This window comes from Shewanella sp. MSW, from assembly GCF_007636515.1.
Classification (GTDB): Bacteria; Pseudomonadota; Gammaproteobacteria; order Enterobacterales; family Shewanellaceae; genus Shewanella; species Shewanella indica.
Genome location: NZ_LVDR01000014.1, coordinates 1 through 57671, shown reverse-complemented (window position 1 = coordinate 57671; position 57671 = coordinate 1). Strand labels below are relative to the sequence as shown.

Genomic DNA, 57671 nt, shown 5'->3' with positions numbered 1-57671 from the left:
ACACATTTAAAAATGCAAGGCATATTAATTTAGTGTCTAAAGGTTTTGAAACATATTTTAAGTCTAGATTTCGTTACCCTACTTATTCATGGTTCACAAACGGTATCGATAAAGAGTTTTTAGAGATTGATAAATCGCGCATAAAAGTAACAACAAACAAAGTTAATATTCTTTATGCTGGAAATTGTGGTGAAGGGCAAGGATTGCACCATATTATTCCAGCACTAGCAGAGAGTCTTTCTTCGAAATATCAAATAACCATAATAGGTGATGGGGGCAGACATTCTCTGCTCAGAGATAGTGTTGTCGGAATGTCTAATGTTATATTACTTCCTCCTGTTAAACGTCATGAATTGGTTGAAAAGTATTTGGCAGCAGATATTTTGTTTTTACACCTTAATGACTATCCCGCGTTTGAAAAAGTACTGCCTTCTAAAATTTTTGAATATGCAGCGACGGGAAAGCCTATTTTGGCGGGTGTTTCTGGGTATGCCGCTGAGTTTATTAAGTCGGAAGTTTCAAATGCAGAAGTTTTTTATCCAGGAGATAGTCAAGGTGCACTTGAAGCATTGGGGAAGTTGAAATTTGAACATACAGATAGAAGCGCTTTTGTTAGTAAATATACGCGAGCTAAGATAATGAAAGATATGAGTGATTCCATTGTTTCGTTAGGTGGTTTATGATGGAAAAAATTTTAATTACGGGATACTCAGGTTTTGTTGGTCGTCACTTATTAAATACTCTAAGTTCTCCGTATCGCATCAATCTGCTAGGACGTAGTAACGTATCTGAATGCTATGACCACTTAAATGCAAATATTGATTCCAAGTCTGATTATTCTTCTATATTGGAGCAAGTTGGTGTTGTTGTGCATGTAGCTGCTCGTGTTCATGTCATGAATGATATATCTTTAGACCCTTTAAGGGAGTTTAGGGAGGTTAACACTGCGGGAACGATGAATCTAGCTCGACAAGCCGTTAAGGCTGGAGTTAAGCGATTTATCTTTGTCAGTTCGATTAAGGTTAATGGTGAGTCAACCGAGATTGGTAAACCTTTTACTGAGAATGATTACAGATGTCCACAAGACTTTTATGGTCAATCTAAAGCTGAAGCTGAATTGCAATTGTTAGAGTTAGCTAAACAAACTGGATTAGAAGTAGTCATTATTCGACCTACATTAGTCTATGGTCCAGGTGTTAAGGCTAATTTTGCTTCACTATTACACTTGGTTTCAAAAGGTTTACCATTGCCTTTCGGCAGTGTTAAGGATAATAAGCGTAGCCTGGTTTCTGTACACAATCTTGTCGATCTTATTGTTACCTGTATTGATCATCCCAAAGCTGCGAATCAGGTATTTTTGGTTTCCGATGACCATGATATTTCTACAGCTGAAATGGTAAAGCATATGTCTCAAGCACTAGGGAAATCTTGTCGATTATTTTCCGTCCCTTTGTGGTGTTATCGTTTAGTGGGTAAGTTAACAGGGAAAATGGATGTTGTTGATAGACTTATAGGCTCATTGCAAGTTGACATCACCCATACTAAGAAAACGCTGGGATGGACACCACCACAAACGCTTGAACACGGTTTCAAAGAAGCTGCAGAAGCTTTTCTCCGCAAAAAAAATATATAGAGTATTCATATGATTCGTCTAATTGATTTCTTGGCTGCTTTCTTTGGTTTGATGATACTTTGGCCTGTATTACTGATTATAACTATCATTGGCATGTTCGATACAGGTTCTCCAATTTTTGTGCAGACGCGTGTTGGTAAAAAAAAGAAGCCTTTTAAGCTCATCAAGTTTCGTACAATGTCGGTTGAAACTAAGTCAGTTGCTAGTCATCTTGCTAGTAATGCATCAATTACTAAGCTGGGTGCCTTTCTGCGTAAGACAAAAATCGATGAATTGCCCCAGTTGATTAACGTTGTTAAAGGTGAAATGAGTTTAGTGGGACCACGTCCTAACTTGTTTAATCAAGAAGATTTAATAAAAGAGCGAGATGCACAAGGTGTGTATGATGTTTTACCCGGTATAACAGGTTTGGCCCAAGTGCAAAACATCGATATGTCGACACCTAAGTTATTGGCTGAAACAGATAAAAAGATGATCGATACCTTAAATGTTAAAAACTATTTCAAGTATATATTGATGACAGTGACAGGTAGTGGTAGCGGTGATGCGGTAAAATAGGGTTCTCTAAAAATAGCACTCTCTATTTGAAGATACACTGTATTACCTTGTTTTAGCTACAATAACGCCGATTCAAGTCATCTCATCTTACTAGCAAAGCGCGACTTAGTGTATCACGGGAGATTTTTAGTTTGTTAAGCCAAGCTTGATAGCTCTTAGGTATCGTGTTTTCCAAGAGGGAGTTGTTCCTTACTACTTTGAGTATGGAGCCTTTCTTAACTTATTTACGTATCAAGTGCCGATGCTTACCCCTATGGCATGATTGATGTGATAATATGAGTACTTTGGCTATTGTTGTCGAGTCACATACTTTAAGATTGTAATACATTATGAACTTAAATTTTTTGGAGCGAAAAATGGATTTTTTGCAAAGCTTGTTTGGTTTGAAACGCACGCATAAACGTGTGGTTAGTCTTATCATTGATGCTTTATTTCTCAGTTTCGCATTTTGGTCTGCATTGCTAGTGCGCATCGATGACATTGCAGTTCTGGCCAACGGCCGCTATTGGCTGCTACTTTCTATGGTTGTCCCTTTGAGCTTAGTGGGTTTTGCGAAGCTAGGGTTATATCGAGCGGTATTGCGCTACATGGGGCTGCAGGCTCTTACGGCCATTGGGTTCGGCGTGATGATTTCAACCATCATGTTGGTCCTTTTTGCGTTTTATGTTGATGCACAATTGCCGCGAACAGTACCTGTGATTTATGCGGCATTTTCATTGGTATTTATTGGTGGCTCCAGGGCAATTGTTCGCTCTCTGGTGGGGGCTGGCATGAAGCGTGTCGGGGAACCTGTCATTATCTATGGCGCGGGTGTCAGTGGCAGACAGTTGTTAACTGCACTTTCGCAAAGCCATGAATACTATCCTTTTGCGTTTGTCGATGATGATGAAACACTGCACGGTACTGTGATTCAGGGAGTACATGTTCATTCACCTTCAATCATTCGGATGTTAATCAAGCAAAAAGCGGCCACTAAGATATTGCTAGCCATTCCCAGTGCACCTCGCTCTCGTCGTCAGGCGATTTTGGAGCAGTTAGAAACGCTGGCTGTACAGGTGCTTACTTTGCCTGCTATGGCTGATCTCGTCAGCGGTAATAAGCTTTATAGCGATATTAAAGAAGTTGAAATTGATGATTTGCTCGGGCGTGATTGTGTTGCGCCCAGAGCCGATCTGTTGGCGGCTAATATTCGTGACAAAGTTGTTATGGTTACGGGGGCCGGGGGCTCTATCGGTTCTGAGTTATGTAGACAGATCCTAAAGCAGTCGCCTAAAAAATTGGTGTTGTTTGAGTTGTCTGAGTTTGGCTTGTATTCCATCGACCGCGAACTTAAAGCCATAGCGAAAGAGTTATCTCTTGATGTACAGATCTATCCCATGATGGGGTCAGTACAGCGGGAGAATCGTGTTCAGGCGGTAATGGAAGCGTTTGAGGTTCAAACTGTTTATCACGCAGCAGCCTACAAGCATGTACCACTTGTTGAGCACAACGTTGTAGAAGGTGTGCGTAACAACGTGTTCGGCACTTTGTTTACTGCGCGCGCTGCTATTGCAGCTAACGTTGAAACATTTGTGCTGGTCAGTACTGATAAAGCTGTTAGGCCCACCAATGTGATGGGGACCACTAAGCGTATGGCTGAATTAGTCCTCCAAGCATTAGCGGATAAAGGAAGTGCTACCCGTTTTTGTATGGTTCGATTTGGTAATGTTCTGGGCTCTTCCGGGTCCGTTGTGCCGCTATTCAGAAAACAGATAGCAAACGGTGGCCCTGTTACAGTAACTCATCCAGAAATTACCCGCTTCTTTATGACCATACCTGAAGCTTCTCAGTTGGTTATTCAAGCCGGTGCTATGGGCAAAGGCGGGGACGTCTTTGTGTTAGATATGGGCAAGTCAGTCAAGATTGTTGATTTGGCAACCAAGATGATTCGTCTAAGTGGCTTTGAAGTCAAAGATGATAAGCATCCTGACGGTGATATTGCCATTGAGTTTTCGGGGCTACGACCAGGTGAGAAGCTCTATGAAGAGTTGCTGATTGGAGATGATGTGACCGGCACTGAGCATGAGCGGATTATGACGGCCAATGAAGTCTTTTTAAAATGGTCGGAACTCGAAGTGATCTTGGCGCGTTTAGACAAAGCGTGTCATGAGTTCCAGCATGAAAAGATAAGGGACATTCTTCTTTCTACACCAACAGGCTTTAGTCCGACAGATGGTATTTGTGATTTAGTCTGGCTGCAGAAAAATCATGGTAGTAAGAACAATGGCCGTAAGGACAAAAAAGTCATTCCTCTGGTTTCTTAATTTATCTCTTAGTCTAATGAAACTCCTCTTTATTTGAGGAGTTTCCTTTTCGAGTATTTTCTATGAAAGTTGTTATTCCCGTAGCGGGACTTGGTACCCGTATGCTTCCTGCGACTAAGGCTATCCCGAAAGAGATGTTGCCGCTTGTTGATAAACCGCTTATTCAATACATAGTGAATGAGTGTGTTGCTGCTGGTGTGAAAGAGATTGTGCTGGTGACTCATGCCAGTAAAAATGCGATCGAAAACCATTTTGACACCTCATATGAGCTTGAGTCGACGCTTGAGAAGCGGGTAAAGCGTCAGTTGCTCGATGAAGTACAATCAATTTGCCCTAAAGACGTGACTATTATGCATGTACGTCAGGGCGAGGCTAAGGGACTCGGTCATGCGGTGCTTTGCGCAAAACCTTGTATAGGCAACAGTCCTTTTGCGGTTGTGTTACCTGATGTGATTTTGGATGAGTATAGCGCCGATCAGAGCTCCGAAAATCTGGCGGCGATGATCAAACGCTATAAAGTGGCTCAAGCTAGCCAAATCATGGTGGCTCCAGTACCTCAAGATGAAGTGAACAAGTACGGTATTGCTGATTGTGGTGGGGTAGACATTGCACCTGGAGAGTCATCAATTATTAAGGCGATGGTTGAGAAGCCTGCAGTTGATGAAGCACCATCAAACTTAGCTGTTGTTGGTCGTTATGTTTTGTCAGAAAAAATCTGGGATTTACTGGCTAAAACCCCCGCTGGTGCAGGTGATGAGATCCAATTAACAGACGCTATCGACATGTTGATTGAATCAGACACAGTCGAAGCCTTCAATATGACAGGTAAGTCTCATGACTGTGGTGATAAGCTTGGTTATATGACAGCGTTTGTCGAATACGGTCTGCGTAATGAAAAGCTGGGTAAAGAGTTTCGTCAGCAACTATTGAATTTGCTAGCACAATAGACTTTACTTTTACTTCAAGTGAATGCCCACTTTTTCTTAAAGTGGGCATTTTCGTTTTTAGTGGGTCAGGTTCCATGAGTGTTGCGAAATTGCCTATAATTTATCACTCAGTCACAGCTATTTAGCATGGCTAAACTCATCAAATTTGGTAGTGAAAAATGAAGATACTGGTCACTGGTGGGGCTGGATTCATTGGCTCTGCAGTTGTTCGTCATATTATCAACCATACTCAAGATAGCGTAATTAATGTCGACAAGTTAACTTATGCAGGCAATCTCGAGTCTCTTGTTAGTGTAGAGAAAGATAAACGATACGCTTTTGAGCAAGTTGATATCTGTGACCGAGCAGAATTAGACAGAGTGTTTGATGAGCATAAGCCTGATGCAGTTATGCACTTGGCAGCAGAGTCTCATGTAGATCGCTCAATAACAGCTTCTGCTGATTTTATTCAAACAAACATAGTTGGTACTTACACCCTCCTAGAAGCGACTCGTGCATATTGGCACGAGCTATCTGATGATAAGAAGAGCGTTTTTCGTTTTCATCATATTTCTACCGATGAGGTTTATGGTGACTTACCGCATCCAGATGAAGTGCAAAGCTCGGAAGAGTTAACACTATTTACTGAAGCTACCCCATATGCTCCGAGTAGTCCGTATTCGGCATCGAAAGCATCCAGTGATCATCTCGTTCGCGCTTGGTTGCGTACCTATGGTTTGCCAACAATAGTGACCAACTGCTCAAATAATTATGGCCCTTTCCAATTTCCTGAAAAACTGATCCCACTTGTGATTTTAAATGCGGTGGAAGGCAAGCCTTTGCCTGTTTACGGCAAAGGTGATCAAATTCGTGATTGGTTATATGTAGAAGACCACGCTCGCGCTTTGTATAAAGTTGTGACAGAAGGAAAAGTCGGTGAAACTTATAATATTGGTGGGCACAACGAAAAGCAAAATTTGGAGGTGGTAAAAACAATATGTGCCATTTTAGACGAATTGATGCCTAAAGCTACGCCGTATGCGGAACAAATCACTTATGTGGCAGATCGTCCAGGTCACGACCGTCGCTATGCCATCGATGCTACCAAAATGAGCAAAGAGTTAAATTGGGCCCCTGATGAGACCTTTGAAACTGGGTTGCGGAAAACCGTGCAATGGTATCTTAACAATCAGGCTTGGAGTCAGCGAGTTCAGGACGGCTCTTATCAAAGACAGCGCTTAGGTTTAATTTGTAACCTAAATAAAGGTGGAAATTAATGAAGGGGATTGTTTTAGCCGGTGGTTCAGGTACAAGGTTATATCCATTGACTAGAGGTGTATCTAAGCAGCTATTGCCGGTTTATAATAAGCCAATGATTTACTATCCGTTATCAACGCTAATGCTGGCGGGTATTCGTGATATTTTGATCATTACCACGCCTGAAGATAGCGGAAGTTTTAAGCGGCTATTAGGCAATGGTCGCGACTACGGCATTCGTCTTGAGTATGCAATCCAAGAAAGTCCTGATGGTTTAGCACAAGCTTTTATAATTGGTGAAGATTTTATCGGTGATGATAGTTGCTGTTTAGTTTTAGGTGACAATATTTTTTACGGTCAATCCTTTACCAAGACTCTGTTAAATGCGGCTAGTCGAGAGCATGGTGCGACTATATTTGGTTACCAGGTTAAAGATCCGGAGCGTTATGGAGTCGTGGAGTTTGATAACAACATGCGCGCTGTTTCAATAGAAGAAAAACCGCGTAATCCTAAATCTGACTATGCTGTGACAGGTTTATATTTCTACGATAATCGTGTTGTTGAGTTTGCCAAACAGGTGAAACCTTCTGGGCGGGGAGAGTTAGAAATTACCACTCTCAATGAGATGTATCTCAATGATGGCGCTTTGAATGTTGAGCTATTAGGCCGTGGTTTTGCGTGGTTAGACACTGGAACACATGAAAGTTTACTCGAAGCAGCTTCATTTGTTCAAACGATAGAGCATGTACAAGGCTTGAAGGTTGCGTGTTTAGAAGAGATTGCATTTCAACAAGGCTGGTTAAATAAACAAGATCTATTAAGGATTGTAAAACCTATGATGAATAGTGATTATGGCCAGTATTTGCATAAGCTATGCCTGAAAGTTAATTAGTAGGTCAGGATAAAGCGTTGTTGCCTTGGACTGTGTTCGAAATACTGTGTCAGATCAATATTCATCCACTGATGTAGGTTTTGGTAGTCGATAGTTCAGATTATTTAAATAGAGAAGAGCGCCAAATTTGGCGCTCTTCTTTTATCGGGGATAGTCCTGTATTCGGAGGGACTACCGGACTACCGGAGAGATTGATTTGGTAATCAACACTCGACGATATTAACTGCCAGGCCGCCTTTGGCGGTTTCCTTGTACTTGCTGCGCATATCTTTGCCGGTATCCATCATGGTCTTGATCACCTTATCCAGGGAAACCTTGTGATTACCATCGCCGCGCAGTGCCATGCGTGAGGCGTTGATGGCCTTGACAGCGCCCATGGCGTTTCGTTCGATACAGGGAACCTGCACCAGGCCGCCGACAGGATCGCAGGTCAACCCCAGATTGTGTTCCATACCGATTTCTGCCGCGTTTTCAACATGCTCGACCGTACCACCCATGATTTCGGTCAGTGCGGCGGCGGCCATGGAGCAAGCCACGCCGACTTCGCCCTGACAGCCAACCTCGGCTCCGGAAATGGAGGCGTTTTTCTTGTACAGAATCCCTATGGCTGCCGCCGTCAACAGAAAACGGCAACAGACATCTTCATCCACTTCCTGAACAAAGGTGTCGTAGTAGCAGAGCACGGCGGGGATGATACCGGCGGCGCCATTGGTGGGCGCCGTTACCACACGATCGCCGGCAGCATTTTGCTCATTCACAGACAGGGCAAACAAGTCCACCCAATCCATGGCATTGAGGGGATCGATATTGTTGCGGCCTTCGGCCTTGAGGCGGCGATGCAGCGCCGGGGCGCGGCGGCGTAGTTTAAGGCCACCGGGCAAAATGCCTTCTTTCTGATAGCCTTTTTCGACGCAGGCTTTCATGGTTTGCCAGATATGCCACAGTTTGGCTTTGACTTCACTCTCGGGGGCTATGCTGAGCTCATTGGCCATCATTAATGAAGAGATGCTCAGGCCATTTTCGCTGCACAGTTCCAACAGCTCGCTGGCGGTATTGAAATCGTAAGGCGCCTGGGCGATGGGAGTCGCCGGAGAAGCGTTACGCTGCTGAATTTCATCTTCATTGAGAATAAAACCGCCGCCGACCGAGTAGTAAGTGCGTTGATACAAACACTCTCCGGCCTTGAGGGCGTAGAGTGTCATGGCGTTGGCGTGTGCCGGCAGTGTCTTGCGCCTGTGGTAGGTGATACCATCTTCGCGGGTAAACTTAACCTTACGGCCATCGCTGAGCGTCAGTGTCTGGCTGTCGGCTACTTCTGCCAGAATCGCCTCTATGCTGTCGGTATCGACGGTTTCCGGATCTTCCCCCATCAATCCCAGAATCACTGCCTTGCCGGTACCGTGGCCCTTGCCCGTTTGTCCAAGAGAGCCAAAAAGTTCTGCCTGCAGTTCGTCGACCTGTCCAAGTAAGTCATCTGCAGCCAGTTGTTCGATAAAGATTTTGCCCGCTTTCATCGGACCCACGGTATGGGAACTGGAAGGCCCTATACCTATCTTGAACATATCGAATACGCTAATCATTTGGTTAACCCTGTTGCTGTTTCGTTGTTATTTTAGTCATTGGGAGGCGCATTGCTCGCGCATGCGCAGGTTTCGGAGTAACCTTGACCCAAGTTACTCTGCCCATGGGCAAGTATCCCATACTTTTGGCCTGGAATATCATTAGTTATTCTTATTAAGCTAAGGTTGCATTAGCCTTGCTAACAAAGGGATTGACCCTGGTTGCGCTTTCCTTGCTGCCATACCTGTATCGGGGCTAACACCATTTCGTACCTTTTTCAGTCGCTTTCATGCGCGGTACCCTGTTGGAGATGTTTATGAGTCACTTAATGCTGGATCTTGCCTCTGTCGAGTTGACCCAAGAGGAGGCGTCTGTCCTGCAACATCCGGCCGTTGGCGGCCTAATTCTTTTCAGCCGTAATTACCAAGACAGAGAGCAACTGATAGCCCTGATCCGCGCGGTTCGTCGGGTGCGTCCCGAACTGCTAATTGCTGTCGATCATGAAGGGGGCAGGGTACAGCGTTTTCGCAAGGGATTTACCCAAATCCCAGCCATGGGCGATATATTGCCGGCCGCCGCAGGCTCGCTTCAGCTGGCGTCAACCTGGGCCAAAGAGCTGGGCTTTTTGATGGCCGTCGAGCTATTGGCCTGCGACATAGATTTAAGCTTTGCCCCTGTGCTCGATCTCAATGGCATCAGTCAGGTGATAGGCACCCGCAGTTTCGCCTCAAAACCCGAGCAGGTCACCGCGCTGGCAGCAGCCTTTATTGAAGGCATGACTGAGGCCGGTATGGCCGCAGTGGGTAAACATTTTCCCGGCCACGGCAGCGTCGAGGCCGACTCCCATATTGCCCAGCCGGTCGACCCGCGCAGCTATCAAGAGATTGCCGAGTGTGACATGCAGCCTTTTTCACAGCTGATCGCCAAAGAGATGCTCCAAGGCATTATGCCGGCTCATGTGATTTATCCCGAAGTAGACCCAAACCCCGCCGGATTTTCATCTTTTTGGCTCCAGCAGGAGCTGCGCGGCAAACTGGCCTTTAATGGAGTGATTTTCTCGGACGATCTCGGCATGAAAGGGGCGGCGGTAGCAGGAGACTATCAGGCCAGGGCCAGAGCGGCACTGGAAGCCGGTTGTAACATGGTATTGGTATGCAATGACCCTGAGGGCGCCAGAAGCCTTCTGGGAGACTTCCCTTGGCCCGAGGGCAATCCTTTTCCGGCTGCGACATTGAGGGCAGACCCTGCTAAGGTGATGCAAGCATTGCAGGATGAAGCGCGCTGGGAGCGAGCCCGCGAGCTGGCGGCAAGGATTTCATCCACAAAAAATTGATTTGGCACAATATAGGCGCAACCTAACTTGGTTAGTTTGAAACCTGTATAACCATGACTGGAATGAGACTTGAGGAAACAAAATGATTTTGTATTTTCACGGATTTGATGCCACCAGCCCGGGTAATCATGAAAAAGTCAGGCAGTTACAGTTTATTGATGATGATGTGCGTCTCATCAGCTACAGCACCCAGCATCCCAGACACGATATGCAGCATCTGCTGAATGAGGTCAGTAAGCAGCTTAAACTCACTGACGATCCCAAGCCATTGATCATAGGTGTGGGGCTGGGGGCCTATTGGGCCGAACGAATTGCTTTCCTGTCCGGGCTCAAGGCGATATTGGTCAACCCCAATCTTTGGCCGGAGGAAAACATGCCCGGCAAGATAGACAGGCCGGAAGAGTACGCCGATATTGCCAGCAAGTGCGTGACCGATTTTCGCAGCAAGAACCGTAACCGCGCCCTGTGCCTGCTGTCGACCGAGGATGAGGTCTTGGACAGCACCCGCAGCCATGCCTTGCTAAGCCGCTATTATGAAGTGATTTGGGACAAACAGCAGAGTCATAAGTTTGCCTCGCTGGCGAGCCATTTGACTCAGATTAAAGCCTTCAAGCAGAATGAGGGTGTAGAGCGCGTCGGTTAAACCCTCTTTTGTGCGGTAAAATAAGCCCTTTTTGTGATCGATGTCACGAGAGGGGTTTCGGGTTGTTGTTCTGTATGTTGCGCTGGTTGCATCGGGCCTTTAGCTGTGTAAAGTTACGTTTTATGGTGGTTTTGATACAAAGTGTTACGCTTTGTGGTTGCAAAATTACCGGACATTTTGCGTATGTCGCCCGATGCAGCTAACACTCTTTTGTTAGCTGTTTTTTTGCTTTTTTGTTAATCAACTGCTTGATTTATAAGCATAGCAAGATAATGAAGCCACAAGGAGACGCCCATGAAGCGGGTGCTGCTGACTGTGAAAGGCAAGGTGCAGGGAGTCTGTTTCAGACGTTTTACCCAGCAAAAGGCTCAGTCACTGGGGGTGACGGGGTATGTGCGCAACAAAGAAGATGGTTCGGTTGAAGTGTTGGCGCAGGGGGCTTATCCGGCCGTCGATCACTTAATAACCTGGTGCGAACAGGGGCCACCTCAGGCGCGGGTTGATAGTGTCTATGTGGAAGAAGACGAGGCAGATGAGATCTACCTCGACTTCTCTATCAGTCACTGATCAGAGCTCTTCGCCACTATCGGCTTGAGTTTGGCTACCTGGCTGGGTCATACGCCTTACCTGTAGGATCATCCCCATTCTGGGATGATCGAAGTAGTGTATTTCCCCGCTGCGAATACGGCGATTTTGCTCCATGGGAATGCTGTAAAGAAAGGGAGTTTGCAGCTCAGGCTCACCTTCCTGGGTGGCCAGAGATTTATAGCCGGCTTCCCTGAGGTTAAAGCGGGTTTCCACATAGAGATAATGGCTGAGATAGATATTCAAAAGCCCATCAAGCTCCCACACAGCCTTGGGCGTTTGCGGCACCATCAAGCTGCCAAGCGCTGCATATTCCTCACTGCCCATTTGAGTTGGTTCACTCAGGCCATTGTCCAATGCTTGCTCAGGCAGTTTTTCTTCAGATAAGTCTTCTGATAAACCATTCAAAGATGAGTTCGAAGCCGTGTCCAACTGGCTCTGGGGCAAGCCTGAAAGCTTGAAGTCCGAGCCAAAGTTACGGCCACCAAAGAGATGCAGTGCCTCGGCTCTGTGGCGGGGTTTCATCTGTTGCTGCCAGGTGAGATGCAAAAGCCCTTTCAAACCGCGTTGCCGCTTGAGGGCATTGATAACACCGCCAAATTGGGCCCGACTTTCACTGAGCAGCAAAGCGCCGGGTTGGGCGGCTGTGCTGCTGTCTCTGGGGCTGATATTCACAGGCAACTGCTTGGGCATACGGATTTCCGCTTGCTGCTGTTGGCAAGGCAAAGCGGCGGCATCCGCTTGAGTCGTGTTATCGGCCTGGGCCAGAGATATCACTTGGCCTGCCTGAAGGGGGCGGCCGCGCTGGAAGTCAAAGGCATCTTTATTGAGAGCCTTATCTGCTGCGCTGTTTGCAGATTGAGATTGCCATTGCGGATCACAGTCTCCCACAGCCATGCTGCCTGAGCTGATTTGGGTGGCGACCTGGGGAGTGATCAAGTCTATGGTCTTGTTCAGCGTGAGCTCCAGCGGCGTATCCGGCCACTTTTCCGTGCTTGGCCCGGGGCGCTCAAACAGGTATACCTCGACTTCGTACCAAGGATATTGTGCCGCCTGCAATACAGGCGAAAGTGTCAGCCCCAGAGCCAGGGTTGCCAGCATATTTCGATACACTATTTTTCTCCCACAGTGTGTTGTGCCAGTTGTTGCAGCAGTAGACCCACCATCTCCAGGCGTTCTTTACTGCTTTCGGCCGCCAGGGTGAACTTTAACTTATTCGGTCCATCCATTCGATAGATTTGTGGCTGGGATTGCAACAGGCCGATGATAAAGCCGGGATCGATAATATGATCGTCACTGAACTCGACACTGCCGCCGCGGGCGTGAAAATCGAGTTTTTTCAGCCCGAGCGCGGTGGCCTGATGCTTGTACAGTGTCAGTTGCATCAGGTTTCGGGTGGCTTCAGGCAACAAACCGAAACGGTCAATCAGTTCCACCTTGAGCTCATCCAGCGCCGCTTCCGTAGTGCAGTTGGCTATCCGTTTGTAGAGCGACAGGCGAATATTGACATCGCCCACATAGTCTTCCGGCAACAGCGCCGGGATCCTCAGCTCGATTTCACACTGCTGGTTGAGCATCTGCGCCAGGGATGGCTCCTTGCCCTGTTTCAGCGCCTTGACCGCCGACTCCAGCATCTCCATATAGAGGCTGAAGCCTATCTTGGAGATGTGGCCACTCTGTTCATCCCCCAGCAATTCACCGGCGCCGCGGATCTCCAGATCCTGAGTCGCCAGCATAAAGCCGGCGCCGAGATCCTCCAGGGCGTCAATCGCTTCCAGGCGCTTGCGGGCATCTGAGGTCATGCGTTTCGGATGCGGGGTCATCAGATAGGCATAAGCCTGGTGATGGGAGCGGCCAACCCGGCCCCTGAGCTGATGCAGCTGCGCCAATCCGAAGGTGTCGGCCCGTTCTATGATGATGGTGTTGGCGCTCGGCACATCGATACCGGTTTCAATAATGGTGGTACACACCAACACGTTGTAGCGTCTGTGGTAGAAATCGGACATTACCCGCTCCAGCTCGCGCTCACGCATCTGGCCGTGGGCCACTACCACTCTGGCATCGGGCAACAGCTCGCGCAGCTCCTCGGCGCGTTTCTCTATGCTCTCCACATTGTTGTGCAGGTAATAGACCTGGCCGCCGCGGAGGATCTCCCGCTCTATGGCCTCACGGACACTGGCCTTGTCGTATTCGCGCACGAAGGTTTTCACCGCCAGGCGTTTGGCCGGCGGGGTGGCGATAATCGACAGATCCCGCATGCCGGACATGGCCATATTCAGGGTGCGGGGAATTGGGGTCGCCGTCAGGGTGAGAATGTCCACATTGGCCCTGAGCGCCTTGATCTTCTCTTTCTGCCGTACCCCGAACCTGTGCTCCTCATCTATGATAAGCAGGCCGAGGGCGTCAAATTTTACCTCGCTGTTGAGCAGCTTATGGGTGCCGATAACAATATCCACCTTGCCGTTTGCCAGGTCGGCAATCACCTGTTGCTGCTCTTTGGCGGTGCGAAAACGGGACATGACTTCAATCTGCACCGGCCAGTCGGCGAACCTGTCCTTGAAGTTTTCATAGTGCTGCTGAGCCAGCAGAGTCGTGGGCACCAACACCACCACCTGCTTGCCGGCGTTGACGGCAACAAAGGCGGCGCGCATGGCCACTTCTGTCTTGCCAAAGCCCACGTCACCACAGATCAGACGGTCCATAGCCACCGGTGACTGCATATCGGCGAGAACGGCTGCGATGGAAGTTTCCTGATCCACTGTCTCTTCGAACGGGAAACCCTGGGCGAACAGGGCGTATTCGGCCTCATCCAGTTCACAGGCCTCGCCGGGGCGGGCCTGACGGCGAGCGTAAACATCCAGCAGCTCGGCGGCCACATCGCGAATGCGCTCTATCGCCTTCTTCTTGGCCTTGGCCCAGCTCTCGTTGCCCAACTTGTTGAGGTTGGGGGATTCATCCGGCGCCACTGCGTAGCGGCTGATGAGGTGCAGCGATGACACAGGCACATAGAGTTTGTCGCCACCGGCATATTCCAGCTTGAGGTATTCGGCCACCACGCCGCCGGTATCCAGGGTTTCCAGCCCCTGATAGAGGGCGACCCCGTGTTCCAGGTGCACTATGGGTTGGCCGACCTTGAGCTCGGCGAGGTTTTTAATCAGGGCATCGCTGCTGATCTGCCGCTGTTTTTCCCGTCGTCTCTGCTGGGAGATCCGCTGACCGAAGAGTTCGGTCTCGCAAATAATGCTCAGCTTGGGCTCATGGAGTACGCAGCCCTTGGCAAGGGGTGAGACGATTAACCCCAGCTGTGCATCCGAGTCGATAAACGCCTTGAGATGCGGGAACAGTACCGGGCGCAACTCTATCTTGGCCAGCAGCTCCATCAGCGCCTCGCGGCGGCCTTCGGATTCGGCGCTCAGCAGGACTCTGCCTGCCGAGGTGATATAGTCGGCCAATGCCTGCAAGGGCTGCTTCAGCTTATGGTTGACCGAGATATCCGGCAGCGCGCTTACTGCAGCCAATTGCTGCTGTTTTTGGGCATCTACCTGGCTCAGTTGCAGTCTTGGCCAGCGCTTGAAGGCGGCAAACAGCTGCTCGGTCAACAGATATAGGTCTGCCGGGGCCAGCAAGGGCCGCAGCGGATCGACCCGCCTGTCTTCATAGCGATTGCGCACCTGAGTCAGATGTGCGTCGGCGGCCTGCTGCAGGTCGCCCAGCGTCAGCAGTTGCACATCGCCGGCAAAATAGTCGAATAGGGTCGCGGTTTCGTCAAAGAACAAGGGCAGGTAGTTTTCGATACCGGCGGGCATCAAATGGCGACTCACCTGCTGATAGATGGACTCGGGCTCTTTAACCAATACTTCAAAATAGCGCCGATAACGCTGGCGGAAGCCTTCTATGGCCCGTTCATCAGTGGGGAACTCCTTGGCCGGCAGCATTCGTACCTGCGACAGGGGTTCCTTGGATAGCTGGGTTTCAGGATCGAAATGGCGAATCGATTCCACTTCATCATCGAACAGTTCAATTCGCAGCGGCTCGGCTGAGCCCATGGGAAAGATATCCAGTATCGAGCCGCGAATGGCAAATTCGCCATGTTCATAAACCTGGCCGACCAGATGATAACCGGCGCTGACCAAGTGCTCGCGCATCTGTTGCAGGCTGTAGTTGTCGCCCTTATTCAGCAACATCACATTGGCCGACAGGAAAGACTTGGGCGGCAGTCGTACCATCAGGGTGTTGATGGGCACTATTACCAGGGCACGCTTGGCACTCGGCAATCTTGACAGGGTTTCCAGCCGCTGGGAGATCAGATCCTGATGCGGCGAAAAGCTGTCGTAGGGCAGGGTCTCCCGGTCGGGAAACAACCACACGGGCAGGGCATCACCCAAAAGGTATTTGAGTTCGGCTTCCAGTGTCAGGGCGGTTGGCGTATCCGCTGTTACCAACAGGCTGACACCTTGATGTTGGCGGGCGAGGTTGGCCAAGGTCAGCGCGCGCTCCACGCCTTCGCCGAGGCCGAGATGGCGTATCTCGCCGGCCTTTGGGGCACCCTCAGGCGCCAGTACAGAAAACTTATTCATTGAAGATGTGATAACAGATTCATTCTGAATGGATTGCGCACCATTGTAGAGATTTAGGATGGCTCGTGCCAGTTGGGATCCTGACTGGCCTTACGCCGCTTGAGCTGCTTTTGTTGCACGCTGAGACTGGCCTTGACCAAGAGTTCGATATCGGCATCCTGGATCACCCGATAGTCGAGATCGGCCAGAAACTGGCCTTCATGGCCTGGGTCGGCGCGGCATTCCCGCACCGAGGCGATGCACTGCAAGGACAGGATTTCATCGCGAATAAACAGGGTCAGCTTGCAAAATGTACCGGCGTCCAGTGCCTGGGGTAACTGCACCCGCACGCCGCTGCCGCCAAATTGCACCCCGGGGCAGTGTTGGCCTTCGCGGCTCTCCTGCTCCAATACGTGCTGTAACACCAGATCTATCTTACGGGACTGGAGTTTGAGGTAGTCGACTATCGCCCGGCCCTCATCGCCGAGTTGCCTCAGCTGCAACAAACAGCCGGCTTCCAGCGCCTTGACCTCGCTCATCAGTTTCAAGCCGGTGGATTGCATCGCCAGCAGCTGGCTCTCGGTCGGCAAGGGAGTGTCCTTGGGCCAGAGGCTGAGATAGACATCGAAGGCGTGGGGCACGCTGAAGTATGGATTGGATTCAGGAAACAAGGTCCCGCCTCTTGTATTTACCCGGTCAATCCACCTATTATCGTGCCCACTTCATTGATTTAGCAAGCGCAGCGCACAGGACATGCTATCCCTCTCATGAATCCGGGACTCTCATTTTACATAGGTTATCGTTACTGGCGTGCCCGCAAGGCCAACGCTTTTGCTTCCTTTATTACCTTCTTCGCCGTCAGCGGGATTTTTCTCGGGGTGGCAGCATTGATTATTGTCAGCTCTGTGATGAACGGCCTGGAAGGCCAGCTCAAGACCCGTATCCTGGGGGCCATTCCACAACTGACAGTACATACAGACCACTCTTTTGATGACTGGCAAAGCTTTAAAGGTGATTTACAGCAATTGCCCGGCGTGCTTGGGCTGGCGCCTTCGGCGACCACCCAGGCGATGGCCCAGTCGGCCGATAATATCAGTGCGGTGCAGCTCTATGGCATCTACCCCGAGGCCGAAAAAAATCTCTCGGTTGTAGCCAAACACGCCTATCTGGATGCCTTCGATTCGCTCAGCAGCGGCAGCTACCGGGTGTTGTTGGGCTCAGAGCTGGCACGGCGGCTTAATGTTGCCACCGGAGACAAGCTGCGCCTGCTCAGCGGTGATGGTGTGGTGTACTCGCCGCTTGGGCCTGTTCCCAGCCAGCGAATTTTTGAAGTGGCGGGTATTTTTGAGATGGGTTCTCAGGTCGATGCCGGGGTGGCTTTTCTGCACTATGAAGATGCCCGCCGTTTGATGCGTCAGTCGCCAAAGCAAATTCAGGATCTCAGGCTGTTTCTGAGCGACCCCTTCAGCGCCCCGGCGCTGACGCCCAAGGTTGAACATTTGTTCGAAGCTAAGGGCGTTGAGGTGAGCGTCAGCGACTGGCGTGACAGTTATGGCCATCTCTTCGCCGCGGTGAAGATGGAAAAGAACATGATGTCTTTGATGTTAAGCCTGATTGTCGCGGTGGCAGCCTTCAATATTGTCTCGGCGCTGGTGATGATGGTGGTGGATAAAACTGCCGATGTCGCAGTGCTCAAGACCCAGGGGCTGGGCAGGCTGGATATCATGACCATTTTTATCTCCCAGGGCTCCCTCAACGCTCTGATAGGCCTGGCGCTGGGCCTCGGGGTTGGCATAGTGGCCACCCTCAACATCAATCCGCTGCTGTCGACCCTGGGGATTGCTGTATTGGGCGCCGGGCAGAGGTTACCCGTGCAGCTGGAACCACAGCAACTGGTGCTTATCGCCATCGGCACTCTGCTGATGACCCTGGCCGCCACCTTGTACCCGGCCATTCGGGCCGCCCGGGTAGAACCTGCGACTGCACTTAGATATGAATAAGAGAATCAATACCATGCAACAAGCCGCGCTCCTTGAAGCCAAAGCCGTCAGCAAGAGTTATCAGGAAGGCAAGCTCAGCACCAAGGTGCTGGAGCAGGTCGACCTCAAGGTGTATCCGGGGGAGCAGTTGGCGATTGTCGGCAGTTCTGGCTCAGGCAAGAGTACCTTGCTGCATATTCTTGGCACCTTGGATAAGCCTTCTGCCGGTCAGGTATTGCTCGAAGGCGAGGACTTATACAAGGCCTCGGCCTCCCGCCAGGCACAGCTGCGCAATCAGGCGATGGGCTTTATCTACCAGTTTCATCATCTGTTACCCGAATTCAACGCCCTGGAAAATGTGGCCATGCCGGGGCTGATTGCCGGTCGCCCCAAGGCGGAAGTGCGAGCGCAGGCCAGGGCCTTGCTCGAAAGAGTGGGGCTGGGACATAGATTGGATCACACCCCGGCGGAGCTTTCCGGTGGTGAGCGCCAGCGGGTGGCCATTGCCAGGGCCTTGATCAACAGCCCCAAAGTGGTACTTGCCGATGAACCTACGGGTAACCTGGATGCCCACAGCGGCGAGGCTGTCTATGAGCTTATCCGCGAGCTGGCCTCGCAACTGGGCACGGCTTTTGTGGTGGTAACCCATGATCATCAACTGGCAGCCAGGATGGATAGGCAGCTGCAGATGGTCGATGGTCGTTTGTCGGCGCCGGAGGCGGGCCAATGACGGCGCATCCCGCCTTGCTGCCCCTGGTCATCGGCTGGCGCTTTTACCGCGCCCGCCAGAGCAGCAGCTTTATCAGTTTTATCTCTTTTGCTTCCACCGCAGGTATCGCCCTCGGGGTTGCCGTGCTTATTCTGGTGCTGTCGGCGATGAATGGCTTTGAGCGCGAACTGGAGCAGCGCCTGCTCGGGGTTGTGCCCCAGGGGGAGTTGAGCCAGGTCCGCGAACCTATTCATGACTGGCGTCAGATAGTGTCGGACGCCGAGCAAATCGACGGCATCAGCGCCGCCGCTCCGCTGGTACGTATGCAGGGCTTGGTGCAAAAGCCGGGCGGTTTTGTTGGTTTGTCTGTGGTGGGGGTTAACCCCGAGGCCGAAGCGCGGGTTTCGACCCTGAGTCAGTATCTGACACAGGAAAGCTGGCAGAGCCTTGAGGGCGACAGCAATCATATCGTGCTGGGCCAGGGGATGCTGGACAAACTGGGACTTAAGGTGGGTGATCGCCTGACCCTCTATCTGCCATCACCCCATGGCCAGGGCAGTGGTCAACTGGCGCAGGCCCGCAGTCATTCACTGTTGATAAGCGGCAGTTTTCGTCTCGGCGGCGAGCTTGAATACACCACGGCTTATGTGCCCATGGCCTATGCCCAGCGCCTGCTTGGGCTTGCAGACGAGGTGACCGGGGTGAGAATCAAGGTTGAGCGGGTGTTTGAAGCGCCGCGGCTGATTCGCGAGCTGGGTTATGCCCAGAGCCAGACTTTGTATCTCAACGACTGGACCCGCACCCAGGGCCATCTTTACCAGGACATTCAGCTGGTGCGCGCCGTCATGTATCTGGTGCTGGCATTGGTAATAGGTGTGGCCTGTTTCAACATAGTCTCCACCCTGGTGATGGCGGTGCGTGACAAGGCTTCGGAAATCGCCATCTTGATGACCATGGGACTTAAGCGCGGCGCCGTGATGCTGGTATTTATTGTTCAGGGCGCGCTCAATGGTGTGCTGGGCTGTGCCATAGGAACCTTGCTGGGGGTATTGCTGGCCAAGAATCTTTCGGCTATCGCCAAGGGGATTGAGCAGTTGACCGGGCATAAGTTGCTCTCGGGGGATATCTATTTTATCGATTTCTTGCCATCCAGGCTCGAGCTCACCGATGTGCTGGTCGTGGTGGCTATGGCGCTGCTGATGAGTCTGCTGGCTACCCTGTATCCGGCGTTCAGGGCCAGTCGAATAGCCCCGGCAACCGCTCTGGCCGGGCGTTGATAAGCGACAGGCAGATCCTAAATAGCAAGAACCCGGCCATCGCCGGGTTCTTGCTATTTGTTGGTTGAATGCGCTTTGGGTTGCCAAATTTGGTCAGCGCTAAAACCATGTATTCCTAAAGTATCCCTGAATTGTGTCGCTCCAGTGACGTTACTGCCAGTAGCATCTAGTAGCATCTATTTGCGTCGTTTTTGCCACTGCAGATAGATGGAGTACTGCCAGGCACTCTTGATCACAAAATATCCTGTCAGGGCACTGACCACACCCAACACCAAACAACCGAACAGGAAAGGTGGGCCTATGGTGCTGATGGAGGATTCTATCCAGGCCCAACTGGCTTCGAAGACAAACTGCTGCGGCGGGTGATTGAGCAGCTTGGCACCTATCAAATAAGCCAGATAAAACATGGCCGGCATGGTTACTGGGTTAGTAATCCAAACCAGAGCGACTGACACCGGCAGGTTGACATGAAAGTAGATCGCCAGCGCCGCCGCCAACACCATTTGAAACGGCATTGGCATCCAGGCAACAAACAGGCCTATGGCGAAGGCGCCGGGGGCAGAGCGGCGATTCAGTGCCCAAAGATTGGGTTTGTTCAGCAGGCTGCCGAAGATCTTGAGGTGTTTATGATTCCTCAGTTTCTCCGGATCGGGCATGAATCTCTGAATGATCTTTTTTGGCATAGGCTCAGATTGCTGTCTTAAATTACTCAATGATGAATCAATGCTTATCGGGCTTTGGCATCGCCGTACTTTCGGCCATGCTTTGGCCCTGGATACCGCCCTTATTCTCATTGCCAATTATTGCAGTGCTGCTGGTTTTGTGCCTCAGAGTCTGGAGCGGGAGCTGGGTTCCCAAGGGAAGTGCTTTGCTCTATGGTGCTTTGGGCGGCGTGCTGTGGGTCAGTGTTTACTGTCAGTTAGTCATTGATATTAAAAGCCTTACTGACTCATTGTTCAGCTCTGAAACGTCTGTTAATCAGACACTGCGGGGCGAAATCATATCACTAGTTTCTGCAAACGGCGACTGGATCCGCATGGATATTCGGCCAATTGATGATAATTCTTTAACCCTTTGGGCGCCCCTGGCTCCAAAGTGGCGTTTGAGCTGGCAGGGAGATACATTGCCATCGCCGCAATTGGGTGAGGTGTGGCAGTTTGAAGTCAAACCCAGATCCTTTGCCGCCGTGCTCAATCAGGGCGGCTTCAATCGTCAGCGTTATCTGCTCGGTGAGCGGATAACCGCCAGAGGCCAGGTAACATCCGCCGAGCGGCTGTTGCCATCAACTGGGCTCAGGGCACGTTTGGTCACGGAGTTAACTCCAGTATTGGCCGAAATTGAGGGCGGCGATCTGCTGCTGGCGCTGACCTTAGGTGAGCGGTCACTCTTCTCCGAGGCGCGCTGGCAAGAGTTGCGCCAGTCCGGCAATGCCCACTTGGTGGCGATTTCGGGGTTGCATCTTTCGGTTGTCGCCTTCTGGTGTTATCTGCTGAGTTTTGGAGCGCTCAAGCGTTGGGCACCTGTCTATGGGCGGCGCAATCTGGTACTGGCATCTTTGGCGGCGTTGCTGATGGCACTCTTTTATGCCTATCTGGCAGGTTTTGCCATTGCCACCCAAAGAGCCTTGTTGATGCTGTGTTTGCTGGTGTTATCGACTTTAATGATGCGCTATACCTCGGCCTGGGAGCGGCTGTTGTGGGCACTGGCCTGCGTACTCTTGATAGATCCCTTGGCCAGTCTCAGCGGCGGCTTTTGGTTGTCATTTTCGGCGTTGGCGTTAATTTTGTTGAGCCTTAATTATCAAGTTCATAATCCTAAGGTTCTGGAGCAGGAGCAAGTACTGACCCACTGGCCAGCCAAGCTCAAGCGCTGGGCCTTGGCATTCTGGGCAATACAGTGGCGCCTTTGTCTGGGACTGTCGCTACTGCAGGCGATACTCTTCGGCGCCGTGACGGTTCACAGCCTGTGGCTCAACTTGCTGTTGGTGCCTTGGTTCAGTTTGCTGGTGATCCCCCTGGCGCTGCTGGCACTGCTGCTGTGGTCGGTGTTCTCCGCCTTGGGGATGGATGCTGTGGCACTTATGCCTTGGCAACTGGCGGCTTTCAGTCTCTGGCCGGTGCAAAAATTATGGCAGTTCAATAGTCAGCTTCCCGGTGGCTGGCTCATGTTGCCGCAGGCTCTCAGCGCCGCGGCGCTATTGTTGTTTCCGGCATGGCTTTGTTGGCGTATGTTGCCCAAGGGCCGGGGCGTGGCGATGTTGCTGATATTACCCTTTGTACTGCAGCTCGGGCTATGGCTTGGCCTGCTCAAACCCAAGGGCTGGCAAATGCATATGTTGGATGTGGGCCAGGGGCTGGCTGTGGTGGTACAAAAAGGGCCACATGCATTGCTTTATGATACAGGTGCGGCCTTTGGCGAGCGTTTCAGCTACGCCGAGCGGGTGATAGTGCCTTTTCTTGGTGCCAAAGGTGTGACCAAACTTGATTACCTGATTATCAGCCATGGCGATAATGACCACGCCGGTGGCGCCCAAGTGCTGATGCAGGCCTTTGACAAGGCAGGGTTGATCACCGATGTGTCTGAGCTCAAGAGCCGTTATTCAAAGCGTTGGCACAGGGGCTGCCGCCCGGGGATGCTCGATTGGCAAGGGATAGAGCTGAACTTTCTTGGCCCCCAAGTACCTGAGCCTGGCAATAACGGCTCTTGCGTGCTGCAGCTCTTCGATGGTCATCATAGAGTGTTGCTGCCGGGGGATATAGAACTGGCCGGTGAGGTCGCCTTATTGCATGGAAAAAGCGCAATCGAGAGTGATATTTTACTGGCGCCCCATCATGGCAGTCGCACCTCATCTCACCCTGAGTTTATCGGCGCAATAGCACCTGAGCGGGTGTTGTTTGCGGCCGGGCATGGCAATCGCTGGGGGTTTCCCAAGGAAGATATACGCTTGAGGTATCGGGCCTTTGGCGCCCAAGCCTTGATTTCCGGCGAGCTGGGGCAGGTGAGTATCCACTTTGATGGGCAAGGTTACACAGTGCACAGTTACCGCCAGGATCTGGCGCCATTTTGGTATAACCGCTTGTTTGGGTTTGGTATGGCAGGGAATCCAGAGTAGAATGGCGACTTTGTCATAAATATAGTTTCGCTGATGAGCACATCTCAACAACGTGAAGTCTGGACAGTTTTCAGACGTTTGCTGACCTATCTCAAGCCCCTCAAAGGGGTATTTGTCATCTCGATTCTGGCGTTGATCACCTATGGGGTTGTGGACGCTACTTTTATCGCTTTTGTGAAACCTTTTATTGATGAGGGGTTTGCCAATAATTCTGTCGTGGCCGGCGTCGAGCTGGGCACCTCCAAAGGGTTTAATGCCAGCTCGGATGTGTTGACCATGGCCCCCTTTGTGGTAGTGGGGCTATTCAGTCTTCGGGGGGTGGCCAACTTTGTCTCTACCTATGGCATCTCTTATATCAGCGCCAAGCTTATTCAGGACATGCGTCAGCAGGTGTTTGAACACATACTGTCGCTGCCTGTCAGCTATATGGACAGGGAAAACACAGGTTCCTTGATCTCCAAAGTGACCTTTGACACAGAGCAAATCGCCAGAGCCTCCGGCAGTGCGCTGATCACCTTGGTGAGAGACAGCGTTACTGTCATAGGCATGCTGGGGTTGATGTTCTATTACTCCTGGAAACTGTCACTGTGTATTCTGATCATTGGTCCTTTCATCGGGGTGGTGATTGCCGTTGTCAGCCGCCGCTTCCGTAAAGTATCGCGGCAGATCCAGGGGGCCATGGGCTCGGTGACTGCTGTGACCGAGCAGATGATCAAGGGCCACAAAAACGTATTGTCTTTCGGTGGTCAGAAGACAGAGGCCGATCGCTTTGCCAAGGTCAACGATCACAACCGTTATCAGAACATGAAATTGGCGGCGGCCCAGGCCATCAGCCAGCCGCTTATCATGATCATAGGCTCCTTTGCATTGGCCTTTGTGCTCTATGCTGCCAGCTTTGACAGTCTGAAGGATGAACTGACGGCGGGTACCTTTGCCACTATCCTGGGCGCCATGCTGGCGATGTTGCAGCCCATCAAGAACTTGACCCGGGTCAACGCCGAGTTTCAACGGGGTATTGCCGCCTGTACCACAGTGTTTGAGCTGCTGGATACCCCGGGGGAATCCGATAGCGGCACTCACACAGTAGAGCGGGTTGAGGGTAATCTGCGTTTCGATAATGTCAGCTTTGGTTATCCGGGGCAGGAGCGTTTGGCGCTTGAGAATATCGACTTTGAAGTGCGTCAGGGACAGACTCTGGCGCTGGTGGGCCGCTCAGGCTCGGGTAAGTCGACTATCGCCAGTCTGGTGACCCGTTTCTACACCGGGCTAAAACAGGGGGAGATCACCCTGGATGATGTCAGTATTTACGACTATTCACTCAAGTGTCTGCGTAGCCAGGTCGCCTTGGTGTCGCAGCAGGTCACCCTGTTCAACGACACCATAGCCAACAATATTGCTTATGCTTACCCAGGCGAGGCTACCCGGGAGCAGATAGTAAACGCTGCCAGATTGGCCTATGCGATGGAGTTTATCGAAACCTTGCCCCAAGGATTGGATACCGAGATAGGTGAGAACGGCGTGATGCTGTCCGGTGGTCAACGTCAGCGGATCGCCATTGCCAGAGCCATTCTCAGAGACGCCCCTGTGTTGATCCTCGATGAGGCAACCTCGGCACTGGATACCGAATCAGAGAAGGCGATTCAAAAGGGGCTGGATAACCTGCGCCGCAATCGCACCTCGATTGTGATTGCCCACAGACTGTCAACCATTGAGAGTGCCGATCAGATTTTGGTGGTCGATCAGGGTAAGATCCTCGAGCGCGGCACGCATCAGAGCCTGCTGGAAAAGGATGGGACGTACGCCAAGTTGTACCAGATGCAATTCGGAGGTTAAGTGGAAGCTCTGCTTAACCGTATCTGGTATCAGAAGCATTGGGCAAGGTGGTTGCTTTGGCCGCTTTCCTGGCTGTTCGCCTTGCTCAGCGCCCTGAGACGTCTGGGGTTTAAGTTTGGACTCAAGGCCTCGCAAACTCTGCCTGTACCTGTGATCATAGTCGGTAATATCACTGTCGGCGGCAGCGGCAAGACGCCTACCGTTATCTATCTGATTGAGTTGCTAAGGCACTATGGCTATCGGCCCGGGGTAATAAGCCGTGGTTATGGCAGTGGTCAAACCGAACCTAGGCTGGTGCCTCCCGGGGCCAATCCGAGCGATTTTGGCGATGAGCCGGCGATGATAGTGGCCCGCACTCAAGTGCCTATGGCCGTGGGAGTGGATCGTATCGCCACCGCCGAGTTGCTGCTGGCGTCCACTGAGGTGGATATTATTATCAGTGATGATGGTTTGCAGCACTATCGACTGGCGCGGGATATCGAAGTGGTGGTTGTCGATGCCAGCCGCCGCTTGGGCAATGGTATGTTACTGCCGGCGGGCCCCTTGAGAGAAGGCGCCTGGCGCTTGGAAACTGCCGACTTGGTAATCCATAACGGCGAAGCCAGCGATACCGTCAGAGAGTTTGGTATGCAGCTTATACCCGGCGCAGTGCTGAGTGTTGCAGGGGAAAACCAGGCTCAGGCCCCCACAGCGCCTATGGCGGTAAAGGCTATGGCGGGTATTGGTAATCCGGAACGTTTTTTTGAAACCCTCTCTCGGATGGGGTTCAAGCTTGAAGCCCAAGAGGTCTTTGCCGATCATCAGGCCTACAGCCCAGAGGCCTTGACCGCCCTTGGTGACGAGCTGCCACTGCTGATGACAGAAAAAGATGCGATCAAGTGTCGCGAATTTGCAAAACAACACTGGTGGTATCTGGCCGTCAATGCCAAGCTATCACCCCAATTCGATGCCCAATTGCTGACCCGGGTGCGGGAGGCGATGGCAAACAAACAAAAGGCAAACCAAAAAGGATAGTCTGATGGCGTTTGATAAGAAACTATTGGAAATCGTAGCCTGCCCGGTATGTAAAGGCAGACTGGAATATGACAAGCAGGCACAACAACTTATCTGTAAGGCAGATAGGCTGGCTTACCCTATCAATGACGGGATCCCTGTGTTGTTGGCTGACAAGGCCGAACCTTGGCAAGAAAAACAGTAATAGTTCCCGCTCTTAAACTCCGATCAGCCTTGCTGATCGGAGCCTGCTAAAAGCCTATCCGCTAGCCCCCCTCATTAGTAGCAGTTGATTTGTTCACAGCTTGTTAATCCTATTTTTTTGCTGTTTTTATTATTAACCATTTGTGGCGAATTTCACTTGGGATTCGTTAAATAACAAGAGTTTATCTTGAGTTAGTTTGCTTCGAACGCCACGCCCTAAGATACTAATAAGTATTTTCTGTGACTTACAACAAACTCTTTGAAGGAAACCCTGTAGATGACTCAACCCAAATTCAATCAATATGTTCTGCGGGTGCTGGAAGCTCATCCCGGGGAACGTATTTGCTCGTTTGAATATGAGGGTAAAAAGTACTGGCTTAAACAAGCCGAGACACTGCAGGGAGCCATGCGGGTGTTGAAACCCAATCCCCAACTGGCGCTTGAAAAAGAGAAACAGACTCTGGAGCACCTGGCCAGTTGCTCAGCCCCGGTGCCGCGTATTGTTCAGGCCGACAAGGGCTACTTTGTGGTGGAGGATGTTGGGGTAACAGTCAGAGAATGGTTGATAATCAAGTCGCAAGATAAACCGGGCATGCAACAGATCCTCAATGACAGCGCCGCTGCGCTGGCTGGTTTACACAGCATGGGACTGGCCCATGGCCGTCCGGCGCTCAGAGATATCAGTTGGCAGCAAGGGCAGGTGACTTTTATCGATTTTGAAGCCACTCAAAAGGGTCAAGACATGCTGATGCAGCAGATAAGGGATCTGCTGGTGTATATTCATAGCTTATACCGCTATATGGGGCCCGCCAATGAAGCGATAACCCAGGTGATAGCCAGTTATCGCCAAGCCGGCGGTGAAGCTATCTGGCGTGAGGCCAAAAGTTTCCTGATCAGTTGGCAGTGGTTATATCTGTTGCTGCGGCCTTTTCGTGATATCGGCGGCCGCGACCTTAAGCCCATCTATTGGGTGTTGTGGCATTTTCGCAATAATCCCCTCTAAATTTCTGTCTGATTAGTTTCACTCGGGACGTGTCCTGTTTGAAGTTGAAAACAGGGTGTCAAAAAAATGTTATTGGATGTAAGTTTGACCTTATCTAATAACGAACTGTAATGGCAGAAAAAAACACTTATTCAAGTTTACTTTTCATTAACATCATGAATAATGTCAAAAAATAATCTGGTCAAACCAGTTTATTTTTTAATCTTTATTAAGGTCTGTTTTACAAGGAAAACTCCCCAAAGCCGCTAAACTCAAGGGTTTTGAGGGGTGTACAAAATATAGACTGATTTTATAGAATGTCGTCCTCCTAAGGATTCGAAGAGATCCTGGGCTAAGTTCGAAGCAAGTCCTCATTCACGGCGGAAAGGAAATCTAAAGAGTTACTTGGCTTCCCTGTAAACCATATGCAAAGTCTGCAAGAACCTTTTTAGGTTTGCAGGGCTTTGTATTGCCTGAGAGACAGATATGACCCGTTCAGTTCTTCTGCTGCTTAGCAGCTTTTTGCTTGCCATGCCGGTATTGGCTCAGTCCCCTAACGGTGTACAAAAGAACTCCCATAGACATGCCGGGGTTAATGCAACGCCCGCCACTCAACTGAAACAACAGGCGATTTCTCAATCCCAAGCTCTCGCCAGAGGCTTGAGAGCCAAGAAAGATATTGGCTCGTTGCAATCTTTGGCCAAGTCCAGACAAATGGCCATGCTTGAGTTGGTGCGTAGCCAGCCTCAGGCTGCTTTGGGGCTGATATTACCAGAGTCTCTCAGAACCCAGAGCCCAACTGAGTTACAAACTTTTTTTGCATCCGAACAAGAGTTTCAGGGGAAGCTTGAGGTTATTTATGAGGAGTTGGCGACAGGTGATGGTCATAAACTCAGATACTTCCTCACCAGTGGCGAAACCTCAGTGGAGCTGTTTTTGCCCAAGGCCGAAGCTGCATTGAAAACCGGTATTCAAGTCAGGGTAAAAGGTTGGCAGTTTAAAGATGCGGCACAAGAGCCCAAGGCTGTAGTTCTTACCAAACCGGAAAATTTACAGGTTTTGGCTTTGGATGAAACGCAAAGCCAAAACCTGGTCAAGGGTACCGGGGCTGTACTCAGTGGCACCACGGGTGAGCAAAAACTCTTGGTATTGCTGCTTAACTTCCAGGATAACCCGAACCTGCAACCTTGGAGTATCGAGGAAGTTAAGCAGATGGTGTTCGGTAGAGTCAATGATTATTACCTGGAAGCCTCATACGGTCAGACCTGGCTCAGTGGTGATGTTAGCGACTATCTGACTTTGCCAATCGACACTAACTGTGATTATTTTGGAATGGACAGTTATGCCCAACAAGCCGCCAAAGATGCAGGTTTTGATCTGAGTCAGTACTCACGTTTGGTTTATCTCCTGCCTAAGAACAGTAGTTGCAGTTGGCGTGGTCAGGGGACGGTAGGTGGTAGTCCCTCCAGAGCCTGGATCAACGGTGAACTGAATTTGATGACCATAGGGCATGAGCTTGGGCATAACCTGGGCTTGAAACATGCCAAAGAACTTAACTGTGGTAGCGGCTATTTGAGTGATTCCTGTGTTGCCATTACCTATGGCGATACGCTGGACATCATGGGTAAGTCGGAAGGACATTTCAATTTGTTGAACAAGGCCCGCTTAGGTTGGTTGACCGAAGAGCGGGGCGATATTGTCAGCGCCGATGAAGCCGGTAGTTTTCAGCTGGCCCCCTATGAAAGTGATGCGCAAGGGGGGGCTCGCGGCCTGAAAGTTCGTCGTGGCACAGACAGTTTGAGTGGTGAGCCGCTTTGGTACTATCTTGAGTATCGTCAGCCTCTGGGGTTTGATGCCTTTATGGCAGGCAAGGCGGTGACTCAAGGCGTGCTGGTGCACCTTAACAGTAGCGATCAGGATATCGAGAGCAGTCAATTACTGGACATGACCCCGCAGAGTAGCCTGTTTGACCTCGACGATGCTGCCCTGGTTGTCGGCAACAGTTACACAGATAGCGATGCCGGCGTGAGTTTTACCACTGAATTTGCCGATGCCAACGGTGCTGGAGTTTATGTTGATTACCAGGGGAGGGCCTGTGTGGCAGCTGCGCCTGAGCTGGTGCTTGAGCAGCAAACCCCGCAGTGGGTTCAGCCGGGAACCTTGGTTACCTATAACGCAATACTGACCAACAGGGATAGTCTGGAATGTGCTGCCAGTGTGTTTGCGCTGAATGCTTCAGTACCTGCAGGTTGGCAATTCCAAGGGAGCAGTGTTGAGTTGGCTCCGGGTCAAAGTCAACCCGTGAGCTTTAGCTTGAGTTCGGCTGCAGATGTTACGCCTGGCCTTTATGAAGTTTCTGTGGTTGCCGCCAATCAAGCCGATAGTGGTTACCAGAGTGAAGTTCTGCTTGGATATATGGTGGACGAAGTCGCTGCGGTTTGTGAATTGGCTGCACCATCCTGGGCACTGGAGCAGGCCAATGTGATTGCTGTACCGGGGGAGACGGTAACTTATCAGGGGACTTTGACCAACAACAGCAACACGAGTTGTGAGGCGGCAGAATATCGACTGACGGCGGCTTTACCCAGCGGTTGGCAGGCAAACAGCGGTCGCGTTATTCTGGCCCCGGGGGAGAGTGCCAATGTCGGTATTCAGATTACCTCCAGTGAACAGAGTTCCGATGGGGTATACAATTTTAGTTTGGCAGCTGTGCAGAGCGATGCGCCGGAGTACCAGAGCTCGGCCTTGGCCAGCTATGTAGTGAAAACACCTTGTAGTTTGGTGGCGCCATTGGTCTCGGTCGTTGGTCCGGATGTCGCGGTCGCTGCCGGGGCTGCTCAAAGCTACCAACTGACTGTCAGCAATAAAAACAGTGGCAGTTGCCAGGCGTCCAGCTATCGCATTTTGGCCGATGTTCCCGCCGGATGGAGTAGTAACAGTCAGGATCTGAACCTGGCTCCGGGAGAGAGCAAAACGGTTTCTGTGACAGTGATTTCTGCTGCTAATGCTGAAGCCGGTGATTATGGGCTGACGTTCAGAGTCTTGGATAATGCTGATAGTGGTTACCAGGCAAGTACTGAAGCCTTGTTTTCAATTGCTGCTCCAGTGAATTCCGCCCCTGAAGCAGTGAATGATAGCGTCAGTATCGCCAGCAAGTCGGCGGTGAGTATCAATGTGCTTGGCAATGACACAGACGCGGATGACGATGTTTTGCAGGTTACGTCAGTTGGTCGCAGCAGTCTGGGCACGGTCGAGCTGTTGGCTAATGGACAGATAAGTTACACACCGGGTAAACGTTTCAAGAGCACAGATAGTTTCAGCTATACCATTTCTGATGGTAAAGAGAGTGCAACCGCAATTGTGACCATCAGTTTGAGCTCGACAGATTCCGGTAGCAGCCAAGGTGGCAATAAGGGAAAGGGTAAGCACTAGTTGATTTTGGTTTTGTATGACAATCAAACTGGCTGAAGCCAAGAGTGGAAAAGCCAAGGGGTAATACCCTTGGCTTTTTGTATTGGAGAACGCCTGAGCTGGCTAGTTCTCATTGGTGCCGACTTGAATGGTCACATCGGCTGTAGATTCATCTCCTTTACTGTTAACCAGTTTCACTATCACATCACCCAGGAAGACGATAGGGTCTGTGTTTTCCAAACCGGGTTTAAATTCTATGGTAAAGGCACAGAAGTAGTCTTCTGTTCCAGAACCTGTGTAACCAAATGGATGGTTTAATGCACAGGAACCATAGTTGACGCCTTCGAAAGTGCCGCCCGAATTAATCAGTTTGAAACCGGGCATATCGGCACCTGGGAACACATCGACACCTGCAGCGGTGAGCATAGTCAGGTTGGCATTGTTCACGTCGGCATTATGCATACCCAGTACCACCAACATACTGGCGGCAAAGTCCATATCAACTGCGGGTGACCCTGGGGTAAAGGTTACAGTGGCATCATCCATGGCATCCACGGCCTGGCCATCTTCATCTGTACCGTATATGGTTGCCAGATTGGTATGTATATCTGTCCTGTTTCCTTGCACCTGCAGTGTGATGGTACAACTGGCATTGTGACCGGGATCCAGCATTAAACCAGCGAGTGGCGCCGGACCATATGGCAAGCCGTCAACAGTGTCTACTTCACATTTAGCGGTAAGATCACCAAATACAGAGTCATCCAAGGTGTTGAAGGTCACGGTATCAACTGTGTTTTGACCATTGATTTGATCTTTAACACCAAACAGGAAGGTAAACTCCACATCACGGAAGATAGAGAGGTCATCACCTGTTTCCAGTACAGAAGTAGGATCGGCACTCTTATCCAAGGTGATCATGGAAGGAATATCATTGATAACCACTGTGGCTGAGTCGGCAGCCATAGCTTCTATCATCTCATCGTCATAGGCCTTGGCAGTCACAGTATTAGTGTGAGAACCGGCGCCGGTGCCACTGATAAATTCGGTGAAGCTACATTCATAGTAACTACCGTAGGCGATATCGAGATAAGTACTACAACTCCCTTTGCCATTGAGATCACCAAACTTGTCATCTACCAAATAGAAGAGTTCAAGTGGTGAATCATAGGCTTCGGCAGTGTTATTGACCCTGACGGTATAAGTCACGTTTCCGCCTGACTCAGGAACCTGATCCGGGTTTGCAGTTTTCAACACTGTGATGGAGGGGTTCAGGTTTTCAACTTGTACCTGGACCACATTGGAGCAGTGTTCACCGTCTATGCCATTAACCGCAGCGCAGCTGTTGCTGTCGATGACGTCATCGCCGTTTTTGTCTTCCAGCGCCAGTTTAATCAAGTCATCATACAACTCGATATTAGGAGCAAGATCCGGCAAGTCCCTATCGACTATATGAACAGTAAACTGACAGCTATAAGACCCACTTGGCAGAATTTCGCCACCATTCGCCGGTTGAGTACAGTTGGAGGATTTTAGGTACACACCATCACTGGCTCCCACAGGTCCGCCTGCACTCCACAAGTTCAGTGAAGTGTCATAGGTACCATCGGCACCAATATCCACTTCATCGCTTAACGAAGTGATGAATAGTGAAGTTTGGGCATTGGGGTTGTTGAAACTCAACTCAAAAGTGTAAGTGCCTCCGGGTTCATTTTGGGTATTGCTGGTGATGAGTTTTTTATTGATCACAGGTGGGTTGGGTTTGATAAAGACGTCGATATCAAACGCATCGCAACGACACTTGGATGGTGTGCCGGGGGCAGCGGGATTGTTTTCACTGCAATCGGCACCGGTTTTGTTGTGCCAGGCGGCACAGTAATTGAACTCAGCCTTGCCTGAGTTATCATCATCGCGACAGAACAGGGTGATCTGCTCGCCGCTATAGACATGAGTGGCATCATAACCTGCAGCCTTACTGATATCGGCACAGGCATCGAGGTTTTCTTCCAGGTCAACGCCGGGACCATTGGTACGCCCGAGCAGAATTGAACACTCATTATTGGGATCTGAGTCCTGAGCGCTCCAACTGCCTTCCGGTAGATAGACGGAATAGTCATACCTTTGATTAGCCGTAGTGGTAATGGTCACATCTGCCAGGAAAGTTACATCGTCACCCAGTACGCACTCTACCGGCGTGGTACCATCCAGGTTACGGACATTATCCACCTTACTTACCCTGACATCATTGGCTGTACAATTGAGGGCAAATCCCGCTTGTTCGGCCATACAAGCTTGATCGAACTGTTGCGGGAAGAAGGAGGCGTTGACGGGCGTCAAACTCGAGGCACCGTAAAGCGAGGCGCCGCCAATCAGGACGACACCCAGAGCCCTGATCAGCCAGTTACACTGGAATAGTTTCATCTTGCTATCCCTCCGAAGTTTGTTTGGCCACTGACAGTGGCCGCACATTTAGTGAGCTTGCTGCAATCGAGTAACATCACCGGTTAAGGCTTCCTAAAGGAATGGCCGGATTCGCACAGCAAATATCCAAACGCCTCCCTGATAAGCAAACGTCATTCCATATAGTTAACGCTTTGATTTTTAGGTATTTTCTATGTTTTTGTCTGCCAGGTGTAACAGTCTGGGTGTTTCGTCTTTGGAACACTGTGAATGGCTTGCTTTAGAATCAGAGGCTTGAGTATGTTTCAGCTTGTATCACTTGTTCAGTAGCTGGCCTGCGTGTAGCGCAGGCCAGTTTGTTTGGCGCTGAGGGGGGAAGTGAGTCGGTGGGATGAGGCGTCAGACTAATTATCCTGCTGTAATTTATCCAAAATGGCACTAAAGGCTTCGTAGGGATGAGCTCCTACCAATAATTTGGGTGTCTGCATCTGGTTATTACTTACTCGACCTATGATAAAACTTGGGGTGCCGGTGACGCCATATTGCTGACCGTACTGGAGATCTGCCATGACACTCGCCTTAGTGGCAGGATCATCAAGGCAGGCTTCAAAGTCCGGCAGTTGTAAATCTTGCTGCTTGGCACTACTTAAATAGAGTTCAGGATTGAGCCGGGTAATATTGGCAAAAAGTTGTTCTCGCATTGGCCAGTAACTATCTTGTTTGCCGGCACAGGCTGCTGCAATAGCAGCGCTTTCGGCATTGGCGTGAAAGCTTAGCGGAAAGTTGCGAACCAGGTATCTGACCTTACCTGTATCTATATATTGCTGCTTGAGTTTGGGAAAGCTGAGATCCAAAAAGCGTTTGCAATAGGGACATTGAAAGTCTGAAAACTCCACTATGACGATTGGTGCTTCAGATTGACCCAAGGAGGGTAGCTTGCCTTGATTATCCAGGTCAGCCAAGGGCGGCAACTCTTTGGCTTTAGGGGTTGTTGATGCTGTAGCTATTTCATGGATCTCCTTGATTTGTTTTTCCATTTGGATCAGTTGGAGTTTGATCTCAGCCATAGATTGTTTAAGTTCCTGCTCTGAAGAGGACGGCTGCTGTGGCTGACATCCAGACAGCAACAGTAGTGGAAGCCAGATAAACATCAGCGGATGATTGAACATAGTGAGCTCCTTTAGTGGCTGCCACTGACTCCCTGGCAGCATCAGAGTTGAATTTGACACTTCTTTATCAAGCGATAGAAGGTCGTTCTGGAAATATTGAGTTGTCGGGCCGCAGCAGAGATATTGTGGCGGTTATCGGCAATGGCCTTGAGCAGTACTTCGGCATCCAGGTTATCCCTCTGTTTGGCCAGGTCTATATCAGGGTTATGTTCCTTTATTCTATCCAGCCCCAGGGCTTTGGCTGAGATCTCTGTGCCTTCGGCCATGACGGCTGCACGGCGAATACGGTTTTGCAGTTCCCTGACATTACCCGGCCAGTTGTAATTCTGAATGGCATTGAGGGCTTCGTTACTGAATACCAGTGAACTGGCATTGCCCGGGATGCTTTGCAAAAAACGTTCAGCCATGGGAATGATATCGATTTTGTACTCCCTCAGGCTGGGGACATGTAGCCGCAATACATTGAGGCGATGATAGAGATCTTCCCGAAATCGACCTTCATCGACGGCGTTTTCAAGGTCCTGATGGGAGGCAAATATCATTCGGCAGTTGACTGTCTGTGGATGGCAGGCGCCTATCCGCATAATTTGTTTGTCATCGAGAAAGTGCAACAGATTCACCTGGAGGTCCAGCGGCAGATCGGCGATTTCATCCAGAAACAGGGTGCCACCATCAGCTTGTTCCAAATGTCCTATATAGCGCTTGTCTGCCCCGGTAAAGGCGCCTTTTTCATGGCCAAACAGCGTTGATTGGATCAGACTTGCGGGCAGGGCGCCGCAGTTGAGGGTAACGAAAGGGCCTTGACGGCGATGGGACAGAAAATGCAACCATTTGGCACAAAGGCCTTTTCCTGAGCCGGTTTCACCGCTGAGAAGTACCGTATCGTCAGATTGTCCCAGTTTTTCCAGATCCCGCCGCAAGGTTTGGATCAGTGGGTGCTTGCCTTCAATCGCGGTCAGCGGGGCGCCATCAATGGCGACGGTGGGATTGTTCCTCGCCAGTTGTGACATACCCCAGGCATGCCCCAGAGAGTCATTGAAGCGGCACCAGCTCAAAGGCTTGTGGTAGTAATCGATAAAGTTTGCCGACAATAGCCAGCTACAACTTGTGTCCAATATGCCATCTGTCACCGCCAACCATTGCAATTTGGGATGTTTTCTTTGGATCTCGGCTATTTCTCTGGCCTGGCATTTGTGACTACTGGTTTCAATGACGGCAACAATTACCCTGATGTCGTATTGACCCAGTAGGGTCAATGCATCATGGGCTCGCTGTGCTTTGAAGCAATGCCAGCCAAAGGGTGCCAACTCGGCGGCAATATCAGGCAAGCCATCGACAGGATCCAGGACCAATATGTTACGCCGACTGATTCTGGACCCTTTAGAATCGCTTGGAACTTCTTGGTTCATGAGCGTTCAGATCCCTGGGCGTATCAGACTTTAAGTCTAGTCAGCTCAGGGAAGAGCCTCAAGTTACCTGGCAGGGTTTTGGTCGTCTGAAACCCCTGAATATAAGGTCTTGACCCAGCGCTCCTTGGGGATGAATTGCCAGCCCCATTCCCGCCATGCTTGGGGCAGTTCCTTGGCCTGCATCTGCTCGAGAGTCATGCCGCGCTGCTTGCCCTCTTTCATCCAATTGATGCAGTCATCCAGCATATGTTTGAACCTCAGGAGATCGGCCTTATTAGCCAGTTCCCCATGACCTGGAATAACCAGGGTATCCTGATCTATGAGTTCAAGCACGGCCGCGACATTGTCTCTGTAGCCGATGACCGAGCCGCCGTGGTCGAGATCGATAAAAGGAAACCTGTCTTTAAAGAAGAGATCGCCCATATGCACCAGTTTGCGATCCTGCCACAGCACCAGGGTGTCACCATCCGTATGCCCTGGGCCCAGATGAATAAGTTCCAACACCTGGTTGTTGAAGTGAATTTTCAGTCCCTTGTCATAGGTGATAACAGGTAGCGCCTTCTTTTGGGTTGCTTTCTCATTCAAGCGCTTGAGCACATTCTCGTGGGCAAGAATGTTGGCGTTTTGGCCAAAGTACAGATTGCCCCCGGTATGATCGCTGTGAAAATGGGTATTGATGACGAAAGCCGGATGGCCTGGCTTGAGGCCCTGTAATGCCGCAGAAATCTTCTCTGCCAGCGGCGCAAACTGGTCATCTATAATAAGCAGTCCATCCTCCCCGGCGCTGACACCTATGTTGCCGCCGGCGCCGGTCAACATATAGCGACCTGGCAGCAATTCATGAGTGGTTATCTTGACCTCGGCATAGGGATTCTTGGCATAGGAATTGTTTTCCGCCGCGGCAGCCAAGCTGACAAGTGTAAACAGCACGAGTGATGTAAAGCGTTTAAGCAAACCTGGCATGGGAACTCCAACAAATAGTTGAGTGTTGGGATAAAGCTAGTTTGCTATTGATGTCCGGGCAATAAAAAAGCTGCAATGCAGCTTTTTTATCTGTTCAGCGGCGCTTTTCGGCTCAGGTCCAGGGCAGCAGGCGCTGACTGAGTTTGAGCGATTGCCCGAGCCTGATGGCCGCATTATGACGCAGGCGGAAGAAGGCCTGGTAACACAGGGGCACCAAATAGAGACTGGTCAGGGTGGAGAAACTCAAGCCGCCTATGATGGCAATCGCCATAGGTGAGTATGGCGGGCCACCGCCGCCTATCTGAGTGTCTCCCAGCGCCAGCGGAAGCAGGCCCAGCACTGTGGTCCCAACCGTCATCAATACCGGCCGCAAACGGGTGACACAGACAGAGGCGATGACCTCAGACAACTGCTCCAGTGGCGGCGTCATCTGATTGATTTGATCCACCAGCACTATGCCGTTGTTGACCACTATCCCCATCAGGATCAGTATGCCTATCATGGCCATCACGGACATAGGCGTGCCGCTCAGCCACAGGGCCCAGAATACCCCTGTGATGGAGAAGAGTATGCTGGTAATGATGGCGCTCGGCAGCAGCAGCGACTCAAACAAAGCCGCCATCACTATATAGATCATGGCAATCGCCAACACCATGTTGATCAGCATGACAGACTCTTCCTCGTCCTGACGTTGAAAGCCGCCTCTGAGTGAGTAGTCATAACCATGGGGGAAGTTGACATGCTTGAGCGCCGCCATGATCTGTTTCTGCGCCTCTTCCATGCTGAGATCTTCAAGGTTAGCGCCTATGGAAAGTGCCGTCTGGCGATCATAGTGACGAATGACATCGAATCTGGGGACAATTTCCACCTTGGCCAGACTCTCCAGCGAATAGACCTTGTTGTCCTGTCGCACTATGGGCAATTGTTTTAGCCGCTCCAGCGACTGACGCCAGTCGCGTTCAAAGGCCAGTTCGATTCTGAGCTCACCACTGGGATCGTGGCGAAATGAACGCAGTGCTGCGCCCCGCAGTGCCAGGGAGATACTGCCGGCAATATCCTTGATGCTCAGCCCCAGGCGGGCGGCCAGCTCTCTGTCTATCTGTACTATCACCTCCTGCTGGGCGCCGTTGAGCTCAGAGCGCACATCATGCAGGCCCTCTATGTTGGAGAGCAAAGGGATCACCTGTTCACTGAGGCGAATAAGCTCTGAGGTGGAGCGCCCGGTCAGTGTGACTCTGACGCCGGACTCATCGCTGCCCCAGCCAAACTGAGGCTTGGCAATGGAGAACTTGGGAAATCCTTCGCGGATCCGCTTTTTCAGCTCGGCGACATCTTCCTCCAGATCCGGCTTCAGCAGTATGGTGGAAGAGGCATCCTCGGGAGAGTAATAGCTGTAGACGGCATCTATGTGGAACTCATCCTTATGGGCATAGAGGTAGTCTTCCATCTGGTTGACCATGGCCTCGGTGACCGCCAGGCTGTGACGTCCTTGCAACTGGTAGTTGATGTAGAAGCGCTCCTTGCTTTGGCTGTCCTGACTGTCCTGTTTCACCAACGACAGCGGCAGGGCGGTTGACAGCAACATCAGCAGTGCCAGGCAAGTAGCGATTTTCGGGTGCTGCAGTATCCAGTTGAGACTGGTGTGGTAAGACTTCTGCAGCCGCGATTCTTTCTCGACCCGCTCAAACCTGAGTTGCAGTTTTGACAGCATCAAGGGGATCAGTGTCTTGGCCACCAACAGCGAGGCTGCCAGCGAAATGCAGATGGCGATGGCAACGTGTTCGAGGAAGATAGTCAGCTCCACTTTGACCCCGAAAATATTCGGCAGGAACACTATCGCCGTGGTCAGGGTACCGGCCAGCACCGCCAGCGCCACCTTGTCGACTCCGTTGAGGATTGCCCGATCGCCAGTGTTGTTGGGGCTGTCATCTGTATTGTTATCGTTAGCGCCATGTTGCTGCTCCTGCAACACACTCTCTGTGACCACCACGGCATTATCAATCAGCATACCTATCGCCAGCAGCAGCCCCATCATAGAGAGAATATTGAGGCTGTAGCCGAGAAAGTACATGCCGGCCAATGTCATGCAGATGGAGATGGGCACGGAGGAAACCACCACCAGGGTCATGCGCAGGTTGCGCAGGAACAGGTACAGCACGGCAAAGGAGAGCAGGGCGCCCAGCAGGCCGGACATCAACAAGTCCTTGAGCGACGATTTCACTCCATGGGCCTGATCTTCCATGATAAACAGCTTGATCCCCTGAAATTGCTTGTCCTCTCTGGCGGCCTCAATCACTTTAAGCACCCTGGTCGAAACTTCCACCAGATTGGCACCGGATTCCTTGAACACATCCAGGCCGACGGCATATTTCTTATCCAGATGGCGGCCCTCGGTGGCTTCAGGCAGGGCGAAATTGACTTCGCTGATATCGCTCAGGGTCAAACCCGGCAGCAATACCAGCGCCTTGATCTCTTCGAGATTACGGAACTCGCCCTTGGGAGACACCTGATAGACCCGGCCGTTATCCCTAAGGTTGCCGCCGCTTATCACAAAGTTTTCTGCCGCCAGACGCTTGTGAATGGCGGGAACACTCATGCCACTGGCGGCCAGGCGCTGGGCATCGAGACGTATCTCTATCTGTTTTTGCTCCACGCCATAGAGGGTGACCTTGGAGACGCCTTCCACCCGCTCCAGTGGCCGTTTGAGCTGTTTCTCCAGCAGATCGAAGGCGCCGGAGAGTTCCCGCTCACTGGAGATCCTGATATTCAGCATAGGCATGTCGGCGGTGGAGAACTGCATGATAAACACTCGCTCCACATCGGTTGGCAACAGATGGCGCACCGCATCCACCTTTTCCCGCGCTTCCAGGCTGCGGGCGGCGACGTTTTCACCCCACTTCATTCTCACTTCTATCTCGCTGCCATCCTGGCTGGAACGTGAGCGCAGCTCATCGAGTCCGCCCATGGTGGCGAGCGACTCTTCCAGTACATTGGTGATGTCGCGTTCCACTTCCGCCGGAGAGGAGCCTTTGTAAGGCACCTGGATAAAGATCCGCGGGATCTCTATCCCTGGGAACATCTCCAGCGGCAGCAAGCGGCTGGCGGCCAGACCAAAGAGCAAAATGGCCACAAAGAACATGCTGGTGGTCACCGGGCGCTTGAGCGCCAGTTTGGTCAGGTTCATGCGCCTTCTCCCATGGTGGCCAGCTCGGCGTACTGTTTGCGGTCGAACAGGGCATAAAGCACAGGAATAACCACCAGAGTCAGCAGAGTCGACAGGCTGAGGCCAAAAATGACAGTGATCGCCATCGGCGCGCGTACTTCACTGCCATCCCCTAAGCCTATTGCCATGGGCAGCAGCCCCAGATTGGTGGTCAGTGTGGTCATCAGTATGGGTCTTAAACGCGATGCTGCCGCTTGCTTGATGGCGTCGAGACGTTGTTTGCCGCTTTGCCTGAGCTGATTGATCCTGTCTACCAGTACTATGGCGTTATTGACTACTATCCCGGCCAGCATGATAAGGCCGATAAAGACGATGACAGACAGCTGGGTGCCGGTTATCGCCAGGCCGTAGATACTTCCGCTCAGTGCCATAGGTACAGCCATCAGGATAAGCAAGGGGTGCAGCAATGACTCAAACTGACTGGCCATCACCAGATAAACCAGGAATACCGCCAAGATCAGCGCTATCTTCAGCGATTGGAAAGAATGCTCCATCTCTTCATTCTGACCGCCGAATCGGCTCTGCACCGAGGCGGGTAGTGTCAGTTGGCTGAGAATGTGCTTGGCACTGGCCACAGCCTGATTGAGATCGCCATAGGGCAGATTGGCCGACACTATGGCTACCCGCTGCTGGCTGATGCGATTGATTGCCGAAGGTCCCAGAGTCAGCGAGACATCGGCCACGGCGCTCAAGGGGATGGGCTGCGGGCTGGATGGGTTGATCAGCATGGCATCGATATCGCTTATCTGATTGCGTTCATCCAACTCGCTGCGCACCAGAATATCTATCTTGCGCTCCCTCAGAGTGTATTTGCTGGCTACGGTACCGCCAACCCGCTGGGCTATGCTGGTGGCCACGGTTGGTGCATCCAGGCCAAGGGCGGCCATTCTGGCGTGATCAAAACGGATACTCAGCTCCGGCTGACCGTCACGCAGGCTGCTGCTGACATCGACAAAGCGGGGATCGCCCTCCAGCGCCTTAACCAATGAAGCGGCCGAGGTTTTCAACTGTTCCAGTTCATAGCCGGACAACTCTATCTCCAGCGGAGTCTTGAAGCTGAACAGCTCGGGATATTGGATCTGCGCTTCCAGCTCGGGAATAGTGCGCAACGTGCTGCGCAGCTTGGCGGCAACTTGGTCAAACGCGCGGTGATCGGCTAGCACCACCTGCAGCCGCCCCCAGTTTTCGCCGCCACGCCGGGTATCCGAAGTCATGAGACCACCGCTGCCGGCCTGGCTGTAGGCGTGTTTCACTTCCTCTCTGTCCTTGATAGCCAGTGCCAGACGCTGCAATACGGCATCGGTTTGGCTCACCTCACTGCCGGGAGGCAGCAGGATTTCCACATAGAATTCGCCTTGATTCATCGGTGGGATCAGCTCCATTCCCAGGCGGCTCATCAAGACGCCAGAGATGGCGGTGACCGCAATGGCCAGCGCCAGAGTGATGCCACGGAACTTGAGTGCCAGGTTCAGCAGCGGCCGATAGCCATCGGCCAGCCAGCCGTAGCAAAGGTTAAACAGTCTGGACAGCGGCTTCATCACCAGGGATACCAGCCACACCAGCAGCCGGGTGACGATTAACACCAGCGTCAGCAGCAATCTTGGCAGATAGCTGAGCAGCAACAGGAAAGGGAAGGTAAACACAGTGGCGCTGTAATGCTTGAGTTTGCCAAGCTTACCCGCCGGAGGCTGCGGTTTGTCACGCTTGACCAGTTCCGGCAACATAGTGAAGCCTTCGCGGGAAGCCAGCATAGGAATCGAGGTGAGGGCAACCAGCAAAGAGGCCAGCAGGGCGAAAGTAACGGTCAGGGCCTGATCGGCAAACAGGGCCCCGGCAATGCCGTCGACAAATACCAAGGGCACAAATACCGCCAGCGTGGTTAGGGTAGAGGCAAAAATCGCTCCGGCCACCTCTTTGGTTCCTGTGATGGCGGCCTGGCGGCGATCCATCCCCTGAGCCTTGCACCTGTCGATGTTTTCCAGCACCACGATGGCGTTATCCACCAACAGCCCCACCGCCAGCGCGATACCGCCGAGCGACATGATGTTAAGACTGATATCGGCAAAATACATCATGTTAAAGGTGGCTATCACAGAGAAGGGGATAGAGATGGAGATGATCAGGGTAGGGATGATGTCTCGAAGGAACAGGTAGATCACCAGCATCGCCAGCAAACTGCCGATAAGGGCTGATGAGGTCACTTCGCTGACGGCGCTTTCGATAAACTCCGACTGATCGTAAATTATCTCGGGCACTGGCGTGGCGCTGTCTTTGGCCTCAGAGCGCATCTGTTGTAACTGGCTCTTAAGCTTATTGGCTACGGCTACCGTGTTGGCATCGCCCTCCTTATAGATGGCGAGCTCAATGGACTCCTTGCCGCCGATGCGGGTGATATCGCTGCGCTCTTTAAAGGCATCCTTCACTTCGGCTATTTCGCCAAGACGTACCAGGGTATTGCCCTTTTGATAGACAATCACATTGGCCAGCTCATCGAGGGAGTGGAACTGGTTAACGGTGCGCACCAGGTATTCGCGGTCGCCCTGGATCACCTTACCGGCAGAAAGGTTGACGTTTTCTTCGCTGATACGGTTGCGAATGGCTTCACTGCTGAGATCCAGCTGCGCCAGTTTCTGTTGATTGAGCAGAATATGCACTTCCTGCTCCAGCCCGCCGGAAAGGCGCACGGCAGCGACTCCGGAAAGTGACTCGAGATCCCGCTTAAGCTCCTCTTCGGCATAAGTCCGCAGGCGCTTGAGCTCGGCTTCTGTGGCCTTGGGGGCCGGCAGTGCCAGTCGCATGATGGGATCGAGATTGGGATTAAAGCGCAGCAACAAAGGCTTTTTCACATCCAGCGGCAGCTCTATGGTGTCGAGTTTTTCCCGCACATCGAGACTGCCCATATCCATCTCTGTGCCCCATTCAAATTCGAGCACTACATCGGACATACCGGAACGGGAAATCGAACTTATCTGTCTCAGCCCTTTAACAATACCGACCGCTTCTTCGATAGGTTTGGAGATAAGCTGCTCCACCTCCACGGGTGCCGCGCCCTCGTAGAGGGTGCGTATGGTGAGTGTGGGGTAGCTCAAGTCAGGCAACAGCTTTACCGCCAGACGGGAGAAACCCACCATGCCGAACAGGATAACGGCCAGCATAAACATCCAGACGGTCACCGGACGCTTGACCGAAGTGGTAATAATAGACATAAGAGGTGGTCCTTGTGACAGTTAGTTGGCCTTGGCCAGATCCAGCGGAGCTATCACTTCCACCAATGATTGATCCTTGAGATTGTGTTGACCGCGAACCACCACCTGTTCACCCGGACTTATGCCCTCGGTGATTTCCACTTTATCGTCCTGGCGGTAGCCCAGTTTGACCTCGCGGCGCTGCGCCTTGCCCTCTTCGATAACATAGAGCGCCTTGCGATCATCCTGATTGATGACGGCGTTATAGGGCACCACTATCACATTATCGTGGGTGTCGTATCTGAGTTCGACCCGGGTAAACATCCCGGCCTTGAGACTGGCATCCTGATTGGGGATCGAAAGGGTTACCTTGAAAGTGCCGCTGGTGGCTTCCACCACAGGGCTTATTCTGAGTACCTTGGCCGCCACTTGCTGCTGGCGGGAACTGATGACTTCGGCTTCCTGACCTATGCGCAAACTGCTCAGTTGCTGCTCCGGCAGATTGACTATGCCGTAGAGCTCATCCTGATTGACCAGATAGAACAGCTCTTCAAACTCCTTGGCCATATTGCCCTGTTTGACAAAACGTTTGGCGACCACGCCATCTATGGGAGAGCGGATTTGGCTTTCTTCCACCTGCAGTTTGGCCAAGTCCCGACGCGCCTTGGCCGCTTGCAGGTTGAATTCCAGTTTGGCCATGGCATCGGCACTGACAAACTCTCGGTTATTCATTTTCTTCAGCCGGTTGAGCTCCTGCTCGATGATTTGCACCTCGGCTTCGGCCTTATCCAGCTCATAGCGTTGGCGACGGGAGTCTATCACCGCCAGCAACTGCCCCTTGTTGACTCTGTCACCTTCCTCGACTTGCAGAGTTTCTATCAGCCCGGCAATACGGCTGACCACATGGGCTTCTTGTGGCGCTTCCAGTGTGGCTGTGGTGGCGTAGAAGGAGGAAACCTGGCCTTGAGTGACTATGCTGGTCTCGACCGGAATGGCAAAGGCTTGTTGTTGTTCTTCCTGCTGTTGTTCGCTGCAGCCGCTGGCCAGAGACCCAAGCAGTAAAACAGTGCTCAGGGTGTAGGTGAGGTTACGCTTCATGTGAAAGTCCTTATCTTGATCTTTGTTGCGATAAAGCAAAACCGGTGCCAATTTTTAATTTCCTTTTAAAACAAAGGTTAATGATGTTTCAGTGTCTGCTGCATTGAGGTTTTTGATGCCAATGTAGCGAAAAAGTTTATTTTGTGATGTTTTTTGCCGGTGGTGTTCATTATAGCGTTTGGCTTTATGGTCAAGGAGGGAGGTTTGCAATTGGTTGCAAAATGGCCAAAGAGTAAAAATGGGTCAGACTGAAGCCTTCATACTGGCTCATTATGTGGCTTGGACAAGTTAAGAAAGGCGATGGAATAAGATTCAAGCCGGTAAAAGGCCGTCACTCAGATGCAAGGCACAGCTGGATAGGGAATTGCCGCAAGCATAAGAAAATCCGATGACTCAAAGGCCATCGGATGGGGTTCTTTTCTGCAGGCGTCGAACGATTTTGCCAAAAAGACTATATGACATTGATCGTATGGCATTGATCGTATGACATTGATTGTATGGCATTGACCATTGGGTTGGCCCAATGCAGTTTAGAAGCGGTAGCTGACGCTCAACTTGGCGTTGCGTTCGGCCCCAGGCATACCGCCAAGGAACATGGCCTTGTCATAGTAGCGGGTGTTGAACAGGTTATTGAGGTTCAGCTGCACACTCCAGTCATCAGCCTTGTAGGCAATGGCAGAGTCCCAAACTGTATAGGCGGGCACTTTGCCATCCGGGATCCCGAAGGAAGCCGAGTTGGTGCTGCGCTCGTCGACATAACGAACCCCAAAGCTGACAGACAAGGGATTTGGCAGCGCCTGCCACTGATGACTGTATGTAACCCAGGCACTGGCACTGACCTGGGGAACCCCTTTCTGGCGACTGTTGTAACTGCTGGAGTTAGGGTCATTTTTGTTGCGTGCATCCTGGTACAGACCGTTGAGGTTTATCAGCCATTCTTCGTTGAGGTGGGCGTTGAGATCCAGCTCGGCACCTGTGGTCTTATCCATGCCGTCGTAGAAGAACTCGGGTACTGAGATGTTGTAGTCAGGCGCGCCTTGTTTGTCATTGTATTCCGGGTTGCTGTAACGCAAATTGGTACGTTCACTCTGGAATAGAACCAAGGAACCGAGCAGTTGATCGTCAAAGCCCTTGAAGCGCATACCGAGATCATAGCTCAGGGACTCTGAATCCTTTCTATCTGCTGCGCGGCCACTCTGTGCGCCCGTTACGGCACCCAGCACGCTGTAAGCCGTGCGTCCCTTGGCATGGTTGATGAAAAATGACAGGTTATCGGTCGGCATATAGGTCAGACCCAGGTTGTAGGTCATGCCGTGATCTTTGCTGTCCTGCTCCGGAGTCGGGTCTTTCTTTGGCGTGCCCAGATGACTGTACTTCTGTTCAATCTCATTGAACGCCACACCCACCCTGGCAGTAAAGGTTTCACTCAGGTAACCCACATACTGCATGCCCAGGCCCCAGGCGCGGACTTGTTTGTTGTAGTTGTCCTTGAGATCAGGGTTGTAGTCCTCAAAGGCCTTGTCGCTCCAGTTGGGATTACGGATATCCAGAATATAGGGCAGTTCACCGCCGCCATCTTTGTCGTACAGTGCCCAGCTCTTATAAGCGATATCTCTGTCTTCCAGGTTGGCATTCAGCAACAGCTCACTGTCTACGCCTGCCAGGCTGAAGTTGTAGCGCATATCGGCAAAGTATTGCCAGGATTTCTCGTGGGCATCTACCTTGCGGTATTCCTGTCTTCTGGCGGCATAAGGGTATAAGACATCATCAATTACCAATGGAGCACGGGGATCGGCGTTGATCACGTCCACGGATTTGACCTTACGTTTCCAGTACACATAGTTATAGGCGCCAGTCTGGCGAATGAACCCGGACTGATAGTCTCGATACTGTAACTGCTGATTAAGTTGCAGATTGTCGCTAAGGGTGATGTTGTGGTTTAACTTGAAGCGCCACTCTTCGCCTTCATTGGGCCTGCTGATGGGAGAGGCCAGGCTGGTATCGCCTATATCGAAGGGTTCGAGACCGTCGCTCGCCACCAGGGAATCAGCCAGTTGTTGCCGCTGCGCCTGGGTCAGTTGAATGCCGGCACCATTAGGGTCGTTAATCAAATCTTGCCAGCTGACTTGTGCGCCGCTCAGGCCACCGGTAGAGGCGGCGTTGTAGATACGTATCGGGTGGCCTACAGAGTCTACCTGCACAGAGTCTTTAATCCAGGCGGCCGACAGCACCAGATCTTGAGCGTTTGAAGGCAGAATTTTCAACGAGGCATAGACTTCATCTCTGTCGCTGCCGATATCACGATAGCCATCGCTACGGGCATGTTTGGCCACCAGACGATAGGCCAGGGTGTCGCTCAAGCCTCCGGTAGAGTCGAGCCCCAGGCTGTAACTGTTCCATGAGCCCAGTTCGGCGCTGACTTCTGTGCTGTCCTGAAATTGAGGTTTCTTTTCAATAAGGTTGATGATCCCGCCGGCGCTGCCCATACCATAAAGCCCGGTCGCCGGGCCTTTGAGCACCTCAACCGCTTCCACATTGGTCATGGAGCGGGTGGGATTAAAACTGTTGCCGAGTCCTGCGCCGCCGTACATACCGTCATAAGTGTAGTTGGCGTCCAGGCCACGGATCACCAGGTTATCACCTATGCCGTAGTTGTTGCCGGCTTGGGTAACACCACTGATGTTACGCACCAGATCCTGCAGCGAGTCGGCTCCCTGGGCGGCAAACAGCTCTTTATCTATCACCACCAAGGCAGCCGGGGTTTCCATCAGCGACATGTCTGATTTGGTCGCCAGTCCTGAATTCATTACCACTTTGTTCTGTTTACCATAAACGGTAATACGTTCTACATCCTGTGAAACCTGTGGTGGTTGAGTTGTTTCGTTTGCCTGTGTGGCCTGTGCCATGGTCAGTGACAGACAAGCCGTCACCGCCAGAGATATTGCGGATTGCTGCATTTGAGATCATCCCCTCGAAAGTAGGGTGCGAATGATAATGGTTTTTATTTGTGTTGCAACAAAAGTTTCAAACTGTATCGGTTGACTGGGTATTTTTTGACTAGGCCACATGGATCCGCTTTCGAGAGCCTAAAGAGGCAAGTTTTTGAAAAAAATTTAAAAAAAATCGTTTTTTTATTGAGACTGACCAAAGTACCTGCCTGTGTTGATCACTATACGCAAGTCGTGAAAAACGGATCTTGATCACATTTAATTTTAACCTTTACGTAAAGGTAAGATTGAAACGATCGTTTGATTTTGGTTGTGGTTGCGTTTTTGTTAGCTATTTGTTTTTGTTGGTTATTTAAAGTTGACCCTGACGAGAGTTCGAAACGGATATTAACGGATTAGACCTAAGTTTTAATGATATTTTGTGGAAACTATAAATTTCATTTGGTTATTTAATTACGTAACAAATTACTTTGTTGCCAATGTGGTAAAGTTGTCTGACATTTTTCTGTAATCTGCAGGTTAAGTCTTTTTGTTGTTTTGATTTTTGATTGTAAAACAATATCTTGATGTTCAATTTTTTGCTTGGTCATACCAATTTTAAGTCAAGTTGAAGCCTAGGTTTTGCCGGTTTTTTCGACGTTTTGACTGTTGCAAATACAAATGTTTATCGATAGGTTTTAGTACGAAACGAACATTTGCAGGGTTTGGCAGGCTTTATTCTGCCTCCCAGGGAGACAGCAAGATGATAGCAGAGACAGTCGCACAGCAAGGGCTCAGTATAAAGGGGGCCGAAATACCACAACAGCAAAGCCTTTTTACTGAAGGTGCGCTCAACTTCCTCGAGGCTCTGTGTCGGGAGTTTGCTCCGGAAGTGACCAGTTTGCTGGAAAAGCGTGAGCAACGTCAGCTGCGGATAGACGGTGGTGAGTTACCGGACTTTTTACCGCAAACCCGAGCCATTCGAGATGGTGATTGGCAAATTCGCGGTATACCGGCGGATCTTAAAGATAGACGGGTCGAGATCACCGGGCCTGTGGATCGCAAGATGATCATCAATGCGCTCAACGCCAATGTAAAAGTCTTTATGGCCGACTTCGAAGATTCGCTGGCACCCAGCTGGCAGAAAGTGGTCGAGGGCCAAATCAACCTGCGTGACGCCGTCCGCGGTGAAATTGATTTTACCGCGCCGGAAACCGGCAAACATTATCAATTGCAGGCCAACCCTGCGGTATTGATTGCCCGGGTGCGGGGGCTGCACCTGCCGGAAGCGCATGTCGAATTCAACGGTAAGTCCATTCCCGGCTGCTTATTCGATTTTGCTTTGTACTTCTACCATAACTATCGCCAACTGCTAGCCAAGGGCAGTGGACCTTACTTCTATATTCCCAAGCTGGAAAGCCATCTTGAGGCACGCTGGTGGGCCAAAGTGTTTGCCTTCGCCGAAGAGCGTTTCTGCCTGCAGAGTGGCACCATCAAGTGCACCTGCCTGATTGAAACCCTGCCGGCCGTGTTCGAGATGGAGGAGATCCTCTATGAACTGCGCTCCAACATAGTGGCGCTCAACTGTGGCCGGTGGGATTACATTTTCAGCTATATCAAAACCTTGAAGAAGCATCCGGATCGTATTTTGCCGGACCGCCAGCAAGTGACCATGGATAAACCGTTCCTCAGCGCTTATTCACGTCTGCTGATCAAGACCTGTCACAAGCGTGGCGCGCTGGCGATGGGCGGCATGGCGGCCTTTATTCCCGCCAAGGATCCGCAAACCAATGCCCAGGTACTGGAGCGGGTTCGCAAGGACAAAGAGCTTGAGGCCCGAAACGGCCATGACGGCACCTGGGTGGCGCACCCTGGCCTGGCTGATACGGCCATGGGAATTTTCAACGAATATATAGGTGAAGAGCACGCCAACCAGCTGCATATCACCCGCGACGTGGATGCACCCATCCTGGCGGCCGAGCTGCTCAAACCCTGTGATGGTGAGCGCACCGAAGAGGGGATGCGACTCAATATCCGTATTGCATTGCAGTACATAGAAGCCTGGATTGGCGGTAATGGTTGTGTGCCCATCTATGGCTTGATGGAAGATGCAGCCACAGCAGAAATCAGCCGCGCCTCTATCTGGCAATGGATCCAGCACGGACAAAAGCTTTCCAACGGCAAGCCGGTGACCAAGGCACTGTTCAGCGCCATGTTGAAAGAAGAGTTGGCCAATGTGCGTGAAGAGCTCGGCAGCGAGCGTTTTGATAACGGTCAATTCAAGCGGGCGGCAAGTTTATTGGAAGAGATCACCACCGCCGATGAGCTGGTGACCTTCCTGACCTTGCCGGGCTACGAGCTGCTTACCCAGTAACCCAATAACCATTTACGGCAGTTGCCCGCGGGGGCTGGGGGCTGCCAAATTACCCTACGAAGGAGAGTTAAAATGACCAAGGCAACACAGAATTCACGTCAGGCGCAGATAGAAGCTTTGAAAAAGGATTGGGCTGAAAATCCACGTTGGCAGGGCGTTCGCCGTCCATTTACCGCCGAAGAGGTTGTGGCATTGCGCGGTTCAGTGGTTCCTGAAAACACCATCGCCAAGCGCGGCGCAGCCAAGTTGTGGGAGCTGGTTAACGGTGGCGCCAAGAAGGGCTATGTCAACTCTCTCGGCGCTTTGACCGGCGGTCAGGCGGTGCAGCAGGCCAAGGCCGGTATCGAGGCCATCTACCTTTCAGGCTGGCAGGTGGCGGCCGATGCCAACCTGGCGGGCACCATGTATCCGGATCAGTCACTCTATCCGGCCAACTCCGTGCCTGCCGTAGTGGGGCGAATAAATAACTCCTTCCGCCGCGCCGATCAGATCCAGTGGAGCCAAGGCAAAAACCCGGAAGATGAGGGTTATGTCGATTACTTCCTGCCGATTGTGGCCGATGCGGAAGCCGGATTCGGTGGCGTGCTGAACGCCTATGAGTTGATGAAGTCCATGATAGACGCCGGCGCTGCCGGGGTGCACTTCGAAGATCAGCTGGCCTCAGTGAAAAAATGTGGTCACATGGGCGGCAAGGTTTTGGTGCCGACTCAGGAAGCGGTACAGAAGCTGGTGGCGGCCCGTCTGGCAGCCGATGTATCCGGAGTGGATACTCTGGTGATTGCCCGTACCGATGCCAACGCTGCTGATTTGCTGACCTCAGATTGCGACCCCTATGATCGCGACTTCATCACCGGAGAGCGTACCCAGGAAGGTTTCTACCGGGTGAAGGCAGGTTTGGATCAGGCCATTTCCCGTGGGCTTGCCTATGCACCTTATGCCGACCTTATCTGGTGTGAAACCGCTAAGCCGGATCTGGAAGAGGCGCGCCGCTTTGCCGAAGCCATTCATGCCCAGTATCCGGATCAACTGTTGGCCTATAACTGTTCACCTTCGTTCAATTGGAAGAAGAACCTGGATGACGCCACCATTGCCAAGTTCCAGCAGGAGCTTGCCAACATGGGCTACAAGTACCAGTTCATCACTTTGGCCGGTATTCACAACATGTGGTACAACATGTTCGATCTCGCCTACGACTATGCCCGTGGCGAAGGCATGAAGCACTATGTTGAGAAGGTTCAGGAAGCCGAATTCGCTGCCGCGCAGAAGGGATACACCTTTGTGGCGCACCAGCAGGAAGTGGGTACAGGTTACTTTGATCAGGTGACCAATGTTATCCAGGGCGGCCAGTCCTCTGTCACGGCTCTGAGCGGTTCGACCGAAGAAGAGCAGTTTTAATCCCCTGTGTTGGCGTCCTCGGGCGCCACTTCCCCGGAAATGAACCTACGCCATTTTCGGGGGTAATTTGTGACTTCCCAGTCATTTGAGCCTTGTTGCTTGTGTTTTGGCGACTCATTGAGTCGCCTTTTTTTGTTGTAATTGTGTTATTTCTTTGAAGTTTGTGCTTTATTCATAACAAGAGTTCCATTCTCAAGCCCAGCACTGGGCCAATACCTGAAAGAGTTGAGTCGTATTTGAAATCAGCCAACAAGGGGGTGGATTACTGGACCCGCAGGATCAGTGATCAGGAAATGCCCGCACTTTGCTCAACAATAAGGACATTGGAAAAACTCGCCAAGGACGATGTGTCCTCCATGGCGATTCTGGGGCGCAGCATAATGCACGACAATGCGCTCACTTCCCGCATTTTGCGGGTGGCCAACAGCGCCATCTATAACAAGGGGATAAGCCCTGTTACTACGGTCAGCCGCGCTGCTGTGGTGCTGGGGTTCGACACCATCCGCAATATCTGCATTACCGCCAAACTCCTCTCCAGTTTGCTGGAAAGCAAAAATCTGACACCCTCGGTTTACCAAAGGTTGCTTAAGCTGATGGCTCAGGCGTTTCAGGCCGCCATGTTGGCCAAGATGATGCTTGACGGCTACGATGAGGAGTTGCAGGAAGAGGTGTTTATCGCCGCGCTGCTCTATCACCTGGGTGAGAGTGCCTTTTGGAGCACGGGAGCCGAACTGGCCGAGGAACTGGATTCAGCCCTCAGCGCCGAGAGTGATGCCGTAAGTAGGCTCAATCTGGTGCGCGAAGCGCTCGGGACTTCATTCAATCAGCTCAGCCAGGGGTTGGCCCGCAGTTGGGGCCTGGGTGAACTCTTGTGCAAGTCGCTCAGTAATCCCGATGAACGCACGCCGGAAATTCGCAGTATTTTTCTGGCCAATAAACTCAGCGAAGCGCTGGCCGGCGCCTCACTCAAACCCGAGGAGCTGGAGCGGCGCCTTAAACAAGCCGCCGATATGCTAAAGCTGGATACAGATGAGTTTCGGGGTCGGGTCCTTCGCTGTTCCAACGCTACCGCCAAGTTGGCCGAAGCCTATGGTGCCAAAGTACTTATCGAGTATCTGCCGGACACAGATCTGCTGCTGCCTCCGGAGAGGTTGGCTGAGGTTGTGGTGCGCGAGGAAAATCTTGCGTTTCAGCTGAAAAAACTCAGGGAGCTGACCGGCTTTGCTGTTGAGAAGACTGATTTCAATAAGGTAGTGACCACGGCATTGGAGGGAATACTCGAGGGCATTGGTCTCGACCGCTGCGCCGTGCTCTTGCTGTCACCGAGCAGGCGCATGTTGCAACCGAGAATCGCGCTTGGGGACGGCGCCGAGGAGATGAAAAACGACTTTATTCTCGAGCTGGAAGGTCGCGGTACCTTGCTGAAGGATTGCATCGAAAATCAGCGTCTGATCTGGCAGGGCGAGGGAGCCGATAAAGCTGTACTGGGTGAACAGCTGGCGAGAAAAGTCCCCGCCAGTGGTTTTTTGCTGGCACCATTACAGGTGGATAATAAGGTGATAGGCGTCTATTACGCTGACAGAGCCAGTTCAGGCCGGGATATTCATCCTGAAGATTTTGACAGCTTTGGTCACTTCGTGCAGCTGGCCAATATCTGTTTTTCAGTTGCCTTCAGGCACTGATTTCTGCTTTTTTCGATACAGCTTTATCTGATCGGTAATTCTGGGCGCCAGGGCGTTGGGAATGGGAAAACTCAGGCTGTATTGCAGTATTTGCCAGCCTTGTTCGGTTTTAACAAGCGTGCCTGTGCCCCGTCCAAGTCCATAGGACTGGCTGTCCAGCAGTTCATCGAACACTATCACCTCGCCGTGCTGCACCAGGCGGCGTGAGGAGCTTTGGTAAGTCCAGCCCTGGGTGGCACGGGCATACTGCTCAAATTCAACCATATTCCAGTATTCACTGGCATCTGTGCCGATAAATCCCGCATCAGGGCTGAAAAGGCTAAAGTAGCTGTCCCAGTCGGCATTGGCAGCACTTTGGTGCAGTTTATCCAATACCAAAGCGGCCTGAGTTTGGCTGTCATCGAGCTGGCCGCTTTGCTCTTGGCCGGTTTGATTGCCGGCTTGTGGGTTATTTGCCAAGGCTGAATGGCCGTAAATCGCTAGCAGCGCTGTAGTCAGCAACAAAGGTTTAAGGTGCAACATAATGTTCCCTATTATAATTTTTTATTATCGAACCCAGCTTAACCCAATTGGGCACAAGATGTGAGCCAAAGGAGGGGGGAAGTGTGCAATTGTACTGTTGCAAGGATGACCTAGTGCCAATTCAAGGGATCGAGACGATAGAAGCGGCTCAGTTCCTGGTAGAGTTGCGGATAATCGGCTTTCATCTGCTGCGGTTGCTCGAAGAATACCTCGCTTATGACAGCAAAGAACTCGGCCGGATTGGTGGCGCCGTAGTAACTGAATAGGCTGGGCTCACCACGGGCGGCCTGAGCCTGCAGTTTGGCAAACTCCTGCCCCAAAACCTGCGACCACACAGGGTAGGCGTTGAACTCACCGAGTCTGGGAGCGCCATTGGCATCGCCTGCTTCCTGATCCAGTTGATGGGCAAACTCATGGATCACGACATTCCTGCCGTCTGCCGGATCGGCGGCGTCATCCAGGGTATTTTGCCAGGAAAGGACGACTTTCCCCTGCCCCCAGGATTCTCCCGCCAATAACCTTTGACTGTGCCATTCCAGGCCATTGGCATCCCGCTGCTGCTGGCGAACAATAAAGGCCGATGGGTACACCAGAATTTGTCTCAGGTTAGGGTAATAGTCGGTTTGACGATTGAGCAACAAGAGACAGGCCTGTGCGGCTATGGTTACGCGGATTTCATCATCTATCTCCAACCCGTCGCAACCGACAAACTGCTTTTCCGCCAGAAATACCTGAATGTGTTTCTTGAGCTGCAGTTGCAGGTCACTGGGCAGGGAACGGAAATAGGGCATACGTTTTTTCAGGATAGTGCGCCATTCCTTGGGGAAAGGCTTGGCGCGTATCTTGTCTCTGCGTCTGCGATCCCGCCAGGACTGGCTGAGGATCCAACCTATGGCGCTGGCGCCGGCGGCGAGGGTTATCAGAATGGCCAGCATGATCCGGCTCCATGGCTAAAGCGTCTAACCAGATCTGTGGGGGCTCAGTGGGAATAACTCAAGCTTGCTGCATGAAAAACAAGCAAAAAAAAGCTGACAGCAAAGAGGTTGAAACCTGTTATCGGCTGTCAGCAAAGGGTGGGAGTGTCAAACAGTCCACGCAGTTCAAGGGAAAGAGTTAGTCCGGCATAAACTTCTGTTCCAGCTCGCGGCGCTCTTGTGGCGCCAGGCTGTGATGATGCTTGATAAGCAAACGTATCAGGCGTGACTTGGCAATATCACAGTCGCTGGCCATTTCGGCCAGGTGGCTGATGGCCGCTTCACTCAGGGTAAAAGTCGCCTTGCGAAAAGGTTCGTGGCGACGTTTGGGTATCAGCTTTTGCTGGGTGGCTTCCTGATTGGTGGAAGCTGTATTGGAACACAGTTGCTCAACCGGCATAGTTACCGCCGCTTGTTGTGTTTGTCCCATGGCGTAATAGATGGCGCCGTCGATAAACTCATCCAGGGATTGCATGGCCATCATATGTCTGCGGGCATCAACCTCAGATGGCGTAACGTTTTTCTTCAGATCGGCCAGTCCCATACTGAGTCCTCATGCTGTTGAGTTGGTTGGTCATCAGGCGGCTGCGGATCTCAGTGGCATTCTGTGCCTGCAGCATTTCGCAGGCGATGGCACGGATCTCGGTGGCGGCCTTGCCCTTGGGCTCGAATTCAATTACCGAGCGGCCGGACTCTTCGCTGTCATCATAGATGTTGCGGCTGTAGGTAATGGCGTCCAGCACATTGATATCGTAGGTTTTACAGACTTCCTTGGCCTCGAGAATACGGCTGGCCTGGTTGGGCAGGTTAGGGCACTGGGTGATAACAAAAGAGGCGCGCATCTTGGGGTTTATCATCATGCAGGTGGCGACTATATCATCCATATGGCTGACGGTTTTAAGATCGCGGCGCTTGGGTCTAAGGGGCATAAGTACATGGGAGGCTACTGACATGGTGGCACGTAGCGCCAAGTTGTCCTGGCCGCCGCAATCGACTATCACGTAGTCGTAGTGTTGCTCCAGGCTCAGTAGATCGTTGCGGATTTTGCCATAGAGTTGCACACAGTTGATCCCGGCTAGCTTGCTGTCGTTGTTGCGGGCCTGGATCCAATCAGAGGTGGTTCGCTGAGGGTCGCAATCCACCATGATCACCGATGCGCCACACTCTACCGTGAGAAAAACGGCAATGTTTTGTGCCAGGCAGCTTTTGCCGCTGCCCCCCTTTTCACCGCCAACGAGTATGATCATTGTCTTGCCCTCTGAAAGCTTGTTCTTAAGTTATTTGTTCTTTCCCTGATGGCTTACAACTTTCCTTGGTTCGGAAATGTTCCCTACTTAATGTTTACCGTGTCGTTGCTTGTTTGCGCTCCCAAAAGCTTTCGCTGACGGAGGTGAACAGTGAACGGTAAAACAAATGTAAAAGTTAAATTGTTTTTGGTCAACTTGATGATTTTTATTGGTTTTTATTGTTTTTTTTGGCGTCATGTTTTTGGCGTTACCCTCTTGGGTTGTCGTAATAATGGCGGTGTTATCCATGAGTAAGGTGGCCGGAGAAATTATCAATAAAATTATGTCGTTAAAAAAATGTTGCCGCGTCATTTATTTGTTAAAACTGAACTGTGCCCGGATCCGAACCGCCAGAGTCTCTTTTATGACACCGCCAATACTGTATATAGGAATTAAAAGTATTTTTTTAGATTTAAAAAATATAAATAAATGTGATCTTTGTCGATTGGGCTGTTAATCAAACGCTTGGGTGTCTATGGGCCGAGAAGGGAGTGGTCTTTTATTACTCTATGCCGCTTGGTGAGCGTAGCAACTGTCATTTCCTTGCCACAGAACTCTGCCATGTTGGGATGCTAGCCAGACTTTTCTCTGGACGTTCCGACCATCTGCATTTATGCAAGGAGGCATTTATGGGCCACGTACTTAACCAGACCAGTCGCTTTGAAGTTGAGGAGTGTTGTCTGGCAATCCATGAACTCTTGTTGCTTAGAGACAGGGCTGGACTGCCCGTGCATGGACTAGATGACAGTTATTTGCCTGCCAAACCATTGTTGTCCTTATGTATCAGGGAAAATCAGCAAGGTGGGCAACTGGTGGCGCTGGCTTTGGTGCGAAGCGGCTCTGCAGCTGGATCTTGTCGGGAGTCTGGACACTATCTGCTACAGGATTTTCTGGTGTTGCCCGAATTTCGCCATCTTGGACTCGGCAGCTTTTTGTTGGAGACTGTCATTGAGCGATTATCGCTTCTGGGCTCGCCTAAATGGCAACTGATGCTGGAGGTGCTTCCGGGAGATGAAGTCTTGGCGCAGCGCCTGGGGTTCAAGTCAGGCGGCCATAGTGTGCCGGGAAATTTTTGGCTGAGAAGCGTAGGTTGAATCGAAAGCTTGCCTTTCTTTGTTGAAGGCCAGGCTAACGCTGCGGTTTACTCAGGTAGGCTAGTTGAGTTATCAATTCGGCAGTTATTCATGCCGTGGGTCACTTATACGTCGCTGAATTGACCTCAGACAAAAGTTGGCGCTGAGCCGCGCGGCTTGGCAGGCTTTCCACTCAAGTTTACTTTTCCGGAGTATACTGGCAACTTTAGCCTGAAACGGAGAGAAGATGCAGCCGGAACAGCAGTTGTTGGAAGCGATCAATCAGACCATGCCCTTTGGCAAGTACGCCGGACGCAAGTTATTGGAGCTTCCCGAGCCTTATCTGGTGTGGTTTCACTCCAAGGGGTTCCCCGAGGGCAAGCTTGGGCAGCAATTGGCGCTTATCTATGAGGTGAAGCTCAATGGTCTTGAGTCTATGCTGCGGCCCTTGCTACGTCCGTGAAGCTGTCAAAAGTGTGAACCCTATTAGCGATTTATGAAATAACACATGTTTTAATGGCGCAGTATTTCCAACGACAACAGGAAGCAACAGACAATGGCAAAATTGGCAAAGATCTTGGCGACCGCGGCTTTGGCTCTGGGTATATCTTCAGCCTGGGCACAAGGTGCGGTACATGAAGGCACAGTGGTCGACACCATGAATAGTGGCGGTTATACCTATGTGCAGATTAAAGAAGCCGATAAAACCTTTTGGGCGGCTGGTCCTCAGGTAGCTGTGGCCAAGGGTGATAAGGTGCAGGTGACCGAGCAGATGTGGATGAACAACTTCACCAGCAAGACCCTCAACCGTACTTTTGACAAGCTGATGTTTGTTGGTGAAATCGATAAGAAGTGATTTCATCCACTCTCTGTTAAAGTCGCGACTCTGTTCGCGGCTTTTTTATTTTCAGCCCCTAAACCACCTACTTCAGTAGGTGGTTATCATCAATTTAGGCTTGGCCTGTAAAGGCTACCCATGCTAATTGCTCTTTTGATTTTTAGCGAAGTCAAAGGACAAAAAGCATGAGTAGATACGAGCAAGCATCGCATGTGTATTGGCGATGTCAATATCATATAGTTTGGACTCCAAAGTACCGTTTTAGGATTCTCAAAAACAAAGTAGGTAAGGACGTTTACCGCTGTATTCACGTTTACAGTGAGCAACTTGGGTGCAAAGTAGTAGAGTTAAATGTTCAGGTAGACCATGTTCATTTAGTTATAAAAGTTCCGCCAAAGTTATCGATATCA

43 protein-coding genes (1 of these 43 running past the window's edge) are annotated in these 57671 nt (G+C 51.3%); 26 read left to right on the top strand and 17 right to left on the bottom strand.

Annotated elements, in window-relative coordinates; genetic code table 11:
* From AYI96_RS14955 to rfbA, 7 genes are all read left to right on the top strand, one after another.
* Positions 1-683: the 3' portion of a glycosyltransferase family 4 protein gene (locus AYI96_RS14955; RefSeq protein ID WP_144361884.1), read on the top strand. Its footprint begins 478 nt before the window's first position; 683 of the gene's 1161 nt are visible here — the last part of the coding sequence; its start codon lies off the left edge, out of view; it ends in the stop codon at positions 681-683.
* Complete coding sequence (locus AYI96_RS20590; protein WP_144361916.1) at positions 683-1633, top strand: UDP-glucose 4-epimerase family protein; 951 nt, start codon at positions 683-685, stop codon at positions 1631-1633. Before AYI96_RS14955 ends, AYI96_RS20590 begins: the two co-directional genes overlap by 1 nt.
* A 9-nt stretch (positions 1634-1642) precedes the next feature.
* Positions 1643-2191 (top strand): sugar transferase, encoded by a 549-nt coding sequence (locus AYI96_RS20585; protein WP_144361883.1) that lies wholly within the window; start codon positions 1643-1645, stop codon positions 2189-2191.
* Positions 2192-2547: 356 nt separating this feature from the next.
* Positions 2548-4494: a nucleoside-diphosphate sugar epimerase/dehydratase gene (locus AYI96_RS14940; protein WP_144361882.1), complete on the top strand. Its 1947-nt coding sequence runs from the start codon at positions 2548-2550 to the stop codon at positions 4492-4494.
* A gap of 62 nt (positions 4495-4556) precedes the next feature.
* Positions 4557-5441, top strand: a complete 885-nt coding sequence (galU, locus tag AYI96_RS14935; protein ID WP_144361881.1) for a UTP--glucose-1-phosphate uridylyltransferase GalU — start codon at positions 4557-4559, stop codon at positions 5439-5441.
* A 158-nt stretch (positions 5442-5599) separates the two neighbouring features.
* Complete coding sequence (gene rfbB, locus AYI96_RS14930; protein WP_144361880.1) at positions 5600-6697, top strand: dTDP-glucose 4,6-dehydratase; 1098 nt, start codon at positions 5600-5602, stop codon at positions 6695-6697.
* Positions 6697-7569, top strand: a complete 873-nt coding sequence (rfbA, locus tag AYI96_RS14925) for a glucose-1-phosphate thymidylyltransferase RfbA (RefSeq protein ID WP_144361879.1) — start codon at positions 6697-6699, stop codon at positions 7567-7569. Before rfbB ends, rfbA begins: the two co-directional genes overlap by 1 nt.
* 203 nt (positions 7570-7772) lie before the next feature.
* Here the strand turns inward: rfbA and AYI96_RS14920 are convergent, their stop codons facing one another.
* Complete coding sequence (locus tag AYI96_RS14920; protein WP_144361878.1) at positions 7773-9149, bottom strand: L-serine ammonia-lyase; 1377 nt, start codon at positions 9147-9149, stop codon at positions 7773-7775.
* Positions 9150-9445: 296 nt separating this feature from the next.
* Here AYI96_RS14920 and nagZ point away from each other — a divergent pair, with 296 nt between their 5' ends.
* From nagZ to AYI96_RS14905, 3 genes are all read left to right on the top strand, one after another.
* Positions 9446-10462, top strand: coding sequence for a beta-N-acetylhexosaminidase (gene nagZ / locus AYI96_RS14915; RefSeq protein ID WP_144361877.1), 1017 nt, complete (start codon positions 9446-9448; stop codon positions 10460-10462).
* 82 nt (positions 10463-10544) lie between these two features.
* Positions 10545-11105 (top strand): alpha/beta hydrolase YcfP, encoded by a 561-nt coding sequence (gene ycfP / locus AYI96_RS14910; RefSeq protein WP_101056695.1) that lies wholly within the window; start codon positions 10545-10547, stop codon positions 11103-11105.
* 294 nt (positions 11106-11399) lie between these two features.
* Positions 11400-11672: an acylphosphatase gene (locus AYI96_RS14905; RefSeq protein WP_101056694.1), complete on the top strand. Its 273-nt coding sequence runs from the start codon at positions 11400-11402 to the stop codon at positions 11670-11672.
* On the opposite strand, the gene AYI96_RS14900 is transcribed toward AYI96_RS14905, so the two are convergent.
* Genes AYI96_RS14900 through AYI96_RS20580 form a run of 3 tightly spaced genes read right to left on the bottom strand, consistent with a single transcriptional unit; the run spans position 11673 to position 16917 of the window.
* Positions 11673-12803, bottom strand: a complete 1131-nt coding sequence (locus AYI96_RS14900) for a CsiV family protein (protein WP_144361876.1) — start codon at positions 12801-12803, stop codon at positions 11673-11675.
* Entirely contained in the window at positions 12803-16267 is a 3465-nt protein-coding gene (gene mfd, locus AYI96_RS14895; RefSeq protein WP_144361875.1) for a transcription-repair coupling factor, read from the bottom strand. Before mfd ends, AYI96_RS14900 begins: the two co-directional genes overlap by 1 nt.
* A gap of 53 nt (positions 16268-16320) precedes the next feature.
* A complete protein-coding gene (locus AYI96_RS20580; RefSeq protein WP_028780486.1) occupies positions 16321-16917 on the bottom strand; it encodes a hypothetical protein in 597 nt (198 codons plus the stop codon).
* Positions 16918-17013: 96 nt separating this feature from the next.
* Between AYI96_RS20580 and AYI96_RS14880 the strand changes: the two genes are divergently transcribed.
* Genes AYI96_RS14880 through lolE form a run of 3 tightly spaced genes read left to right on the top strand, consistent with a single transcriptional unit; the run spans position 17014 to position 20211 of the window.
* Complete coding sequence (locus AYI96_RS14880; protein WP_101095808.1) at positions 17014-18246, top strand: lipoprotein-releasing ABC transporter permease subunit; 1233 nt, start codon at positions 17014-17016, stop codon at positions 18244-18246.
* On the top strand, positions 18239-18955 hold the full coding sequence (gene lolD, locus AYI96_RS14875; RefSeq protein WP_044734777.1) for a lipoprotein-releasing ABC transporter ATP-binding protein LolD: 717 nt from the start codon (positions 18239-18241) through the stop codon (positions 18953-18955). The genes AYI96_RS14880 and lolD overlap by 8 nt, the downstream gene beginning before the upstream one ends.
* Entirely contained in the window at positions 18952-20211 is a 1260-nt protein-coding gene (gene lolE / locus AYI96_RS14870; protein ID WP_144361874.1) for a lipoprotein-releasing ABC transporter permease subunit LolE, read from the top strand. The genes lolD and lolE overlap by 4 nt, the downstream gene beginning before the upstream one ends.
* Positions 20212-20387: 176 nt before the next feature.
* Here the strand turns inward: lolE and AYI96_RS14865 are convergent, their stop codons facing one another.
* Positions 20388-20894: a DUF2062 domain-containing protein gene (locus tag AYI96_RS14865; protein ID WP_039035101.1), complete on the bottom strand. Its 507-nt coding sequence runs from the start codon at positions 20892-20894 to the stop codon at positions 20388-20390.
* Between the two features lie 29 nt (positions 20895-20923).
* On the opposite strand from AYI96_RS14865, the gene AYI96_RS14860 reads away from it, so the two are divergent.
* From AYI96_RS14860 to AYI96_RS14835, 6 genes are all read left to right on the top strand, one after another.
* On the top strand, positions 20924-23323 hold the full coding sequence (locus AYI96_RS14860; RefSeq protein ID WP_313954999.1) for a DNA internalization-related competence protein ComEC/Rec2: 2400 nt from the start codon (positions 20924-20926) through the stop codon (positions 23321-23323).
* A 33-nt stretch (positions 23324-23356) separates the two neighbouring features.
* Complete coding sequence (msbA, locus tag AYI96_RS14855; protein WP_144361873.1) at positions 23357-25156, top strand: lipid A export permease/ATP-binding protein MsbA; 1800 nt, start codon at positions 23357-23359, stop codon at positions 25154-25156.
* Positions 25157-26170: a tetraacyldisaccharide 4'-kinase gene (gene lpxK / locus AYI96_RS14850; protein WP_144361872.1), complete on the top strand. Its 1014-nt coding sequence runs from the start codon at positions 25157-25159 to the stop codon at positions 26168-26170.
* A gap of 4 nt (positions 26171-26174) precedes the next feature.
* Positions 26175-26354, top strand: coding sequence for a Trm112 family protein (locus AYI96_RS14845; protein ID WP_039035097.1), 180 nt, complete (start codon positions 26175-26177; stop codon positions 26352-26354).
* Positions 26355-26630: 276 nt separating this feature from the next.
* The gene (locus AYI96_RS14840; protein WP_071477429.1) at positions 26631-27356 is read left to right on the top strand and encodes a phosphotransferase; all 726 of its coding nucleotides are present in this window, start codon (positions 26631-26633) and stop codon (positions 27354-27356) included.
* A 465-nt stretch (positions 27357-27821) separates the two neighbouring features.
* On the top strand, positions 27822-30767 hold the full coding sequence (locus AYI96_RS14835; RefSeq protein ID WP_144361871.1) for an NEW3 domain-containing protein: 2946 nt from the start codon (positions 27822-27824) through the stop codon (positions 30765-30767).
* A 102-nt stretch (positions 30768-30869) separates the two neighbouring features.
* Here AYI96_RS14835 and AYI96_RS14830 read toward each other — a convergent pair whose 3' ends face one another.
* The 8 genes from AYI96_RS14830 to AYI96_RS14795 form a co-directional block, all read right to left on the bottom strand.
* Complete coding sequence (locus tag AYI96_RS14830; protein WP_071477427.1) at positions 30870-33164, bottom strand: hypothetical protein; 2295 nt, start codon at positions 33162-33164, stop codon at positions 30870-30872.
* Positions 33165-33547: 383 nt separating this feature from the next.
* Positions 33548-34312, bottom strand: a complete 765-nt coding sequence (locus tag AYI96_RS14825) for a thioredoxin domain-containing protein (protein WP_162207119.1) — start codon at positions 34310-34312, stop codon at positions 33548-33550.
* A gap of 41 nt (positions 34313-34353) precedes the next feature.
* Positions 34354-35721, bottom strand: a complete 1368-nt coding sequence (locus AYI96_RS14820) for a sigma-54-dependent transcriptional regulator (RefSeq protein ID WP_039035093.1) — start codon at positions 35719-35721, stop codon at positions 34354-34356.
* Positions 35722-35784: 63 nt separating this feature from the next.
* A complete protein-coding gene (locus AYI96_RS14815) occupies positions 35785-36684 on the bottom strand; it encodes an MBL fold metallo-hydrolase (RefSeq protein WP_144361869.1) in 900 nt (299 codons plus the stop codon).
* Positions 36685-36796: 112 nt separating this feature from the next.
* Positions 36797-39868, bottom strand: a complete 3072-nt coding sequence (locus tag AYI96_RS14810) for an efflux RND transporter permease subunit (RefSeq protein ID WP_144361868.1) — start codon at positions 39866-39868, stop codon at positions 36797-36799.
* Positions 39865-43113: an efflux RND transporter permease subunit gene (locus AYI96_RS14805; protein ID WP_144361867.1), complete on the bottom strand. Its 3249-nt coding sequence runs from the start codon at positions 43111-43113 to the stop codon at positions 39865-39867. Before AYI96_RS14805 ends, AYI96_RS14810 begins: the two co-directional genes overlap by 4 nt.
* 21 nt (positions 43114-43134) lie before the next feature.
* Entirely contained in the window at positions 43135-44190 is a 1056-nt protein-coding gene (locus tag AYI96_RS14800) for an efflux RND transporter periplasmic adaptor subunit (protein ID WP_039035121.1), read from the bottom strand.
* Between the two features lie 530 nt (positions 44191-44720).
* On the bottom strand, positions 44721-47147 hold the full coding sequence (locus tag AYI96_RS14795; RefSeq protein ID WP_144361866.1) for a TonB-dependent receptor: 2427 nt from the start codon (positions 47145-47147) through the stop codon (positions 44721-44723).
* Between the two features lie 733 nt (positions 47148-47880).
* Here AYI96_RS14795 and aceB point away from each other — a divergent pair.
* From aceB to AYI96_RS14780, 3 genes are all read left to right on the top strand, one after another.
* Positions 47881-49491 carry a malate synthase A gene (gene aceB, locus AYI96_RS14790; protein WP_071477420.1) on the top strand — a complete coding sequence of 537 codons (1611 nt, stop codon included), beginning with the start codon at positions 47881-47883 and terminating at the stop codon, positions 49489-49491.
* A 72-nt stretch (positions 49492-49563) separates the two neighbouring features.
* Entirely contained in the window at positions 49564-50886 is a 1323-nt protein-coding gene (gene aceA / locus AYI96_RS14785; protein ID WP_039035087.1) for an isocitrate lyase, read from the top strand.
* A 293-nt stretch (positions 50887-51179) separates the two neighbouring features.
* Positions 51180-52568 (top strand): HDOD domain-containing protein, encoded by a 1389-nt coding sequence (locus tag AYI96_RS14780; RefSeq protein ID WP_144361914.1) that lies wholly within the window; start codon positions 51180-51182, stop codon positions 52566-52568.
* Here AYI96_RS14780 and AYI96_RS14775 read toward each other — a convergent pair.
* From AYI96_RS14775 to AYI96_RS14760, 4 genes are all read right to left on the bottom strand, one after another.
* Entirely contained in the window at positions 52548-53090 is a 543-nt protein-coding gene (locus AYI96_RS14775) for a nuclear transport factor 2 family protein (RefSeq protein WP_052248192.1), read from the bottom strand. The genes AYI96_RS14780 and AYI96_RS14775 overlap by 21 nt on opposite strands.
* A 110-nt stretch (positions 53091-53200) precedes the next feature.
* Positions 53201-54025, bottom strand: coding sequence for a zinc-dependent peptidase (locus tag AYI96_RS14770; RefSeq protein WP_039035085.1), 825 nt, complete (start codon positions 54023-54025; stop codon positions 53201-53203).
* A gap of 178 nt (positions 54026-54203) precedes the next feature.
* Entirely contained in the window at positions 54204-54608 is a 405-nt protein-coding gene (locus tag AYI96_RS14765; protein WP_039035084.1) for a hypothetical protein, read from the bottom strand.
* Entirely contained in the window at positions 54568-55311 is a 744-nt protein-coding gene (locus AYI96_RS14760; protein WP_039035083.1) for an AAA family ATPase, read from the bottom strand. Before AYI96_RS14760 ends, AYI96_RS14765 begins: the two co-directional genes overlap by 41 nt.
* A gap of 668 nt (positions 55312-55979) precedes the next feature.
* Between AYI96_RS14760 and AYI96_RS14755 the strand changes: the two genes are divergently transcribed.
* The 4 genes from AYI96_RS14755 to tnpA all read left to right on the top strand — a co-directional run.
* Complete coding sequence (locus tag AYI96_RS14755) at positions 55980-56444, top strand: GNAT family N-acetyltransferase (protein WP_186300074.1); 465 nt, start codon at positions 55980-55982, stop codon at positions 56442-56444.
* Between the two features lie 226 nt (positions 56445-56670).
* A complete protein-coding gene (locus tag AYI96_RS14750; RefSeq protein ID WP_028779188.1) occupies positions 56671-56886 on the top strand; it encodes a DUF3820 family protein in 216 nt (71 codons plus the stop codon).
* Positions 56887-56979: 93 nt separating this feature from the next.
* On the top strand, positions 56980-57279 hold the full coding sequence (locus tag AYI96_RS14745) for a hypothetical protein (protein ID WP_039035081.1): 300 nt from the start codon (positions 56980-56982) through the stop codon (positions 57277-57279).
* A 167-nt stretch (positions 57280-57446) separates the two neighbouring features.
* Positions 57447-57671: IS200/IS605 family transposase (tnpA, locus tag AYI96_RS14740; protein WP_144361864.1), on the top strand; the 225-nt coding region annotated here is incomplete at its 3' end.

What these genes read in the sequence shown, in the direction of transcription:
- AYI96_RS14755 (WP_186300074.1), top strand. Translation starts at nt 55,980, where the DNA reads ATGGGCCACGTACTTAACCAGACCAGTCGCTTTGAAGTTGAGGAGTGT.
- msbA (WP_144361873.1), top strand. Translation starts at nt 23,357, where the DNA reads ATGAGCACATCTCAACAACGTGAAGTCTGGACAGTTTTCAGACGTTTG.
- aceB (WP_071477420.1), top strand. Translation starts at nt 47,881, where the DNA reads ATGATAGCAGAGACAGTCGCACAGCAAGGGCTCAGTATAAAGGGGGCC.
- AYI96_RS14830 (WP_071477427.1), bottom strand. Translation starts at nt 33,164, where the DNA reads ATGAAACTATTCCAGTGTAACTGGCTGATCAGGGCTCTGGGTGTCGTC.
- lolD (WP_044734777.1), top strand. Translation starts at nt 18,239, where the DNA reads ATGAATAAGAGAATCAATACCATGCAACAAGCCGCGCTCCTTGAAGCC.
- AYI96_RS14805 (WP_144361867.1), bottom strand. Translation starts at nt 43,113, where the DNA reads ATGTCTATTATTACCACTTCGGTCAAGCGTCCGGTGACCGTCTGGATG.
- AYI96_RS14750 (WP_028779188.1), top strand. Translation starts at nt 56,671, where the DNA reads ATGCAGCCGGAACAGCAGTTGTTGGAAGCGATCAATCAGACCATGCCC.
- AYI96_RS14880 (WP_101095808.1), top strand. Translation starts at nt 17,014, where the DNA reads ATGAATCCGGGACTCTCATTTTACATAGGTTATCGTTACTGGCGTGCC.
- nagZ (WP_144361877.1), top strand. Translation starts at nt 9,446, where the DNA reads ATGAGTCACTTAATGCTGGATCTTGCCTCTGTCGAGTTGACCCAAGAG.
- galU (WP_144361881.1), top strand. Translation starts at nt 4,557, where the DNA reads ATGAAAGTTGTTATTCCCGTAGCGGGACTTGGTACCCGTATGCTTCCT.
- AYI96_RS14775 (WP_052248192.1), bottom strand. Translation starts at nt 53,090, where the DNA reads ATGTTGCACCTTAAACCTTTGTTGCTGACTACAGCGCTGCTAGCGATT.
- AYI96_RS14800 (WP_039035121.1), bottom strand. Translation starts at nt 44,190, where the DNA reads ATGAAGCGTAACCTCACCTACACCCTGAGCACTGTTTTACTGCTTGGG.
- AYI96_RS14845 (WP_039035097.1), top strand. Translation starts at nt 26,175, where the DNA reads ATGGCGTTTGATAAGAAACTATTGGAAATCGTAGCCTGCCCGGTATGT.
- AYI96_RS14860 (WP_313954999.1), top strand. Translation starts at nt 20,924, where the DNA reads ATGATGAATCAATGCTTATCGGGCTTTGGCATCGCCGTACTTTCGGCC.
- lolE (WP_144361874.1), top strand. Translation starts at nt 18,952, where the DNA reads ATGACGGCGCATCCCGCCTTGCTGCCCCTGGTCATCGGCTGGCGCTTT.
- AYI96_RS14765 (WP_039035084.1), bottom strand. Translation starts at nt 54,608, where the DNA reads ATGGGACTGGCCGATCTGAAGAAAAACGTTACGCCATCTGAGGTTGAT.
- AYI96_RS14745 (WP_039035081.1), top strand. Translation starts at nt 56,980, where the DNA reads ATGGCAAAATTGGCAAAGATCTTGGCGACCGCGGCTTTGGCTCTGGGT.
- AYI96_RS14905 (WP_101056694.1), top strand. Translation starts at nt 11,400, where the DNA reads ATGAAGCGGGTGCTGCTGACTGTGAAAGGCAAGGTGCAGGGAGTCTGT.
- AYI96_RS14770 (WP_039035085.1), bottom strand. Translation starts at nt 54,025, where the DNA reads ATGCTGGCCATTCTGATAACCCTCGCCGCCGGCGCCAGCGCCATAGGT.
- AYI96_RS14825 (WP_162207119.1), bottom strand. Translation starts at nt 34,312, where the DNA reads ATGTTCAATCATCCGCTGATGTTTATCTGGCTTCCACTACTGTTGCTG.
- AYI96_RS14820 (WP_039035093.1), bottom strand. Translation starts at nt 35,721, where the DNA reads ATGAACCAAGAAGTTCCAAGCGATTCTAAAGGGTCCAGAATCAGTCGG.
- AYI96_RS14835 (WP_144361871.1), top strand. Translation starts at nt 27,822, where the DNA reads ATGACCCGTTCAGTTCTTCTGCTGCTTAGCAGCTTTTTGCTTGCCATG.
- aceA (WP_039035087.1), top strand. Translation starts at nt 49,564, where the DNA reads ATGACCAAGGCAACACAGAATTCACGTCAGGCGCAGATAGAAGCTTTG.
- AYI96_RS14840 (WP_071477429.1), top strand. Translation starts at nt 26,631, where the DNA reads ATGACTCAACCCAAATTCAATCAATATGTTCTGCGGGTGCTGGAAGCT.
- AYI96_RS14760 (WP_039035083.1), bottom strand. Translation starts at nt 55,311, where the DNA reads ATGATCATACTCGTTGGCGGTGAAAAGGGGGGCAGCGGCAAAAGCTGC.
- AYI96_RS14815 (WP_144361869.1), bottom strand. Translation starts at nt 36,684, where the DNA reads ATGCCAGGTTTGCTTAAACGCTTTACATCACTCGTGCTGTTTACACTT.
- AYI96_RS14795 (WP_144361866.1), bottom strand. Translation starts at nt 47,147, where the DNA reads ATGCAGCAATCCGCAATATCTCTGGCGGTGACGGCTTGTCTGTCACTG.
- AYI96_RS14920 (WP_144361878.1), bottom strand. Translation starts at nt 9,149, where the DNA reads ATGATTAGCGTATTCGATATGTTCAAGATAGGTATAGGGCCTTCCAGT.
- AYI96_RS14810 (WP_144361868.1), bottom strand. Translation starts at nt 39,868, where the DNA reads ATGAACCTGACCAAACTGGCGCTCAAGCGCCCGGTGACCACCAGCATG.
- rfbB (WP_144361880.1), top strand. Translation starts at nt 5,600, where the DNA reads ATGAAGATACTGGTCACTGGTGGGGCTGGATTCATTGGCTCTGCAGTT.
- AYI96_RS14865 (WP_039035101.1), bottom strand. Translation starts at nt 20,894, where the DNA reads ATGCCAAAAAAGATCATTCAGAGATTCATGCCCGATCCGGAGAAACTG.
- AYI96_RS14940 (WP_144361882.1), top strand. Translation starts at nt 2,548, where the DNA reads ATGGATTTTTTGCAAAGCTTGTTTGGTTTGAAACGCACGCATAAACGT.
- ycfP (WP_101056695.1), top strand. Translation starts at nt 10,545, where the DNA reads ATGATTTTGTATTTTCACGGATTTGATGCCACCAGCCCGGGTAATCAT.
- AYI96_RS20590 (WP_144361916.1), top strand. Translation starts at nt 683, where the DNA reads ATGGAAAAAATTTTAATTACGGGATACTCAGGTTTTGTTGGTCGTCAC.
- AYI96_RS14780 (WP_144361914.1), top strand. Translation starts at nt 51,180, where the DNA reads ATGCCCGCACTTTGCTCAACAATAAGGACATTGGAAAAACTCGCCAAG.
- rfbA (WP_144361879.1), top strand. Translation starts at nt 6,697, where the DNA reads ATGAAGGGGATTGTTTTAGCCGGTGGTTCAGGTACAAGGTTATATCCA.
- mfd (WP_144361875.1), bottom strand. Translation starts at nt 16,267, where the DNA reads ATGAATAAGTTTTCTGTACTGGCGCCTGAGGGTGCCCCAAAGGCCGGC.
- AYI96_RS20585 (WP_144361883.1), top strand. Translation starts at nt 1,643, where the DNA reads ATGATTCGTCTAATTGATTTCTTGGCTGCTTTCTTTGGTTTGATGATA.